The sequence below is a fragment of the Nocardioides deserti genome (assembly GCF_014266025.1).
GTDB lineage: Bacteria > Actinomycetota > Actinomycetes > Propionibacteriales > Nocardioidaceae > Nocardioides > Nocardioides deserti.
The window spans coordinates 1-57,499 of the sequence record NZ_JACMYC010000006.1 but is presented as its reverse complement, the minus strand read 5'-3'; the positions used below and the strand labels follow the sequence as shown (position 1 = coordinate 57,499).

The 57,499-nt window shown below is 73.7% G+C and carries 52 protein-coding genes and 1 pseudogene (1 of these 53 cut by a window edge); 24 read left to right on the top strand and 29 right to left on the bottom strand.

Annotation, left to right across the window (positions count from 1 at the left end; genetic code table 11):
- The 4 genes from H7344_RS11930 to H7344_RS11915 all read right to left on the bottom strand — a co-directional run.
- Positions 1–674: the 5' portion of a phospho-sugar mutase gene (locus H7344_RS11930; RefSeq protein WP_186346252.1), read on the bottom strand. Its footprint begins 979 nt before the window's first position; the window shows 674 of its 1,653 coding nt (coding positions 1–674); its start codon is at positions 672–674; the stop codon falls past the left edge of the window.
- A 34-nt stretch (positions 675–708) separates the two neighbouring features.
- A complete protein-coding gene (locus H7344_RS11925; protein WP_188834886.1) occupies positions 709–1,713 on the bottom strand; it encodes an aldo/keto reductase in 1,005 nt (334 codons plus the stop codon).
- 169 nt (positions 1,714–1,882) lie between these two features.
- A complete protein-coding gene (locus H7344_RS11920; RefSeq protein ID WP_186346250.1) occupies positions 1,883–2,686 on the bottom strand; it encodes an NAD-dependent epimerase/dehydratase family protein in 804 nt (267 codons plus the stop codon).
- Between the two features lie 30 nt (positions 2,687–2,716).
- Complete coding sequence (locus tag H7344_RS11915) at positions 2,717–3,397, bottom strand: biliverdin-producing heme oxygenase (protein ID WP_186346249.1); 681 nt, start codon at positions 3,395–3,397, stop codon at positions 2,717–2,719.
- Positions 3,398–3,501: 104 nt separating this feature from the next.
- Between H7344_RS11915 and H7344_RS11910 the strand changes: the two are divergent.
- The 6 genes and pseudogenes from H7344_RS11910 (at position 3,502) to H7344_RS11885 (ending at position 10,466) form a co-directional block, all read left to right on the top strand.
- A pseudogene (locus tag H7344_RS11910) lies at positions 3,502–4,686 on the top strand (heme/hemin ABC transporter substrate-binding protein).
- Complete coding sequence (locus H7344_RS11905; protein ID WP_186346248.1) at positions 4,683–5,810, top strand: FecCD family ABC transporter permease; 1,128 nt, start codon at positions 4,683–4,685, stop codon at positions 5,808–5,810. The pseudogene H7344_RS11910 and the gene H7344_RS11905 overlap by 4 nt, the downstream one beginning before the upstream one ends.
- The gene (locus H7344_RS11900) at positions 5,807–6,622 is read left to right on the top strand and encodes a heme ABC transporter ATP-binding protein (protein WP_186346247.1); all 816 of its coding nucleotides are present in this window, start codon (positions 5,807–5,809) and stop codon (positions 6,620–6,622) included. The genes H7344_RS11905 and H7344_RS11900 overlap by 4 nt, the downstream gene beginning before the upstream one ends.
- Positions 6,619–7,761 carry a hypothetical protein gene (locus tag H7344_RS11895; RefSeq protein WP_186346246.1) on the top strand — a complete coding sequence of 381 codons (1,143 nt, stop codon included), beginning with the start codon at positions 6,619–6,621 and terminating at the stop codon, positions 7,759–7,761. Before H7344_RS11900 ends, H7344_RS11895 begins: the two co-directional genes overlap by 4 nt.
- The gene (locus tag H7344_RS11890) at positions 7,751–9,067 is read left to right on the top strand and encodes an HtaA domain-containing protein (protein WP_186346245.1); all 1,317 of its coding nucleotides are present in this window, start codon (positions 7,751–7,753) and stop codon (positions 9,065–9,067) included. The genes H7344_RS11895 and H7344_RS11890 overlap by 11 nt, the downstream gene beginning before the upstream one ends.
- Positions 9,068–9,080: 13 nt before the next feature.
- Positions 9,081–10,466, top strand: coding sequence for an HtaA domain-containing protein (locus tag H7344_RS11885; RefSeq protein ID WP_186346244.1), 1,386 nt, complete (start codon positions 9,081–9,083; stop codon positions 10,464–10,466).
- A gap of 69 nt (positions 10,467–10,535) precedes the next feature.
- On the opposite strand, the gene H7344_RS11880 is transcribed toward H7344_RS11885, so the two are convergent.
- The 4 genes from H7344_RS11880 to H7344_RS11865 form a co-directional block, all read right to left on the bottom strand.
- Positions 10,536–11,105 (bottom strand): TetR/AcrR family transcriptional regulator, encoded by a 570-nt coding sequence (locus H7344_RS11880; protein ID WP_186346243.1) that lies wholly within the window; start codon positions 11,103–11,105, stop codon positions 10,536–10,538.
- A 9-nt stretch (positions 11,106–11,114) separates the two neighbouring features.
- Positions 11,115–11,765 carry a TetR/AcrR family transcriptional regulator gene (locus H7344_RS11875; RefSeq protein ID WP_186346242.1) on the bottom strand — a complete coding sequence of 217 codons (651 nt, stop codon included), beginning with the start codon at positions 11,763–11,765 and terminating at the stop codon, positions 11,115–11,117.
- 9 nt (positions 11,766–11,774) lie between these two features.
- The gene (locus H7344_RS11870; protein WP_186346433.1) at positions 11,775–12,590 is read right to left on the bottom strand and encodes a purine-nucleoside phosphorylase; all 816 of its coding nucleotides are present in this window, start codon (positions 12,588–12,590) and stop codon (positions 11,775–11,777) included.
- Between the two features lie 82 nt (positions 12,591–12,672).
- A complete protein-coding gene (locus H7344_RS11865; protein ID WP_166195796.1) occupies positions 12,673–13,125 on the bottom strand; it encodes a gamma-glutamylcyclotransferase in 453 nt (150 codons plus the stop codon).
- Positions 13,126–13,194: 69 nt separating this feature from the next.
- Between H7344_RS11865 and lpdA the strand changes: the two genes are divergently transcribed.
- Positions 13,195–14,586, top strand: a complete 1,392-nt coding sequence (gene lpdA / locus H7344_RS11860; protein ID WP_186346241.1) for a dihydrolipoyl dehydrogenase — start codon at positions 13,195–13,197, stop codon at positions 14,584–14,586.
- Positions 14,586–15,983: an NAD(P)H-quinone dehydrogenase gene (locus H7344_RS11855; RefSeq protein WP_186346240.1), complete on the top strand. Its 1,398-nt coding sequence runs from the start codon at positions 14,586–14,588 to the stop codon at positions 15,981–15,983. The genes lpdA and H7344_RS11855 overlap by 1 nt, the downstream gene beginning before the upstream one ends.
- A gap of 38 nt (positions 15,984–16,021) precedes the next feature.
- Here the strand turns inward: H7344_RS11855 and H7344_RS11850 are convergent, their stop codons facing one another.
- Positions 16,022–16,717, bottom strand: coding sequence for a DUF305 domain-containing protein (locus H7344_RS11850; RefSeq protein ID WP_186346239.1), 696 nt, complete (start codon positions 16,715–16,717; stop codon positions 16,022–16,024).
- 197 nt (positions 16,718–16,914) lie between these two features.
- On the opposite strand from H7344_RS11850, the gene H7344_RS11845 reads away from it, so the two are divergent.
- The 3 genes from H7344_RS11845 to H7344_RS11835 all read left to right on the top strand — a co-directional run bounded on the left by H7344_RS11845 (position 16,915) and on the right by H7344_RS11835 (position 21,242).
- The gene (locus H7344_RS11845; RefSeq protein WP_186346238.1) at positions 16,915–18,438 is read left to right on the top strand and encodes an LVIVD repeat-containing protein; all 1,524 of its coding nucleotides are present in this window, start codon (positions 16,915–16,917) and stop codon (positions 18,436–18,438) included.
- A gap of 108 nt (positions 18,439–18,546) precedes the next feature.
- A complete protein-coding gene (locus H7344_RS11840) occupies positions 18,547–19,794 on the top strand; it encodes a SpoIID/LytB domain-containing protein (protein ID WP_186346237.1) in 1,248 nt (415 codons plus the stop codon).
- A 26-nt stretch (positions 19,795–19,820) separates the two neighbouring features.
- On the top strand, positions 19,821–21,242 hold the full coding sequence (locus H7344_RS11835; RefSeq protein WP_186346236.1) for an amidase family protein: 1,422 nt from the start codon (positions 19,821–19,823) through the stop codon (positions 21,240–21,242).
- A gap of 154 nt (positions 21,243–21,396) precedes the next feature.
- On the opposite strand, the gene H7344_RS11830 is transcribed toward H7344_RS11835, so the two are convergent.
- The 9 genes from H7344_RS11830 to H7344_RS11790 all read right to left on the bottom strand — a co-directional run bounded on the left by H7344_RS11830 (position 21,397) and on the right by H7344_RS11790 (position 34,021).
- Positions 21,397–22,551: a benzoate/H(+) symporter BenE family transporter gene (locus tag H7344_RS11830; RefSeq protein WP_229707093.1), complete on the bottom strand. Its 1,155-nt coding sequence runs from the start codon at positions 22,549–22,551 to the stop codon at positions 21,397–21,399.
- A gap of 36 nt (positions 22,552–22,587) precedes the next feature.
- Positions 22,588–25,989 (bottom strand): pyruvate carboxylase, encoded by a 3,402-nt coding sequence (locus H7344_RS11825; protein WP_186346234.1) that lies wholly within the window; start codon positions 25,987–25,989, stop codon positions 22,588–22,590.
- Positions 25,990–26,182: 193 nt separating this feature from the next.
- Positions 26,183–26,857, bottom strand: coding sequence for a hypothetical protein (locus H7344_RS11820; RefSeq protein WP_186346233.1), 675 nt, complete (start codon positions 26,855–26,857; stop codon positions 26,183–26,185).
- Positions 26,854–28,128: a hypothetical protein gene (locus tag H7344_RS11815; protein WP_186346232.1), complete on the bottom strand. Its 1,275-nt coding sequence runs from the start codon at positions 28,126–28,128 to the stop codon at positions 26,854–26,856. The genes H7344_RS11820 and H7344_RS11815 overlap by 4 nt, the downstream gene beginning before the upstream one ends.
- Positions 28,125–29,381: a hypothetical protein gene (locus H7344_RS11810; protein WP_186346231.1), complete on the bottom strand. Its 1,257-nt coding sequence runs from the start codon at positions 29,379–29,381 to the stop codon at positions 28,125–28,127. The genes H7344_RS11815 and H7344_RS11810 overlap by 4 nt, the downstream gene beginning before the upstream one ends.
- Positions 29,348–30,928 carry a PH domain-containing protein gene (locus tag H7344_RS11805; RefSeq protein WP_186346230.1) on the bottom strand — a complete coding sequence of 527 codons (1,581 nt, stop codon included), beginning with the start codon at positions 30,926–30,928 and terminating at the stop codon, positions 29,348–29,350. Before H7344_RS11805 ends, H7344_RS11810 begins: the two co-directional genes overlap by 34 nt.
- Positions 30,925–31,428 (bottom strand): PH domain-containing protein, encoded by a 504-nt coding sequence (locus H7344_RS11800; RefSeq protein WP_229707092.1) that lies wholly within the window; start codon positions 31,426–31,428, stop codon positions 30,925–30,927. Before H7344_RS11800 ends, H7344_RS11805 begins: the two co-directional genes overlap by 4 nt.
- Positions 31,429–31,458: 30 nt before the next feature.
- Entirely contained in the window at positions 31,459–32,016 is a 558-nt protein-coding gene (locus tag H7344_RS11795; RefSeq protein WP_186346229.1) for a hypothetical protein, read from the bottom strand.
- A 211-nt stretch (positions 32,017–32,227) separates the two neighbouring features.
- Positions 32,228–34,021: an acetyl/propionyl/methylcrotonyl-CoA carboxylase subunit alpha gene (locus H7344_RS11790; protein WP_186346228.1), complete on the bottom strand. Its 1,794-nt coding sequence runs from the start codon at positions 34,019–34,021 to the stop codon at positions 32,228–32,230.
- A gap of 185 nt (positions 34,022–34,206) precedes the next feature.
- On the opposite strand from H7344_RS11790, the gene H7344_RS11785 reads away from it, so the two are divergent.
- The 5 genes from H7344_RS11785 (at position 34,207) to H7344_RS11770 (ending at position 38,939) form a co-directional block, all read left to right on the top strand.
- Positions 34,207–35,379 carry an acyl-CoA dehydrogenase family protein gene (locus H7344_RS11785; protein WP_186346227.1) on the top strand — a complete coding sequence of 391 codons (1,173 nt, stop codon included), beginning with the start codon at positions 34,207–34,209 and terminating at the stop codon, positions 35,377–35,379.
- A gap of 56 nt (positions 35,380–35,435) precedes the next feature.
- On the top strand, positions 35,436–36,665 hold the full coding sequence (locus H7344_RS11780) for a glucose-1-phosphate adenylyltransferase family protein (protein WP_186346226.1): 1,230 nt from the start codon (positions 35,436–35,438) through the stop codon (positions 36,663–36,665).
- Between the two features lie 78 nt (positions 36,666–36,743).
- The gene (locus H7344_RS11775; protein WP_186346225.1) at positions 36,744–38,150 is read left to right on the top strand and encodes an OFA family MFS transporter; all 1,407 of its coding nucleotides are present in this window, start codon (positions 36,744–36,746) and stop codon (positions 38,148–38,150) included.
- Positions 38,147–38,248, top strand: a complete 102-nt coding sequence (locus tag H7344_RS21395) for an MFS transporter small subunit (protein WP_444544113.1) — start codon at positions 38,147–38,149, stop codon at positions 38,246–38,248. Before H7344_RS11775 ends, H7344_RS21395 begins: the two co-directional genes overlap by 4 nt.
- 79 nt (positions 38,249–38,327) lie before the next feature.
- The gene (locus H7344_RS11770) at positions 38,328–38,939 is read left to right on the top strand and encodes a GtrA family protein (protein ID WP_186346224.1); all 612 of its coding nucleotides are present in this window, start codon (positions 38,328–38,330) and stop codon (positions 38,937–38,939) included.
- Here the strand turns inward: H7344_RS11770 and H7344_RS11765 are convergent.
- A complete protein-coding gene (locus H7344_RS11765; RefSeq protein ID WP_186346223.1) occupies positions 38,869–39,468 on the bottom strand; it encodes a Maf family protein in 600 nt (199 codons plus the stop codon). The genes H7344_RS11770 and H7344_RS11765 overlap by 71 nt on opposite strands.
- A 41-nt stretch (positions 39,469–39,509) precedes the next feature.
- Here H7344_RS11765 and H7344_RS11760 point away from each other — a divergent pair, with 41 nt between their 5' ends.
- Both H7344_RS11760 and H7344_RS11755 read left to right on the top strand, forming a co-directional pair.
- On the top strand, positions 39,510–40,520 hold the full coding sequence (locus H7344_RS11760) for a glycoside hydrolase family 6 protein (protein WP_186346222.1): 1,011 nt from the start codon (positions 39,510–39,512) through the stop codon (positions 40,518–40,520).
- A gap of 88 nt (positions 40,521–40,608) precedes the next feature.
- On the top strand, positions 40,609–41,805 hold the full coding sequence (locus tag H7344_RS11755; protein ID WP_186346221.1) for a winged helix-turn-helix transcriptional regulator: 1,197 nt from the start codon (positions 40,609–40,611) through the stop codon (positions 41,803–41,805).
- Between the two features lie 100 nt (positions 41,806–41,905).
- On the opposite strand, the gene H7344_RS11750 is transcribed toward H7344_RS11755, so the two are convergent.
- The 5 genes from H7344_RS11750 to H7344_RS11730 all read right to left on the bottom strand — a co-directional run bounded on the left by H7344_RS11750 (position 41,906) and on the right by H7344_RS11730 (position 48,028).
- Positions 41,906–43,165 (bottom strand): HNH endonuclease signature motif containing protein, encoded by a 1,260-nt coding sequence (locus H7344_RS11750; protein WP_186346220.1) that lies wholly within the window; start codon positions 43,163–43,165, stop codon positions 41,906–41,908.
- A 519-nt stretch (positions 43,166–43,684) separates the two neighbouring features.
- Positions 43,685–44,464: a hypothetical protein gene (locus H7344_RS11745; protein WP_186346219.1), complete on the bottom strand. Its 780-nt coding sequence runs from the start codon at positions 44,462–44,464 to the stop codon at positions 43,685–43,687.
- 5 nt (positions 44,465–44,469) lie between these two features.
- On the bottom strand, positions 44,470–45,951 hold the full coding sequence (locus tag H7344_RS11740; protein WP_186346218.1) for a glycosyltransferase family 2 protein: 1,482 nt from the start codon (positions 45,949–45,951) through the stop codon (positions 44,470–44,472).
- Positions 45,952–46,133: 182 nt separating this feature from the next.
- Positions 46,134–46,382, bottom strand: a complete 249-nt coding sequence (locus H7344_RS11735) for an acyl-CoA carboxylase subunit epsilon (RefSeq protein ID WP_186346217.1) — start codon at positions 46,380–46,382, stop codon at positions 46,134–46,136.
- Positions 46,382–48,028, bottom strand: coding sequence for an acyl-CoA carboxylase subunit beta (locus tag H7344_RS11730; RefSeq protein WP_186346216.1), 1,647 nt, complete (start codon positions 48,026–48,028; stop codon positions 46,382–46,384). Before H7344_RS11730 ends, H7344_RS11735 begins: the two co-directional genes overlap by 1 nt.
- A 90-nt stretch (positions 48,029–48,118) precedes the next feature.
- On the opposite strand from H7344_RS11730, the gene H7344_RS11725 reads away from it, so the two are divergent.
- From H7344_RS11725 to purE, 6 genes are all read left to right on the top strand, one after another.
- Positions 48,119–48,955: a biotin--[acetyl-CoA-carboxylase] ligase gene (locus H7344_RS11725; protein ID WP_186346215.1), complete on the top strand. Its 837-nt coding sequence runs from the start codon at positions 48,119–48,121 to the stop codon at positions 48,953–48,955.
- 19 nt (positions 48,956–48,974) lie between these two features.
- A complete protein-coding gene (locus tag H7344_RS11720) occupies positions 48,975–49,499 on the top strand; it encodes a PH domain-containing protein (RefSeq protein ID WP_186346214.1) in 525 nt (174 codons plus the stop codon).
- Positions 49,483–50,484 (top strand): adenylate/guanylate cyclase domain-containing protein, encoded by a 1,002-nt coding sequence (locus tag H7344_RS11715; RefSeq protein WP_229707091.1) that lies wholly within the window; start codon positions 49,483–49,485, stop codon positions 50,482–50,484. Before H7344_RS11720 ends, H7344_RS11715 begins: the two co-directional genes overlap by 17 nt.
- A 103-nt stretch (positions 50,485–50,587) precedes the next feature.
- Positions 50,588–50,896, top strand: a complete 309-nt coding sequence (locus H7344_RS11710; protein WP_166192383.1) for a winged helix-turn-helix domain-containing protein — start codon at positions 50,588–50,590, stop codon at positions 50,894–50,896.
- Between the two features lie 107 nt (positions 50,897–51,003).
- Positions 51,004–52,134, top strand: a complete 1,131-nt coding sequence (locus tag H7344_RS11705) for a 5-(carboxyamino)imidazole ribonucleotide synthase (RefSeq protein ID WP_229707129.1) — start codon at positions 51,004–51,006, stop codon at positions 52,132–52,134.
- A 5-nt stretch (positions 52,135–52,139) separates the two neighbouring features.
- Complete coding sequence (gene purE, locus H7344_RS11700; protein WP_186346430.1) at positions 52,140–52,667, top strand: 5-(carboxyamino)imidazole ribonucleotide mutase; 528 nt, start codon at positions 52,140–52,142, stop codon at positions 52,665–52,667.
- Positions 52,668–52,751: 84 nt separating this feature from the next.
- Here the strand turns inward: purE and H7344_RS11695 are convergent, their stop codons facing one another.
- The 5 genes from H7344_RS11695 to H7344_RS11675 all read right to left on the bottom strand — a co-directional run.
- Entirely contained in the window at positions 52,752–53,450 is a 699-nt protein-coding gene (locus H7344_RS11695) for a response regulator (protein ID WP_229707090.1), read from the bottom strand.
- Positions 53,447–54,727, bottom strand: a complete 1,281-nt coding sequence (locus H7344_RS11690) for a sensor histidine kinase (protein WP_186346212.1) — start codon at positions 54,725–54,727, stop codon at positions 53,447–53,449. The genes H7344_RS11695 and H7344_RS11690 overlap by 4 nt, the downstream gene beginning before the upstream one ends.
- Entirely contained in the window at positions 54,724–55,740 is a 1,017-nt protein-coding gene (locus tag H7344_RS11685; RefSeq protein ID WP_186346211.1) for an acyltransferase family protein, read from the bottom strand. The genes H7344_RS11690 and H7344_RS11685 overlap by 4 nt, the downstream gene beginning before the upstream one ends.
- A complete protein-coding gene (locus H7344_RS11680; RefSeq protein ID WP_186346210.1) occupies positions 55,737–56,732 on the bottom strand; it encodes a D-alanine--D-alanine ligase family protein in 996 nt (331 codons plus the stop codon). Before H7344_RS11680 ends, H7344_RS11685 begins: the two co-directional genes overlap by 4 nt.
- Positions 56,729–57,499: alanine racemase (locus H7344_RS11675; protein WP_186346209.1), on the bottom strand; the 771-nt coding region annotated here is incomplete at its 5' end. The genes H7344_RS11680 and H7344_RS11675, both read right to left, overlap by 4 nt.

Sequence of the window (57,499 nt, the reverse complement as noted above, 5' to 3'; positions counted from 1 at the left end):
CGGGGGCCGTCGGCGGCGAGGCCGGCGATGGTGTCGAGGTACCGGTCGAGGATGCTCTCGTCCAGCACGGTGCCTCCGTTGCCGCGTGGCACGTCGGCGACCGGGCCGACCGCCGCGATCCGGGCGGCGATCTCCTCGTCGGCGGGCGGCACGATCTGGCTGCCGTCGCCGAGGTAGACCTTGTAGCCGTTGTCCTGCGGCGGGTTGTGGCTGGCGGTCACCATCACGCCCGCCGAGCAGCCGAGCTCGCGGATCGCGTAGGCGAGCAGCGGGGTCGGCAGCGGCCGCGGCAGCACGTGCGCAGCCAGGCCGGCGCCGGTCACGACCTCCGCGGTGTCGCGGGCGTAGACGTCGCTGTCGTGCCGGGCGTCGTACCCGATGACGACGGGGCCGGTGGCGCCGATGTCCTTGAGGTAGGCAACCAGGCCGGCCGCGGCGCGGGTGACGACGACCCGGTTCATCCGGTTCGGGCCGGCGCCGATCGCTCCGCGCAGGCCGGCCGTGCCGAACTCCAGCGTGCCGGCGAACCGGTCGGTCAGGTCGGCCGCCGCCGCGGCGTCGCCGGCCTCGACCCGGGCGACGACCTGCTCGAGCTCCTCGCGGGTGCGGGGGTCGGGGTCCTCGGCGATCCAGGTGCGGGCGGCGTCGAGCAGGGCGGGGTCGGTCGTCGTCACCGGGCCACCCTACGAGGGCCGTCGCCGGCTCCGGTCAGGCGTCGATGCTGGACATGTCGCCGTACCGCTCGCCCACGACGGCGTCGCGCGGGACGGCCTCGTCGAGCCGCCGCAGGTCGTCGGCGTCGAGGCTGAGCTCGAGCGCGCCGACGTTCTCCTCCAGGTAGCGCACCCGCTTGGTGCCCGGGATCGGCGCGACGTCGTCGCCCTGCGCCAGCACCCACGCGAGCGCGAGCTGGCCCGGGGTGGCGTCCTTCTCCTCCGCGATCTCGCGGACGCGATCGACCAGTCGGAGGTTGGCGCGCAGGCCCTCGCCGTTGAGGCGCGGGAAGTACGCCGAGCGGCGCGAGTCGTCCTCGGCCAGCGACGACTCGTCGGTGATGGCGCCGGTGAGGATCCCGCGGCCGAGCGGGGAGTACGGCACCAGGCCGATGCCCAGCTCGCGGATGGTCGGGAGGATCTCGTCCTCGAGGTCGCGGGTGAACAGGGAGTACTCCGTCTGCAGCGCCGTGATCGGGTGCACCGCGTGCGCGCGGCGGATCGTCGCGGCCGACGCCTCGGACAGGCCGAGGTGGCGCACCTTGCCGGCCTGCACCAGCTCGGCCATCGCGCCGACGGTCTCCTCGATCGGGACCGACCTGTCGACGCGGTGCTGGTAGTAGAGGTCGATGTGGTCGACGCCGAGCCGGGCGAGTGAGGCGTCGCAGGCGGACCGGACGTACTCCGGGCGGCCGTTGACGCCGACCCGGGTGCCGTCGGGCAGCCGCTCGTTGCCGAACTTCGTCGCCAGCTGCACCTCGTCGCGGTGGCCGTTGATCGCGGCGCCGACGAGCTGCTCGTTGGTGAAGGGGCCGTACATGTCGGCGGTGTCGAGGAACGTCACGCCGAGGTCCAGCGCCCGGTGGATCGTCTCGGTCGCGGTCCGCTCGTCGGCGGTGCCGTAGAACTCCGACATCCCCATGCAGCCCAGCCCGAGCGCCGAGACGGTCAGGGGCGAGGCGGTGCCGAGGGTGCGGTGCTGCGTCACGGGGGTGGTCATGGACTCCATCGAACGCCTGCCGTCCAAGCCGCGTCCAGGGCCGGTGGCGTCGGCGGGCTGCAGGAGTCACCGGTTGACCGGTGACTCCTGCACATATCGGGGCAGATCTCCCTCGGTATGTGCAGGACTGCCCCGAGATGTCCGCCGGGGGAGGCGCGCGGGCGGAGGGTCAGGCCGAGGGGCGGTCGAGGGCGGGGCGCTCGAAGGTGGCCGTGGCGTAGGGGCCGCCGACGTGCGCGGCGTCCCAGTCGTCCTCGGGGGAGGGCCGGATCCGGTCGGCCCAGGCCTCGGCGTCGTCCTCGGGCTCGTAGCCCAGGGCGCGGCCGGGCTCGAGGTCCCACCAGGCGCGGGTGTTGGCGGAGATGCCGTAGAGGACCGCGAACCCGGGGGCCGTAGCGGTGAGGCCGGCGTGGACCATCCGGACGCAGTCGTCGTGGGAGAGCCAGGTCGAGAGGTTGCGGACGGTCTCGGGCTCGGGGAGGAACGAGCCGATCCGGCAGGCGACGGCGTCGATGCCGTACCGGTCGACGTACAGGCTCAGCAGCGCCTCGGCCGCCACCTTGGACACGCCGTAGAACGTGTCCGGCCGCGGGCGGGCGTCGACGCCGACCAGGTCGCGGCGCGGCGTGCGGCCGACGGCGTGGTTGGAGGAGGCGTAGACCATGCGGCGCACGTCGTGGGCCACCATCGCGTCGAGCAGCGCGCCGGTGGTGACGACGTGGGAGGTCAGCGAGTCCGGCAGGTTGGCCTCGCCGGGGTGGCCGGCCAGGTGGACGACGGCGTCGAGCGACTGCTCGGCGAAGACCGCGTCGACGGCGTCGGGGTCGGTGCAGTCCAGGGCGTACCAGGGGCCGTCCTCGCCCGACGGTTGCGGCAGCCGGTCGAGGCCGACGACGTCGTGGCCGCGGTCGGTCAGGCCCAGGCAGACGACCCGGCCGATGCTGCCGGCGGCGCCGGTGACCAGGACCTTCATGCGCGGTCGCCCGCGCGGTCGGAGCGGAGGTCAGTCCTGCGGGACCACGCGGCGGTAGGCATCGATGCGTTCTCCGAGCTCGGTGAAGAGGGCCTGGTTCAGCCGGAACGCTACCTTCACCTCGTCGACGACCCGGGCGACCCCGGCGGCGTCGAGGCCGAGCTCGTCGAGGCGCGCGCGGTAGGCGTCCTTGTACGGCTTCGGCTTCGGGATCTCCGGGAACGCGTAGAACGCCGTGCCTGCCCCGTCGAGGTCGAACGCCCGGTCGAGCACCCGCCCGATCGCCTGGCCGCCGGAGAGGTCACCGAGGTAGCGCGTGTAGTGGTGGGCGACCAGGTCGCCGCCCCAGGCCGCGCCCTCGAGGCGCGAGACGTACGCCGCGGCGGCGGGCGACTCGTCGGCCGCCAGGTCGTGCGGTGCCCCGGGCGCCCAGTGGTCGAGGTCGGCGTCGATGGCGGCGAGCCGCTCGAGGGCCGGGTCGTGCACGGCGGCGACCAGCGGGTCGTCGGTGCGGGCGCGCAGAGCGGTCTCCATGGCGGCGTACACGCAGCGCAGGCGGCGCAGGTAGGCGGCGTACCCCTCCTCGGAGGTGCGCCCCTCGAGCAGCTCGGACATGAAGGTCGAGCCTTCGGCGTCCTCGTGCTCGGCACGGGAGCCCTCGCGCATGGCGGTCGACAGGGCGGGGGTGGGGCCGGCGTCGAGCACGGTCATGAGTCTCTCCTGCGGGGCGCGGGACGGCGCGACCGGGCGGTCACGACGGGACGCCCGTCATCGAAGCGGAGGTCTCGACATGCTGTCAAAATGTTCTCGACAGAATGTCGAATCGGTCCAGACCTTTGGTAAGGCTTGGCTTACTTAGGTGTACCTTACCAACCGTGCGCGTCCTGTCGACCCCCGTCCGAGTGCCGGTCCTCCCGCTGATCGCCGTCCTGTTGCCGGCGCTCCTGCTGGCGGGCTGCGGCGTCTCCACGGGCGAGCGCGCGGTCGGCGCGGACGGCACGAGCGACGTGCGGACCGCGCCGCCGCTGGCCGACGTCGAGCCGCTGGCCGACGTGCGGGACTGGGAGGGCGAGGCGGTCGTCGCGGCCGAGGACGAGGTCGACCCGGTCGCGGAGTCGCCGGTCCAGCAGCTGCCCGTGACGCTGACCGACGCGCAGGGCACGAAGGTCACCGTCGAGGACGCCAGCCGGGTCCTCGCCCTCGACGTCCACGGCACCCTGGCGCGCACCGTCGCCGAGCTCGGCCTCTCCGACGTGCTGGTCGGCCGTGACGTCTCGACGCAGGTCGAGGGGCTCGACGACCTGCCGCTGGTCACCCAGGACGGTCACGACCTCGTCGCCGAGGCGATCCTCGAGCTCGACCCCACGCTGCTCGTCACCGACACCTCGCTCGGGCCGTGGGACGTCGTGCTCCAGGTGCGCGATGCCGGTGTCCCGGTCGTCGTGCTCGAGCCCGAGCGCACCCTCGACAACGTCGGCAGCCTGGTCCGCGGCGTCGCCGAGGCGCTCGGCGTGCCGGAGGAGGGCGAGGCGCTCGCGCGGCGCACGCAGCAGGAGATCGACGACGTCACCGCGGAGATCGCCCGAGTCGCGCCGGCGGACGACGGGCGGCGGCTCCGCACGGTGTTCCTCTACGTCCGCGGGCAGAGCGGCGTCTAATACATGTTCGGCGAGGGCTCCGGCGCGGACTCGCTCATCGAGGCGATCGGGGGGTACGACGTCGCCGAGGAGATCGGCTGGAACGGCATGAAGCCGCTCACCGACGAGGGCCTCGTCTCCGCCCAGCCCGACCTGGTCCTGATGATGTCCGGCGGCCTCGAGTCCGCCGGCGGGGTCGACGGCCTGCTCGAGCGGCTCCCCGCGCTGGCCGAGACGCCCGCGGGCCGGCACCGCCGGTTCGTGGCGATGGACGACGCGGACATCCTCGGCTTCGGGCCGGCGACCGCGTCGGTGCTCGAGGCACTCGCGGTGGCGACGTACGCGCCGGGTGAGCTCTCGTGACCGCGGTCCTCCCCGCCACCGACCCCACACCGGGCACGGGCGGACGGAGCGGCGCGGACCGCCCGGCCCCGACGCGCAGCGGCGCCCGGGTGCTGGCCGGCCGCGTCGGCCTGCTCGGCGGGTTGGGGGTGGCGCTGCTCGTGGCGGCGGCGTTCGGCGCGGGCCACGGCCAGCTGGACGTGCCGCCCGGCGAGGTGGTCGGCTCGGTGCTGCACCGGCTCGGGCTCGACTGGGGACCGCTGCCCTCGCACCCGCAGGGGGAGAACACCCTGTGGCAGGTCCGCTTCCCGCGCGTCGCGATGGCCGCGCTCGCCGGCGCCGCGCTGGCGACCGCCGGCGCGCTCATGCAGGGCGTCTTCGGCAACCCGCTGGCCGAGCCCGGCGTGGTCGGCGTGTCCTCGGGCGCGGCCGTCGCCGCCGCCTCGGTGATCGTGCTCGACCTGACCTTCGCCGGCACCTGGACCGTCGCCTGCTGCGCCTTCCTCGGCGGCCTGGTGACCACCATCCTCGTCTACGTCCTCTCCCGCGACGGCGGCCGCACCGAGGTCGTCACACTCGTGCTCACCGGCATCGCGCTCAACGCGGTGACCAGCGCCGGCCTGGCGTTCCTGATGTTCCTCGGGGACACCCAGGCCCGCGAGGAGATCGTCTTCTGGCAGCTCGGCAGCCTCAACGGCTCGCGCTGGGAGCAGGTCGGCGTGGTCGCGCCGCTCGCGCTCGGCGGCATCCTCGTCGCGCTCCTGCTCGCCCCCCGGCTCGACCTGCTCGCGCTCGGTGACCGCGCCGCCCGCCACGTGGGCGTCGACGTCGAGCGGCTCCGGATGGGCACGATCGTCGTGGTGGCCGTGCTGACCGCGGCGGCAGTGTCGTTCTGCGGGATCATCGCGTTCGTCGGGCTGGTCGTGCCGCACCTGGTGCGCCTCGTCGCCGGCCCGGGCCACCGGCTGCTCGTCCCCGCCAGCGCCCTCGGCGGAGCCGTGCTGCTCGTGGTGGCCGACCTGTGGGCCCGCACCGCGATCGCGTACGCCGACCTGCCGATCGGCATGCTGACCTCGCTCGTGGGCGGGCCGTTCTTCTTCTGGCTGCTGCGCCGCGCCCGTCGTACGGCGGGGGGCTGGGCATGAGCGGGGCCGCGACCGCCATCAGCGCCCGCGGTGTCGGGGTCACCGTCGAGGGCCACCGCATCCTCGAGGGCGTCGACGTCGACGTCCACCCCGGCGAGCTGCTCGCCCTCGTCGGCCCCAACGGCGCCGGCAAGTCCACGCTGCTCGGCGTCCTCGCCGGCGACACCACCCCGAGCGCCGGCACCGTCGAGCTCGACGGCCGGCCGCTGCGCCGAGTGCCGACGCGCGAGCTCGCGCAGCTGCGGGCCGTGCAGCTGCAGAAGCAGGGCCTGGCGTTCGGGTTCCGCGTCGAGGACGTCGTCCGCATGGGCCGCTCGCCGTGGCACCGCACCCCGGCCGAGGACGACGACGACCGCGTGGTTGCCGAGTCGATGACCCGCGCCGACGTCACGACCCTCGCGGGGCGGTTGTTCCCGACCCTGTCCGGCGGCGAGCAGGCGCGCACGTCGTTCGCCCGGCTGCTCGCGCAGGCCGCACCGGTCCTCATGCTCAACGAGCCGACCGCGGCGCTCGACATCAAGCACCAGGAGGCGCTCCTCGACGTGCTGCGTCGCACCGTCCGCGCCGGCTCCGCGGCCGTCGTCGTGCTGCACGACCTCTCGCTCGCCGCGGCGTACGCCGACCGCGTCTGCGTCCTCGCCGACGGCCGCGTCCGCGCCGACGGCTCGCCCGCCGAGGTGCTGACCGGCCCGCTGCTGACCGAGGTCTACGGCCACCCCGTCGACGTCGTCGAGCACGCCGGCCACCTCGTTGTCGTCCCCGTCCGCTCCCACGCGCCCGCCGCGTCCCCCACGCTCCAGGAGGTCCCGTGACCCGGCTGCTCGCCGCGCTGGTCCTGGCCGTCACCGGCCTCGTCCTCGTGCCCGCTGCGCCCGCCAGTGCCGCGGCGCGGGTGACCGTCGCCAACCCCGACGGGGACGCGGTCGTCGACCCGACGTACGCCACGACGCTCACCGTCCGCGGCACCGGCTTCCAGACGGTCAAGGGCGGCCACGGCGGCGTCTACGTCTTCTTCGGCGCCGTGAAGGGGACCTGGCAACCCAGCCGCGGCGGCGCGACGGGACAGGACTACTGGTACGTCCCCGACAGCGAGGCCAGGGACAACCAGGGCTTCCAGAGGTACGTCGCGTTCCCCGGCTCCGACACCGCCGGCTCCGCCAACGGCGGGGTGATGTCCGCGAACGGGAGCTGGTCGACCTCGGTCGTCGTCCCGGGCGCGACGTTCCGCGCCTACGACCGCTCCTCCTCGGTGCGCACCGTCGACTGTCGCGAGCTCACCTGCGGCGTCATCACGATCGGCGCGCACGGCGTCAAGAACGGCCGCAACGAGACCTTCACCCCGGTGCGTGTCGCCTCGCTCCGGCAGGCCACCCCGACCGCGGCGCCGACGGCCGGGTCGACCACGGACCCGGCCACCCTGCCGGCGGCGGTGCCGACGAGCGCTCCGCTGCCGACGGTGGCGGCGGCGCCCGGGTCGCCGACGGGCGGGGCCGCGCCCGCCGGGGGCGAGGTGCCCGTGGCCGGCCAGGCCGCGCCCGGGGTGGCCACGCTCGAGGTCGACCGGGCCTCCGCGGTCGCCGGGAACGTCCTCGCCTTCACCGCCACCGGCCTGCCGGCGGGCCGGCAGGTCACGGTCGTCCTCGACGACGGCGCTGCCGGGGCCGGCCCGTTTCTGGTGGGTGCGGACGGCGGCACGGCCGGCGTGCTGACCCTGCCCGAGGACGCGGCGGCCGGCACGCACGAGCTGCGCGTGCACGGCGTGGACGACCCCCCGTCGGTCTCCTTCGCCGTCGTCGGTGCCGAGCCCGCGCCGGCCGCCGCCGCGAGCGGGGACCGCAGCGAGCGCGCCGGCCTGCTGTTCGCCGGCGCCGCCGGCCTGGTGCTGCTGGTGGCCGTCGGCAGGGCGGCGTACCCCCTCCTCCGCGCGTGGCGGGTGCGTCGTGCGGCCTGAGCGCGCGGCCGGACGCCGGCACGGGCTCGCCGCGGCGCTGGCCTCCACGGCCGCCGTCGCGCTGCTCGGTGGCACGGTCGGGGGCCTGCTCGGCGCCGCGCCGGCGGTCGCCGAGAAGATCGGCGAGCCACCGACCCGCGTCGCGCTCGAGGGCGCGGTGCTGCGGTGGGGGATCAACCACGAGTCGAGCAACCGCGCCCACGCGCCCGACACCTTCAACTACCTCTCCGCGGGCCGGGTCGCCGACCCCGGCCGCGGCGGCACGGCCCTGCCCCGGTCGGCGTGGAAGCAGCGGGCCGGCGCGGTCCGCGTCCAGAAGTGGGACGGTCGCCGCTGGCGCGCGGCCACCTGGGCGGGACTGCGCACCGACGCCTCCGGCGCGCCGCTGGGCTCCCCGGCCAGCGGGTCGACGAGTGGGCTGCGGTTCACGATCGGCGAGGGCGAGGGGTACGTCGACCCGGCCGCCGGCACCGCCCGCGTCGCGTGGGACGGCGACGTCACGGTCGTCTACTACTCCGGCATGTCGATGTTCCACCTCAGCGACCCGGAGCTCGAGGTGGCCGACGGGCGGGGCACCCTCACGGCGACCGTGAGCGGCTACGCCTCCTCGGTCGACGACCCCGGCTCCTGGGCGCCGGTGCCGGAGGAGACGGTCACGCTGGCCGACCTGCCCGACGTCGACCTGGGCGAGCCCGGTGCCGCCGGCCTCACCGCCGACCCGGCGTACCGCGGCGTCATCGTCGACGGCCTCGGCCAGACCTCCGGGGACGCGTGGTCGGGGTCGTTCCCGTCGAGCTTCGTCGCCTACATGGAGCGGCTCGGGACCGCCGCGTTCTGGTTCTCCAGCGGCTCCTCGACCGACCCGTTCAAGGTGCCCTCGCCGCTGTCGGTGTCGTACGCCGCCGCCGGCTCCGACCCGGGGCCGACCCCGACCGCGCCGCCCACGCAGCCGGTCATCACCAACCCGACCATCGCCCCGCCGCCGACCCCGACAGCCACGCCTCCGGCGACGACCCCGGCCACGGCGCCGGTGGCCGCTCCGGCCCCCGTCGTCCCGCCGGTGACCGCGCCTGCTGCGGCGCCGGTGCTGCCCGCGGTGCCGGAGGCCGGCGACGTGGCCGCCGTCGTACCTCCCGCCACCGCGGTCGCCCTCCCCGCCAGCACCCACCTCGTCGCCACGACGGCCGCGGGTGCGACGACCGACGCCCGCCCCGCCACGTGGCCCTGGTGGCTCGGCGGCGCCTGCCTCCTCACGACGGCCTCCCTGCTGCTCCTCCCCGCACCCCGACGCTCCCGCGTCGCCTGAGAAAGGAAGAACCATGATCTGCCCTCCCCGCCTGGTCGCCTCGGCGGCCGCGACGGCGCTGGCCGCGTCCGGCCTCGCGCTCGTCGCCGCCGCACCGGCGTCCGCCGCGACCGCGCCCTCCTTCACCTGGGGCATCTCCCAGCAGTTCGAGGACCACCTCTCGAGCCAGGTCCTGGCCGACGGGGCGCAGGAGCCCGAGGACGGCGTGTTCGTCTTCCCGAACGGGACCGGTTCCTACGACACCGCGACCGGCGCCGCGTCCCTGACCTACGACGGCTCGGTCCAGGGGACCTTCACGATCCCCGTGGTCGGCACCGAGGTCTACTCGGTGACCTTCGCCGACCCGGCCGTCACGGTGGAGCCCGACGGCGACGGGACGCTCACCGTGCTGGTCTCGGCGAAGGTCAACGGCGGAATGGGCCAGCCCGCGGCCGACGTCGCGCCGAAGCGGGTCACGGTCAGCACCTTCGACGCCCCGGACTGGACGGTCGCCGACGGCCTGGCCTCGCTCACCGCCACCCCGGACTGGGCCGGCGTGCTCGAGCCCGGCAGCGCCGAGGCGACCGCCCTGGCGATGAAGGACGGCCAGCCCGTCGACGGCAAGTCGTGGGCGACCGACCTCCTCGGTCACCTGCCCGCCGGCCTGCGGCCACACTTCCACGCCTCGGGCGCGAACGCCGACGCCAAGAAGGCGCCGGCGACGTTCACCGCGCAGGCCCGTGAAGCCGCTGCGGCCAGCCCGCAGGTGAGCTACGAGACCACCGCCGCCTCGGCGGAGAACGGGCTCACGCTCGCCGTCTCCGGCACCGGTTTCAACGGCACCACCAACCCCGGCGACAACGGCGTCTACGTGGGTCTGGCCCCCGCCGGCGGCATGCCCGAGACCGACGACATCGGCGACCAGTCGAAGTTCGCGGCCGCCACCTGGGTCCCGGCCGCGCAGATCAGCGGCGGCGCCTTCACCACCTCGCTGACCGCGGCCACCGCCACGCTGCAGCGCGGCACGGCGTACGCGCTCTACACCTGGCAGGCGCACACCCACTCGAACACCACCCAGGACACCGAGACCCCCGTCTCGATCGACTGGTCGCGGCTCGCGCCGGCCAAGACCAAGCCCGCCGCCACCCTCAAGGTGCTCACGAAGCCCACGCCCGCCAAGGCCGGCAGGCTGAAGGTCGCCCTCAGGGGGAGCAACGGCGCCGTGGCCGGGAAGGTCAAGGTCCAGGTGAAGAAGGCCGGCAAGGTCGTCAAGACCCGCTCCGCGACGCTCGCGAAGGGCAAGGCCACGCTCGCGCTGCCGAAGCTGGCGACCGGCCGCTACCAGCTCAAGGTCGTGTACGCCGGCTCCGCGGCGTACCAGCGCGTGGTGAGGACCATGGGGCTCCGCGTCACCCGCTGACGCGTCCCCACGCGGCCTCGTGCTGCCCGGCGTGCGCTCCGCCGCACGCTGGGAGGCACGAGCCGGATCTCATGGGCCCGCGGCACCGACCGCACGCAGCACGAACGTCTCGATCGTGCGCGCCGGGAGGTGTCGCGGGCTCAGGCACGCGTGGACCAGTGGCAGCGTCGTCTCGACGTCCTCGACGAGCATCCGCCCCGAGGCGTGGCCGTCGAGCAGGATCGAGCGCAGCACGTCCTCGACCGCCACGACGTGCGAGCGGATCTCGCGGCGCGCCTCGTCGCTCAGCATCGCGAACAGCCGAGGACCCAGGCCGAGGTGGAACTCCTCGTCCGCGGCGAGGTGGTGCCGCACGTAGGTGCGCAGTCGCTCGACCGGGTCGTCGGTCGCGCCGAGGACCTCGGTCAGCCGGGCGACGTACCGCTCGGTCTCGTCGCTGGCGAAGGCCACCACGACCGCCGCCTTGTCCGGGAAGTGGTGGTAGATCGTCGTGCGGCCGAGGCCGGCGCGCTCCGCGATCGCGGCCATGGTGACGGCGTCGTACGAGCGCTCGCCCATCAGCTCGGCGAAGGCGTCGAAGACCCGTCGTCGCAGGTCGGCGCGGTGCTCCTGCAGCGAGCCGGCGCTGATGCGGGGCACGCGGGCAACCTACCCGTCGGCGGGCAACGGAGCGGTGAGCATCGCGGTGCCCATGGCGACCAGGTTGCGGATGAACCGCTCCGTGGGCAGCGTCTCCCGGCCGGTGGGCGGGAGCTCCGCGGCGCGGGCGCGGTCGGCGACGGCGCGCATGACGCAGCCGGTGACGAGCGCGAGCCGCTCGTTCTCCAGCGCCAGGTCCATCGCCATCGGCCGCAGCCGGTCGCGCAGCAGCGCGAACAGCTCGTAGCCGCCGGTGCGCGCCATCGCGGCCTGCACCTCCGGTCCGAGCGGCGTGATGTCCTGCTGCACCAGTTCGCCGACGATGACGATGTAGCAGCGGCCGCTCCAGCCCATCTCGGAGACCTCGGTGACCGGTCGGACCAGCGCCTCGAGGACCGAGGCGAGGTCGTCGTCGGGTCGGCTGCGGGCGGTCTCGATCAGCTCGATCTCGCGCCGACCGACGTCGTCGGCGTGCTGCTCGAGGACCGCCGCGATCATCCCCTCGCGGCTGCCGAAGTGGTAGTGCACGGCCCCACGGTTGCGCTGGCCGGCCTGCCGCGTGATCTCCAGCAGGGACGCGTTGTGCACGCCGTGCTCGGCGAAGGCACGCAGCGCCGCGTCGACGAGGCGCTGGCGGGTGCCGGGAGCGGGTGTCTCCATGGGAGTCGGTCAGATCCTCGGGACGATCCGGCCGAGCAGGTCGCCCATGCGGGTCGCGGCGGCACGGCCGGCCTCGAGGACCTCCTCGTGGTTGAGCGGCTCGCCGGTGATGCCGGCGGCGAGGTTGGTGACCAGGCTGATGCCGAGCACCTCCATGCCGGCCTCGCGGGCGGCGATCGCCTCGAGCGTCGTGCTCATCCCGACGAGGTGGCCGCCGATGGCGCGGGCCATGCCGATCTCGGCCGGGGTCTCGTAGTGGGGGCCGGGGAACTGCACGTAGACGCCCTCGTCGAGGGTCGGGTCCACCTCGCGGCACATCGCGCGCAGCCGGCTGGAGTAGAGGTCGGTGAGGTCGACGAAGTTCGCGCCGACGATCGGGGAGCGGCCGGTCAGGTTGATGTGGTCGGAGATGAGGACCGGGGTGCCCGGGGTCCAGGTCTCCTTCAGGCCGCCGCAGCCGTTGGTGAGCACGACGGTCGAGCAGCCGGCGGCGGCGGCGGTGCGTACGCCGTGCACGACGGCGGCCACGCCGCGGCCCTCGTAGTAGTGGGTGCGGGAGAGGAACGCCAGGACGTTCTTGTCACCCACCTTCAGCGAGCGGATCTTGCCGGAGTGGCCGGCGACGGCCGCGGCGCTGAAGCCGGGGAGGTCGGTCGTGGCGATCTCGGCGACCGCGCCGCCGAGGGCGTCGACGGCGGGCAGCCAGCCCGAGCCGAGGACCAGCGCGAGGTCGTGGCGCTCGACGCCGGTGAGGTCGGCGAGCCGGGCCGCGGCCTCCTGCGCGAGCGCGTAGGGGTCGCTCTCGTACGGCTCGGTGCTGGACATCGGGGGCTGCTGGTCGCTCACGCGGGAACTGTAGGTCAGACCCCGCCGCGGACCAGAGTTCGGAGGATCGGCGTCCTGGAGGTCAGAGTCCCGTGGAGCGGCAGGGCCGGCGGCGCAGGGCCGCGACGTAGTCGGCCGGGGCGTCGGCCGCCTCGGCGGCGTCGGCCAGCACCCCGAGGTACGACGCGGAGGGCAGGCCGCCCTCGTAGGCGTCGAGCACGTAGGTCCACACGACGACCTCGCCGTCCATCGTGGACACCCGGACCTTGGTCTTGCGGTAGAGGCCGGAGTCGGCGGCCTCCCAGCCGTCGAGGTGCTTCTCGTCCTCGCGGGTGATGTCGTAGACCGCGACGAAGACCTGCTCGAAGGGGTCCTGCACGATCGTCGAGAGCGCGCCGTCCCAGCCGTGCTCCTCGCCGCCGAACGTCAGCCGCCACCCCGTGAGCCACCCGGTCGTGCGCATCGGCGAGTGCGGGCAGCGCTCGCCCATCCGGGCGGGATCGAGGTTGGTCCCGTAGGCGGCGTAAAGCGTCACGACGGCAGGGTAGTGGCCGCGGCCCGACCGGTTCGGGGTGACGTGCGCGACAGACGTAGGCTGGCCGCTGTGACGAACCACTTCGATGTCCTCGTCCTCGGTGCCGGTCCCGGGGGCTACGTCGCGGCGATCCGCGCCGCCCAGCTCGGCAAGTCGGTGGCCGTGGTGGAGGAGAAGTACTGGGGCGGTGTCTGCCTCAACGTCGGGTGCATCCCGTCCAAGGCGCTGCTGAAGAACGCCGAGCTCGCGCACGTGCTCGCGCACGAGAAGGACAAGTTCGGCATCGAGGGCGACGCCACCATGTCGTTCGGGCCGACCCACAAGCGCAGCCGCCAGGTCTCGGCCGGCATCGTCAAGGGCGTCCACTTCCTCATGAAGAAGAATAAGATCACCGAGATCGACGGCTGGGGCACCCTCACCGGGCCCACCTCGCTCGACGTGACCAAGGACGGCGAGACCACGTCGTACACCTGCGACGACCTGATCATCGCCACCGGCGCCCGCACCCGGCTGATCCCGGGCACCGAGCTCTCCGAGCGCGTCGTGACCTACGAGGAGCAGATCCTCACCGACGAGCTGCCCGGCTCGATCATCATCGCCGGCTCCGGCGCGATCGGCGTCGAGTTCGCCTACGTCATGAAGAACTTCGGCGTCGACGTCACGATCGTGGAGTTCCTCGACCGGATGGTGCCGACCGAGGACGCCGACGTGTCCAAGGAGCTGCTCAAGCACTACAAGAAGCTCGGCGTGAAGGTCCTGCTGTCGACCAAGGTCGAGGGCATCGACGACTCCGGCGACACAGTCAAGGTCACCGTCTCCAAGGACGGCGAGCAGCAGGTGCTCGAGGCCGACAAGGTGCTGCAGGCGATCGGCTTCCAGCCGCGCACCGAGGGCTACGGCCTCGAGGCCGCCGGGGTGGAGCTCACCGACCGCGGCGCGATCGCCGTCGACGGCCGCGGCCGCACCAACGTCGACCACGTGTACGCCATCGGCGACGTCACCGGGAAGATGATGCTCGCCCACGCCGCCGAGGCGATGGGCATCGTCGCCGCAGAGACGATCGCCGGCGCGGAGACGATGGAGATCGACTTCGACATGATCCCGCGGGCGACGTACTGCCAGCCCCAGATCGGGTCCTTCGGCTACAGCGAGCAGCAGGCCAAGGACAAGGGGTACGACGTCAAGACGGCCACCTTCCCGTTCTCGGCCAACGGCAAGGCGCAGGGCCTCGGCGACGCGGTCGGCTTCGTCAAGGTCGTCGCGGACGCCGAGCACAACGAGATCCTCGGCGCCCACATGATCGGGCCGGACGTCACCGAGCAGCTGCCGGTGCTCACGCTCGCGCAGCAGTGGGACCTCACCGCCGACGAGGTCTCGCGCAACGTCTTCGCCCACCCGACGCTGTCCGAGGCCGTCAAGGAAGCCGTCCACGGCATCTCCGGCCACATGATCAACTTCTGATGGCCACTGATCGCGTCGTCATCGTCGGGGGTGGCCCCGGCGGGTACGAAGCCGCCCACGTCGCCGCCCAGCTCGGCGCCGAGGTCACGATCGTCGACACCGACGGGGTCGGCGGCTCGGCCGTGCTCACCGACTGCGTGCCGAGCAAGACGCTCATCGCGACCGCGGAGGTCATGGACGAGCTGGCCGGCGCGGCCGAGCTCGGCGTGATCTTCACCGACACCGAGGGCGACGCCGCGGAGACCATCCGCGTCGACCTCGCGCGGGTCAACGCGCGGGTCAAGGGGCTCGCGGCCGACCAGTCCGCCGACATCGCGCGGCGGCTGGCCAAGGACGGCGTCCAGGTCGTCGAGGCGCGCGGCCGGCTCGACGGGCCCGGCCGGGTCGTGGCGACCGCGGCCGACGGCTCGGAGCAGACCCTCGAGGCCGACGCCGTGCTGATCGCCACGGGTGCCGCGCCGCGGACGCTGCCGACCGCGCAGCCCGACGGCGAGCGGATCCTCACCTGGGAGCAGGTCTACGACCTCACCGAGGTGCCGACCGAGCTGATCGTCGTGGGGTCGGGGGTCACCGGCGCGGAGTTCGCCAGCGCCTACCTCAACCTCGGCATCCCGGTCACGCTCGTCTCCTCGCGCGACCGGGTGCTGCCCGGCGAGGACGCCGACGCCGCCACCGTGCTCGAGGACGTGCTGCGGCGCCGCGGCATGACCGTGCTGTCGAAGTCGCGGATGGAGTCGGTCACCCGCTCCGGCGACGTCGTCACCGTGACCCTGACCGACGGCCGCACCGTCCAGGGCTCGCACTGCATCCTCGCGCTCGGCTCGGTGCCGAACACCGCCGACATGGGGCTCGAGGAGGCCGGCGTCATCCTCAAGGACGGCGGCTTCGTCAACGTCGACCGCGTCTCGCGGACCTCCGCCCGCGGCGTCTACTCCGCCGGCGACTGCACCGGCGTCCTCATGCTCGCGTCGGTCGCCGCGATGCAGGGCCGGATCGCGATGTGGCACTTCCTCGGCGACGCCGTGCACCCGCTCGACCTGAAGAAGGTCTCCTCCAACGTCTTCACCTCCCCGGAGATCGCAACGGTCGGGTGGTCCCAGCAGGCCGTCGACGCTGGCGAGATGCAGGCCGAGGTCGTCACGCTGCCGATGTCGGGCAACCCGCGCGCGAAGATGCAGGGCGTCCGCGACGGCTTCGTGAAGCTGTTGTGCCGCCCCGGCACCGGCATCGTCGTCGGCGGGGTCGTCGTCGGTCCGCGCGCCAGCGAGCTGATCCACCCGGTCTCCGTCGCCGTCGCCGAGTCGCTCACCGCCGACCAGCTCGCGCAGGCGTTCACGGTCTACCCGTCGATGTCCGGCTCGATCGCCGAGGCCGCGCGGAGGCTGCACCACTTCTGAGGTCCTGCCTCCTGGCTCCTGCTTCCTGGTTCCGGGCGTCAGCGCAGGTCGCGGAGGAGCCCCTCCATCCGCGTGATCTCGGCGGACTGGCCGGCCTGCACGTCGAGTGCGAGCTCGGCGACCCGCTGGCTCGCGCCGGTGCGGCGTACGTCGGCGGCCATCGTGACCGCGCCGGCGTGGTGGTCGACCATCCGCTCGAGGAAGAGCCGGTCGAAGTCCGCGCCCTCCGCCCCGGCGAGCTCGGCCAGCTGGGCGGTGGTCAGCATCCCCTGCATCGCGTGGTGACCGTGCGCGGCGTGGTCGTACTTCCCCGGGTCCTCGCCCGGCTCCGGCACGTCGACGCCGAGCTCGGCCAGCAGTGAGGCGAGGACGAGCACCTCGGGCGCCTGCGCCGCCGCGATCCGCGCCGCCAGCGCGAGCACCCGCCCGTCCTCGGCCCGGCCGGGCGCCAGCGCGGCCATCTCGAGGGCCTGGCGGTGGTGGGGGAGCATCATCTGCACGAACGCGATGTCGTCGTGGTTCCACCGCTGCTCCGCCGCCTCGACCACCGTCGACGTCGGCTCGCCCGGCCGTCCCGGCTGGACCTCGGTGACGTCGGCGGCGGCGCTGCTCGTCGCGCCTCCCCCGGGGCTCGGGCTCGGCGCGGGGCCGGTGGTCCCGGCGTCCCCGGTGGTGGAGCAGGCGCTGAGGACGAGCACGGCGGCCAGTGTCGCCAGGGTGCTCGTCGTCCTCATGGGGAGTAGGAGACCACGGTCAGCCTGAACCGCCCCGGGATGTCCGGAGACTTCATTAGTTGGAGGATGAAGTCATGGCAATTCCCAGTAAGTACCCCAGGGAGCTGCGTGAGCGGGCCGGAGGACCCCGTCCGCAAGCGCCGTAACCTCGGCGGCTCGGAGGGGTTGCAGGGGCAACCCCCGAGGAAGGTCCACGGATGTCGGTGCTCAGTCGTCTCGGTCGTACGCCGCTCGCTGCCGTGGCGGCGGGAGGCACGTTGGTCGCGGGGCTGGCGCTCGCGCAGGGGTCGGCCAGCGGTGAGGTGGTGCCGGGGGCATGCACGCCCGAGCAGGCGAAGCGGATGCAGGCGGCGGGGGACAACTTCGCCGAGGCGTGCCGGCTTCCGGGCCAGCTGCTGTCGGGGATGGACCGGGTGGAGCCAGCGGCGGCGGCCGGCGACGTGGACCGGTCCCGGACCATGCGACTGGTGGCCAACCTGCCGCGGAGCGGGCGGTTCGCGGGGGAGGAGGCCTACGGGACCGACCTGGCGTTCAAGGGGAGGTACGCGTTCGGCGGCAACTACGAGGGCTTCACGGTCTACGACATCCGTCGGCCCGCGAAGCCGCGCAAGGTCGCGCAGGTGGTCTGCCCCGGCGCGCAGAACGACATCTCCGTCCACCGCAACCTGCTCGTGCTCAGCGTCGACACGAGCCGCAGCGACGACTCCTGCCGCAGCGAGCCCGCCCCCGCGACGCGGCGGAGCAGCTGGGAGGGCATCCGCGTCTTCGACATCAGCCGGCCCGCGAGGCCGCGGTACGTCGCCGCGGTGGAGACCGACTGCGGCTCCCACACGCACACCCTGGCGCCGAGCCGCGACGGCCGCGACCTCTTCGTCTACGTCTCCTCCTACGACGTCAGCGCGGACCACCCCGACTGCAGGCCGCCGCACGACTCGATCAGCATCGTCAAGGTGCCGGTGAGGAAGCCGGCGCGGGCGCGCGTCGTCGCGCAGCCGGTGCTGTTCCCCGGCGGCGGCAACCCGGGCACGGTCAACCCGCTCGGCCCCAGCGAGACGACCGGCTGCCACGACGTCACGGCGTACCCCGCCAAGGACCTCGCGGCCGGCGCCTGCATGGGCGACGGCGTCCTGCTCGACATCCGCGACCGGGCGCGGCCGAAGGTGCTGCACCGGGTGCGCGACGACCGGAGCTTCGCGTTCTGGCACTCGGCGACGTTCAACAACGCCGGCACGAAGGTGGTCTTCACCGACGAGCTCGGCGGCGGCTCCGCGCCGACCTGCAACCCGCTGCTCGGCGGCCGCCGCGGGGCGGACGGCATCTACGACGTCGTGGGACGCAAGCTCGTGTTCCGCAGCTACTTCAAGATCCCGCGCAGCCAGTCGCTGACCGAGAACTGCGTCGCCCACAACGGCTCGCTGGTGCCGGTGAAGGGCCGCGACATCATGGTGCAGGCGTGGTACCAGGGCGGTACGTCGGTCTTCGACTTCACCGACTCGCGCAACCCCCGGGAGATCGCCCACTTCGACCGTGGCGCGATCAGCGCGACCGAGCTCGTGCTCGGCGGGTCGTGGTCGTCGTACTGGTACAACGGCCACGTCTACAGCCACGACATCACCCGCGGCCTCGACGTGTTCCGGATCGACGCGCCGTGGGCGCGCCGGGCCGCGAAGGTGCGGATGGGGACGTTCAACGCGCAGTCCCAGCCGTCGTACAACGGCTGACGGTGCTCGACCGGTCCACCCTGCACGTGTCCTGACCTGGGAAAACTACAGATCTGTAGTTCTCGCGTTCCGTTGCGGGACTGGTGTGACCAGTGGTGCGATCGGTGCGTGCGTCCCTCCTCCCTCCTGGCCGCGTGCGGACTCGTGCTGGCCTCGCTCGTGCCGGCCGGTGCCTCCGCCACGCCGACCCCGTCCGCCGGCCCCGTCCAGGCGAAGGACGCGCCCGCGAAAGCCCGGACGGCGAAGGCCGCGCCCGACACCTGGGCGGTGCCGCGGACGGCGCAGGTGACGATCCAGGGCCGCGGCTTCGGCCACGGCCACGGGATGTCGCAGCACGGCGCGGAGGGCGCGGCTCGGCAGGGGCTGACCGAGCGCCAGATCGTCGAGTTCTACTACCCCGGCACGACCTGGGGGACCGCCAAGGGCCGCGTGAGCGTGGCGATCTCGGCCGACACCGACGCCCAGCTCGTCGTGCGGCCGCGACCCCGGCTGACCGTCGCCGACTCCGCCGGCGGCGGCCGCGTCCGGCTGCCCGACAACGGCGCGAAGCAGTGGCGCATCGCCGCCGCGCCCACCGGCGCGTGGCGCGTCTCCTACCGCACCGACCGGTGGCGGCGGTGGCGCGACCTGGGCGGCACGGGGGAGCTGTACGCCGGCGGCAAGCCGATCACGCTGGTCACCCCGACCGGCGAGAAGCCCTACCGCGGCCGGTTGCGCGCGGTCCGGGTCGGCGCCGACGTGGTGACCGTCAACGACCTCACGCTCGAGAGCTACCTCAAGGGCGTCGTGCCGCTGGAGATCCCCGCGCTCTGGAGCCCGGCCGCGGTCCGGGCGCAGTCGATCGCGGCGCGCACCTACGCGGCGTACGAGCGCGCCCACCCGCGCTCGGCGTCCTACCAGCTCTGCGACACCACCTCCTGCCAGGTCTACGGCGGCGTCGCCGCCGAGCACCCGGCCTCCAACGCCGCCATCGACGCGACGAAGGGCCAGGTGCTGACCGCAGGCGGCGAGCCGGCGTTCACGCAGTTCTCGTCCAGCAGCGGCGGGTGGACCTCGGCGGGCTCGGTGCCGTACCTCGCCGCCCAGAAGGACCCGTACGACGGCTGGGCCGGCAACACCGTGCACCGCTGGCGCACCACGGTCGACGACACCCGGCTCGAGCGCGCGTGGCCCGCGGTCGGCGACCTCCGGCGGATCGCCGTGACCGCCCGCGACGGCCACGGCCAGTGGGGCGGGCGCGTGCGCACGCTGCGGCTGACCGGCTCCCGCGGGTCGGTGACGGTCACCGGCGACGCGTTCCGGTGGGCGCTCGGCCTGCGCTCGACCTACCTCACCCTCGGGGTCGCCGCGCGCTGAGCGGCCGGCGCGGGGGAGGATGCCGCGTGCTTTCTCCCGCTTCTCCCGCCTCCTCGGTCTCGTCCGTCGCCGAGGTCGAGCGGCTGCTCGACCGGATCGCCACCGTCGACCCGCTGATCCGCTCGATCTGCACGCTCGCGCCCGACGCGCTGGAGCAGGCGCGGGCGCTCGACGCCGAGGCCGCGGCCGGTCGCGTTCGCGGGCCCCTCCACGGCCGGGCGGTGCTGGTCAAGGACAACATCGACACCGCCGACCTCCCCACCACGGCCGGCTCGCTCGCGCTGGCCGGGCAGCCGCACCCCGCGGCCGACGCGCCGATCGTGCAGCGGCTCCGCGAGGCCGGGATGGTCGTGCTCGGCAAGACCAACCTCTCGGAGTGGGCCAACATCCGTGACGCGGCCTCGACGTCGGGCTGGAGCGCGTATGGCGGGCTGACCCGGAACCCGTACGCCCTCGACCGGTCCGCCGGGGGGTCGTCCTCGGGCAGCGGCGCCGCGGTGGCGGCCGGCCTGGCGGCGTACGCCGTCGGCACGGAGACCGACGGGTCGATCGCCTGCCCGGCGGCGTACAACGGCTGTGTCGGGTTCAAGCCCACCGTCGGCCTCGTGCCCACCGACGGCGTGGTGCCGATCGCCGCCTCGCAGGACGCGCCCGGCCCGATGGCGGCCAGCGTCCGCGACGCCGCGGCGCTGCTGTCGGTGCTGGCCGGCAACGGGGTCGACCACGCCGCCCACGCCGTCGACGGTCGACTCGCGGGCAAGCGGGTGGGGGTGCCGCGCGGTCCGTACTGGGGCTGGTCGGACGCTGCCGACGCCGCTGCCGAGCGCGCCATCGCCGCCCTGTCGGCCGCCGGCGCGGTCGTCGTCGACGGCACCGACCTGCCGGAGCTGCCCGACACGATCTGGGAGGACGAGCTGCTCGTGCTCCTCGCCGAGCTGCGCACCGGCCTCGCGGCGTACCTCTCCCACCGCCCCGGCGACGGCCCTCGCACCCTCGAGGACGTCGTTGCCTTCAACCGCGAGCACGCCGACGTCGAGCTCGAGCACTTCGGGCAGGGCCTCCTCGAGCAGGCGCTGGCGGGCCCCGGCACCGACTCCGAGGAGTGCGCCGCCGCGCGGGCGCGGTGCGTCGCCGCCGCGCGCGAGGGCGGCATCGACCGGGTCCTGCGCGAGCACGACCTCGACGCTCTGGTGACCCCGTCCTACGACCGCGCGCACCGGGTCAGGCTCCAGGGGCCCGAGGACCTGGTCGGCTCGTGCAGCGGCGTGCCGGCGATGGCGGGCTACCCGCTGCTCACCGTGCCGACCGAGGTCGTCGACGGGCTGCCGGTCGCCGTGTCGTTCTGGGGCACCGCCGGCAGCGAGACCACGCTCGTCGAGGTCGCCCAGGGCTACGAGTCGGTCCGCGACCCGCTCCCGCCGCCGACCTTCGCGGAGACCGTCGGCTGAGTCGGGCCCGGCTCGGGGTCCCGAGCCTGGCTCGGGTCCCGGGCGTCGACGATCGTTCAATTGCGCGGTTGTGGACGTGGGGAAGCGCTTCCACCCCGCAACTCCCGCGCAATTGCGCGGTTGTCGACGCGGCCCGGGCGGGTCAGCGGGCGGGTCAGCGGCGGGCGGCGAGGAGCGGGCGGAGGGCGAGGCCGGCGACGAGCGCCCAGAAGGCGGAGCCGACGCCGAGGACGGTGATGCCGGAGGCGGCGACGAGGAAGCAGACGGCGGCGGCCTCGCGACCGTCCTCCTCGGCGAGCGCGCCGGCCAGCGAGGAGGCGAGGGTGCCGACGAGGGCGAGGCCGGCAGCCGCCTGGACGACGTCGCCGGGAGCGGCGACGACCACCGCGGTCAGGGCGGAGGCGAGGGCGGCGAGGACGAGGTAGGTGACGGCCGCCGAGGTGCTGGCGACCCAGCGGCGGGCCCGGTCCGCCCCGGCGAGCGGTCCGGCAGCCATGGCCGCGGTGATGGCGGCGAGGTTGACGGCGTGGCCGCCGAACGGGGCCGAGAGCAGCGTCCCCAGGCCGGTGACGGTCATCGACTCGCGCCACGGGACGGCGTACCCGTGGCTGGCCATGACGGCGACGCCGGGGACGTTCTGCGACGCCATCGTCACGACGTACAGCGGCAGCGCGATCGACACGAGCGCGGGCACGGTCCAGGTCGGCGTCGTCCAGGCCAGGGTCGGCAGCAGGGCGTCGACGTCGACGTCCGAGCGGGCCTCGACCAGGACCACGGCCAGCGCGACGGCGAGCGAGGCCGGCACCGCCCAGCGGGGGAAGAGCAGCAGCCCGAGCACCCAGGTCAGCACGACCGGGCCGACCAGCGCGGGGGAGTCGGCGAGGCCGGTCACCGGCGCCAGGCACAGCGGCAGCAGGACGCCGGCCAGCATGGCGCGCGCGAGCGAGGTGGGGATGCGGCCGACGAGGTCGCCGAGCCACGGCACCAGGCCGGTCAGCCCGATGAGCAGCGCGGTGACGACGAACGCGCCGACCGCGGCCGGCCAGCCACCCTCGACGACGCCGGTGGAGACCAGCAGCGCGGCGCCCGGGGTGGACCAGGCGAGCGTCAGCGGCGTGCGGTGTCGCAGCCCCAGCCACAGCATCCCGAGCGCCTGGGCCACGCACAGCGCGACCAGCCCGGAGGCCGCTTCCGACGCCGACGCCCCGACGGCGGCGAGGCCGGCGAGGACGACGACGAACGAGCTGCTGAACCCGACGACCGCCGTCACGACGCCGGCCGCGACCGGGTGGCCGTCGGGTGCGGCCACCCGCCGCCCCGGCGCGGGGGCCGCCGACCGCACCGGCTACTCCGCCAGGACGAGGACCAGGTCGCCGCCCTCGACGGCCTGGGTGCCGCCGAGCGCGACCCGCTCGACCCGCCCGGCGACGGGTGCGGTGATCGAGGCCTCCATCTTCATCGCCTCGATCGTCGCGACCGTCTCGCCCGCGGCCACCGAGTCGCCCTCGGAGACGACGACCGTGACGACCCCGCCGAACGGCGCGGCGACGTGGCCGGCCTTCGAGGTGTCCGCCTTCTCGGCCGCGGCGACGTCGGAGGAGACCGCGCGGTCGCGCACCGAGATCGGGCGCAGCTGGCCGTTGATGGTCGCCATGACCGTGCGGAAGCCGCGCTCGTCGGGCTCGCTGATCGCCTGGAGGCCGAGGATCAGCCGGATGCCCTCGGCCAGGTCGACCTCGTGCTCGGTGCCGGTGCGCAGGCCGTAGAGGTACTCGACGGTCGGCAGCACCGAGAGGTCGCCGTATCGCTCCCGCTTCTCCAGGAACTCCTTGGTCGGGCCGGGGAAGAGCAGCTCGTTGAGCGCCCGCTGCCGGCGCGGGCCGGAGGCCTCGAGGTCGGCGCGCTGGTCGTCGGTGAGGTCCTGGTCGGGCGCCTGCCACGACCGGCCCTCGAGCGCCTTGGTCCGGAACGGCTCGGGCCATCCGCCGGGCGGGTCGCCCAGCTCGCCGTTGAGGAAGCCGATGACGGAGTCGGGGACGTCGAAGCGGCCCGGGTCGTCGGCGAACTCCGCCGGGTCCGCGCCGATGCCGACGAGCGAGAGGGCGAGGTCGCCGATCACCTTCGACGACGGCGTCACCTTCGGGACGTTGCCGAGGATGTCGTTCGCGGCGGCGTACATGTCCTCGACCTGCTCGAACTTCTCGCCGAGGCCGAGCGCGATCGCCTGCTGGCGCAGGTTGGAGAGCTGCCCGCCGGGGATCTCGTGGCGGTAGACCCGGCCGGTCGGCGAGGCGAGGCCGGACTCGAACGGCGCGTAGACGCGGCGGGTCGCCTCCCAGTAGGGCTCGAGCGCGTTGACCGCCGCGAGCGACAGCCCGGTCTCGCGCTCAGAGTGGTCGGTCGCGGCCACGAGCGCCGAGAGCGGCGGCTGCGAGGTCGTGCCGGCCATCGAGGACGTCGCCGCGTCGACGGCGTCCACCCCGGCCTCGATCGCCGCGCTCAGCGTCGCGAGCTGGCCGCCGGTCGTGTCGTGCGTGTGCAGGTGCACCGGCAGGTCGAACCGCTCGCGCAGCGCGGTCACGAGCGTGCGTGCCGCGGGTGCGCGCAGCAGGCCGGCCATGTCCTTGATCGCCAGCACGTGCGCGCCGGCGTCGACGATCCGCTCGGCGAGCCGCAGGTAGTAGTCGAGCGTGTAGAGCTGCTCGCCCGGGTCGGAGAGGTCGCCGGTGTAGCACAGCGCCACCTCGGCGACGGTCGTCCCGGTCGCGCGGACCGCCTCGATCGCCGGGCGCATCTGCTCGACGTCGTTGAGCGCGTCGAAGATCCGGAACACGTCGATGCCGGTCGCGGCCGCCTCCTCGACGAAGGCGTCGGTGACGGCGGTGGGGTACGGCGTGTAGCCGACCGTGTTGCGACCGCGCAGCAGCATCTGCAGGCAGATGTTCGGCACGGCCTGGCGCAGCTGGGCCAGCCGCTCCCACGGGTCCTCGGCGAGGAAGCGCAGCGCCACGTCGTACGTCGCGCCGCCCCAGGCCTCCAGCGACCACAGCTCCGGCGTCGTGCGCGCGACGTGCGGGGCGACCGTGAGCAGGTCGCGGGTGCGCACGCGGGTCGCGAGCAGCGACTGGTGGGCGTCGCGGAAGGTCGTGTCGGTGACCGCCACCCGGTCCTGCTCGCGCAGCCGCCGGGCGAACTCCTCCGGCCCGACCGAGAGCAGCAGCTGTCGGGTGCCGTCGGGCGCGGGCACGTCGAGGTTGGTGTCGGGGAGCTTGCTGGCCGGGTCGACGGAGACCTTCGCCTCGCCGTGCGGCTGGTTGACCGTGACGTCGGCGAGGTACGACAGCAGCTTGCTGCCCCGGTCGCCGCTGCCGCGCGCGCGGAGCAGCTGCGGGTGGGTCTCGATGAACGACGTGGTGACGTTGCCCGCGGCGAAGTCGGGGTCGTCGAGGACGGCCTGGAGGAACGGGATGTTCGTCGAGACGCCCCGGATGCGGAACTCCGCGACCGCCCGCCGCGCCTTCTCCACCGCCTTGTCGAAGGTCCGGCCGCGGCAGGTCAGCTTGGCGAGCATCGAGTCGAAGTGCGCGGAGACCTCGGCGCCGGTGTAGACCGTGCCGCCGTCGAGGCGGATGCCGCCGCCGCCGGGGGAGCGGTACGTCGTGATGACGCCCGTGTCGGGCCGGAACCCGTTCGCGGGGTCCTCGGTGGTGATCCGGCACTGGAGCGCGGCCCCGCGCAGCACCACGCCCTCCTGGGAGAGGCCGAGGTCGGCCAGGGTCTCGCCGGAGGCGATCCGCAGCTGCGACTGCACCAGGTCGACGTCGGTGACCTCCTCGGTCACGGTGTGCTCGACCTGGATCCGCGGGTTCATCTCGATGAACACGTAGTTGCCGGCCGGGTCCAGCAGGAACTCGACGGTGCCGGCGTTGCGGTAGCCGATCTCCTGGGCGAAGCGCACCGCGTCGGCGCAGATCCTCATCCGCAGCTCCGGGTCGAGGTTGGGTGCGGGGGCGATCTCGACGACCTTCTGGTGGCGGCGCTGCACCGAGCAGTCGCGCTCGTAGAGGTGGATGACGTTGCCCTCGCCGTCGGCGAGGATCTGCACCTCGATGTGGCGCGGGTCGACGACCGCCTGCTCGATGAAGACCGTCGGGTCGCCGAAGGCGGCCTCGGCCTCGCGCATGCAGGTCTCGACGGCCTCGCGCAGGTGCTGGTGGTCCGGCCCGGGCTCGTCGACCTTGCGCATGCCGCGCCCGCCGCCGCCGGCGACGGCCTTGACGAACAGCGGGTAAGGCATCTCCGAGGCCGACGCGACCAGCGCGTCGACGTCGGTGGAGGGCTCGACGCTGGCCAGCGTGGGCACGCCGGCGGCCTTGGCGGCCGCGATCGCTCGGGCCTTGTTGCCGGTCAGCTCCAGCACCTCGGCGCTCGGGCCGATGAAGGTGATGCCGGCCTCGGCGCACGCCTCCGCCAGCGCGGGGTTCTCCGAGAGGAAGCCGTAGCCGGGGTAGACCGCGTCCGCGCCGGCGCGCACCGCCGTGGCCACGATCGCCGCGGGGTCGAGGTAGGCCCGCACGGGGTGGCCGCGCTCGCCGATCTCGTAGGCCTCGTCGGCCTTCAGCCGGTGCTCGGACCAGCGGTCCTCGTAAGGGAAGACCGCCACCGTCCGCGCGCCGACCTCGTACGCCGCCCGGAACGCTCGGACCGCGATCTCGCCGCGGTTGGCCACCAGCACCTTGGAGAACATGGCGGACAGGCTAGGGGCCAGCCGCCGGACGCGCGGTGACGCAGGCCACCCGCGAGACGTACCTGCGAGTAGCGACCGGTGACGGGCCGGCCCGCACCGGGGTCGTGTGCCTGACGACGCGCACGACCGCGTCCCTGGGCACACGACCGGGACGGCCGGGCCACACTGCCTCCGGCGGCAGGGAGCCGGCGTCCTACCGGTCCGGTGCTCGGAGCGGGCGGTTGCGGAAGCGGCGGCTGGTGGCCACCCGCACGACCCCGAGGAGCAGCCAGAACCCCAGCACGATCGGCGCGGCGAAGAACGCGCCGGCAGCGAGCCCGCCGCCCAGCCCGCCGTAGTAGTCGTCCTGGGCGACGAGCGGGTCCTCGGGCAGCTGCTCGAGCCACTCGGGGATGCGGAGCGCGGCGTCGCCGAGGTACGTCGGCTCCACCTCGGCGTCGCCCCCGCCCTCGGTCCAGCGGTCGACCGTCCAGCCGGGCGTGACCTGGGTGGTGCTGTTCTCCGGGCCCTGCCAGAGCACGAGGAGGGCCGGTTCCCCGAGCTGGTGGAGCACCTGCTCGGCGGACTGGACGTAGTGGTCGTAGCCGGCGAACCAGCTGTTCTTCCAGACCAGGACGTACGCCGGCAGGTCCCGCTCGGCGATGAGCTCGGCGATCGCTCGCTCGTCCGCCTCGGCGAGCATCCCGCGTCCGTCGTCGGTGACGTGGACGTGGTCGTCGCGCAGGCCCTCGACGGCCGCGAGGACGCGGTCGCCGGCGGCGTACTCGCGGTCCGCGCTGCTGTCCAGGCGCGCGTCGACCACGAGGGCCGCTCCGGTCCCGAGCACCACCGCGGCGACCGCGCACGTGATCCGGTTCAGCCCCTTCACCGCGTCTCCCTCAGGTCGGCCGCGACGTGCTGCCAGAGGTCGTCGACGAACGCGCCGTAGCCGGTGCGGGCCCAGACCGTGTCGAGCTCGTACCACGGCCGCTCCCGGCCGAGCAGGCCGCTGCGCACCCCCATCGGCTCCAGCGCAGCGTCGGTGGCGCGGCCGCAGGCGCGGCAGGCGGGGACCGTCAGCTCCGTGCCGCCGACCGGGACGGCGCGTCGCTGCGTGCCCTCGCCGTGGCGCGGGTCGAAGAAGCAGGGCCGGTACGGCGCCCGGGGCTCACCGCCGCGCTTCGACCGGCTACGCGAGCCGGCCGCGGCGGTGGCGATCCGCACCAGCACCAGCGCCCCGAGGAGGTCGTCGAGGTCGGCGTCGTCGGTGCCGGTCCGCTCGAGCAGCGAGCGCGCGGTGTCGTACGAGCCGTCGACGAGCTGCCGCCGGTCCGGCTCGACCCGCCGGTCCGCGGTGCGGTCGAGGAGACGTGCCAGCGACGCCAGCTCCGCCTCGGCCGTCTCCCGCACCTGCGCCGGACCGGGCAGCGGCGTGCTCGGCGTAGCCGCCGACCGGCCGCGCTGTCCGGGCCGTCCGGGCCGTCCGGGCCGTCCGCGGGCGCCCGCGGGCGCGGTCTCGCGCCAGCGAGCGAGGGTGCGCAGCAGCAGGTAGGCGCAGCCGCCGACCGCGAGGAAGGCCAGCGCGGTGCCCATGGCGTAGGTCCCCTGCGTGGGCACCTCGTAGTCCAGGTCCCACTCCGGCGGGTCGCGGTAGATCGTCTGCTCGGCGTAGGAGCCGAACTCCTCCTCCGACATCCCTCCTCCGGAGTCGAGGATCTCCAGCGCCCGCGCGACCGACCCGCCCGGGGACAGGGCCGCGTCGGCGCCACCTCCCTGCCACACCTCCACGCTGATCTGCGAGACGAGGAAGGCGTCCGGCACGTCGCCGTGGGAGACGATCGTCAGGCCGAAGCTCGCCGGATCGGTCTGGACGAGGTAGACGCCGTCCCCGCCGATCCGCTCGTGCAGCCGACCGGCCAGGTCGCGGCCGGGGTCGTTGGCCGCGAGCCCGTCGGGGCCGGGCGCGAGCACGACGTACGCCGGGAAGTCGACGCCCGCCACGACGTCGGTGAGCGCCGCGTCGACGTCCTCGGTGCGCCCGTTGCCGAACATCGGGTCGACCTGCACGGGATCCTCGTGCAGGGCGTCCGCGAGCTCGTCGACGAACGCGTCGACCGGGTCCGCGGCCGGTGGGTCGGCCGGGGCGTCGGCCGGGCTCACCGGCGGCCTCCTCGGTGCAGCCGCCGGACGAGGTCGGGCTCGAGCGCGCCGAAGCCGGTCGAGGCCCAGGGCTCGCGATCGGTCTCGAAGTAGTGCTCGGGGCGGCCGCGGACGACGACGTCGAGGATGTCGGGTCGTCGACCGGCCTCGAGGTCGCGGCGGCACGTGGCGCAGATCGGCGCGTCAACCCGGCGACTGGCGTGCTCGAGCGCGTGGTCGCGGGTGGCGCGACCGTGGAGGGGGTTGAGGAAGCACCGGGTCGACGGGGTGAACGTGCGTCCGCGGCGGGCGGCCGCGAGCGCCTCCTCGCCGCGCCCGGCGAGCACGACCGCGCCGACGGCGTCGAGCGGGTCCATGTCGGCGGTCGGGTCGTCCGGCAGGAGGCGACCTGCGGCGTCGTAGTGGTCGAGCGTGGCCGTCCACGCGGCGGCATCCGACCCGTCGAGGTCGGCGGCGTCGATGCGCTCGCCGAGCGCGAGCACGGCGGCGCGGGCTCGGCGCGCCAGGTCGGCGTCGCCGGCCTCACGGACGCGGTCGAGCACCGAGTCGGGCAGCGTGAAGGCGCGCGTGCTCGCCCGGTCGCGAAGCCGGCGGACGAGTGCCCTCGTTCCGAGCACCGCTCCGAGCAGCAGCGTCAGGAGGATCACCCCGCCGAGGACGGCGTCACCGGTGTCGTTCTCGTCGGCGTACGGCGTCGTCGTGCCGGTGGTGCCGCCGGACTGCCCGTTCCCGTCGGCCGCGTCCGCCTCGCGGGCGGCCTGCTGGGCGTCGCGCGCCTCGTCGGCGACCGCGGCGAGGTCGCCGGAGGCCAGCGCCTCCGCAACCGTCACGAGCCCGTCGCCGAGCGTCGGCGGTCGACCGTCGGTGCCGCCGCCCGACAGGACGGCGTCCACGTCGCGCACGACGTCGGTGTTGCCCTGCACCGGCCCCCACTGCTGCAGCGCGACGTTGACCTGCCGGTCGTCGGGGAGCGTCGCGTGGTACGCCGGCCCGTCGAGGTCCCACACGTTGTTGACGCCGATGTAGAGGCCCTCGGGGCCGCCGGCGTCGTGCACCCGGACGAGCAGGTCGTCGCCGGCGGTGATGCCGTCCTCCGCCGGCTGCACGAGCACGAGGTGGACGGGGAGGTCGCCGGCGCGGACGGCCTGCTCGAAGGCCTCGAGCTGCTTGTCGCTGAGCCAGGTCTGCGTCCCCGGACCGAGGTGCACACCGGTGCTGGTCAGGTCCTCGACGATGGCGTCGACGTCGGCCACTGCGCGCTCCTCCCGGTCGCCGGGCGATCGTAGAGGAACGGCTCGACCAGGGCGGGGGACGCCCGGGCCGCGAGAGCGAGCGCGTCGGCCTCCGGGACGTCGAGCACGGCGACCGCCTGTCGGCCGCCGGCGGTGGTGGCCACCAGCGTGACGAGACCGGCGCGGCGCTGGAACCAGGTGGCGCGGATGTTCCAGCCGATGACGGCGCCGACGGCCAGCACGTGGCGGCGGCGGTAGAGGCTGCCGTAGCGGCTCACGACGTACCCGTCGACCAGGGCGTGCCCGAGCCCCCGCGCGCGGTCGGCGGCAAGCGCGGCCGCGACCAGGGGAGCGGCGACGGCCGGCAGCCACCACCACGCCGACCCGGTCGCGAGCGGCAGGCAGGCGGCGGTGACCAGGAGGGCCGGCAGCAGCGCGCGCGTCCACCGCCGGCGGGTGGCGGCGGGCCCGTGCGGGCGGAGGGGTACGTCGACGGGCCCGGCGGCGCCGAGCACCGCCCGCGCGGCCGACCCGACCACGGCCCGGGGCGCCGGGGGCACGAGCACCGACGAGGACTCCTGTCCGTCGCCGAGGCCGGTGACGATCGCCGCGAGCCGGCCGCCCCCGGCGAGGCGAAGGCCGAGCGGCTCGCCGAGCGTCACGCCCGCCAGCCGGGCGTCGTCGAGGCTGGTCTCCCGGGTGGTGAGCAACCCGCGGCGCAGGTGCCAGGCGCGGTCGGCGTGGCCGAGGGTGAAGCCCCAGTTGGCGACCAGGTAGCCCGTCACCGCCAGCACGCTCGTCGCGACCGCGAGGCCGACCAGCGCGCCGGCGCCGGCCAGGAGCACCGGCACGCCCGCGACGCGTTCCGCCCAGGAGCCGGCGTCGACCCGGCGGAACCCGCCGAGCGCGTCGAGCAGCTGCACCGTGCCGCCGACGAGGCCGGCCACGATGACGAGACCGGTGGAGGTGAGCGGCGCGAACCGGGCCCAGGTCGGGTCGAAGGTCAGGACCGGGGGAGCGGCCGGGACCGGGCCGCGCCCGGGGTCGTCGGGGTTGTCCGGGTCGTGCGGGCCGGAGGGCTCGTCCGGGTCGTCGGGGCGGGCGGCGCGCGCGGCCCGCAGCAGGTCCTCGCGGAGCCGGCGGGCGTCCGCGGCGGGCAGGCCGTCGAGGTCGAGCCGCTCGTCCCCGTCGGTCGACGCGGTCCCGGTGCCGACGCGGACGGTGACCAGGCCGAGCAGGCGGTGCACGGGCGAGGCGGTCAGGTCGACGGTGCGGACCCGGTCGACCGGCGTCGAGAGCACGTGCCGCTCGAGCAGCCCCCGGCGCAGCTCGACCCGGCCGCCGCCGACCCGGTAGCTGGTCGTCCAGTAGCGCAGCAGGCCCACCACGACCGGGATCACCAGGCCGAGCAGCTGCCAGCCGCGCGCGCCCGACGCCGTACCCGCGACCAGGAGGCCGAGCAGGACCGGCAGCAGCCGCACGGTCTCCTGCACCGGGTGGACGAGGAGCATCCGGGGGTCCAGGCGCTGCCAGTCCCCGGGGCCGTGCGGGTCCTGCGGCTCGGTCACGTGGCGTCGCCCTCGACCGCGTCGGCCCGGGCGGTCAGCTCGGCGACCAGGGCGACCGCCTGCCGACGGTCCAGGCCGTCGATCTCCAGGGCTCCGGCGGCCGAGGCCGTCGTGACCGTCACGGTCGCCAGCCCGAAGAGCCGGGCGACCGCACCCTCGGCGCGGTCGACGGTCTGGATCCGGGAGAGCGGCGCGATCCGCTGCTCGCGCGCCCACCACCCGGTCTGGGTGTGCACGGCGGTCTCGGTGACCTCCCAGCGATGGACGGCGTAGCGCCACTGCGGCACCACCGCGACCCACCCGAGCACCGCGGCCACCGCGGCGACCACCATCCACCAGCGCACGTCGACCGCGTCGACGGCGAGGCCGACCAGCAGGAGCACGACGATCGTCACCGCGCCCTCCACCAACGCGGTCACCTGCCACATCAGCCGAGCCCGCGGGCTCACCCGGTGGCGCGGCTCGCGCAGCAGGGGCGAGGTCGTCGGCGCGTCGGTCACGTGGCCACGCTAGCCACGCCCCGCCGCGCGTCAGCCGGCGGCGACCCAGCCGCCGTACTTCCGCTTGCCCGGCGCGTGGTCGACCGGCGTGCCGGGGTAGTCGTTGGACGTCACGAGGTTGACCCGCACCCGCTTCGGCGAGCCGAGGCAGCCACGCGGCACGACGAGCCGCATCCGCTCGGCGTCCCAGTCGATGTCGTTGCCGTCGGTGCAGACCGGCTCACCGTCAACGCCGGTCCAGCCGTCGGCGCGGAAGACCCGCCACTCCTCGACCTCGATGCCGGTGCCGATCACCCACTCCGGGCCCTTGACCTTCGGCCGGGTGTCGATGTTGAACCGGTAGACGTCGGCCAGGCCGCTGTCCGCCGCGTGCGACACCGCGATCCGCAGCGCCTTCGGGCCGTGCTTGACGCGCACCTTGGTGACGTCACCGCTCTTGAACGACGTGCGGCCGTCACCGGCCGGGTCCTTCACCACCCCGACGGCGGCGCCCGCCGGCACCGCGGTGGTCAGTGCGGTCGTCAGGGCGAGCACCCCACCGAGGAGGGCCGCCGCGGTCGTTCGTCCTGCTGTGTTCGTGATGTTCATGCTGGCTCCGACGCTCGCCGGCCGCGTTCGGTTCGCCGGATCCGGAAGATTTCCTGTCCGGGCCGGTGGTGGCATCCCAAGTAGACCGGGGATGTTCACGCTTCTCGGCCATCGCGATGGCCGAGAAGCACCAGGGTCCCAAGTGAACCTGGGATGCTCGCACCCCGGCCGGCAGCACGATTTCCGGCCGACCGGGGCGACGAGAAGAGCGTCAGTCCTTGAGCTCGCAGATGACGGCGCCGTTGGTGACGGTGGCGCCGACCTCGGCCTGGAGGCCGGTGACGGTGCCGGCCTTGTGGGCCTTGAGCGGCTGCTCCATCTTCATCGCCTCGATGACGACCACGGTGTCGCCCTCGGCGACCTCCTGGCCCTCCTCGACGACGACCTTGACGACCGTGCCCTGCATCGGGCTGGTGACCGCGTCGCCGCTGGCCGCGGCACCGGAGCCGCCGCCCTTCTTGCGCTTGGGCTTCTTCGCGCCGCCACCGGCAGCACCGCCGGCGGAGATGCCGCCGAGCCCGGCGGGCAGCACGACCTCGAGCCGCTTGCCGCCGACCTCGACGACGACGCTCTGCCGCTCCTCGGGCTCGTCGGCCTCCGCGACGTCACCGGCGTACGGCTCGATCTGGTTGTCGAACTCGGTCTCGATCCACTGCGTGTAGACGTCGAAGGAGCCCTCGCCCGAGGGGTTCGAGGCGCCGACGTACGCCGGGTCGGAGACGACCGCTCGGTGGAACGGGATGACCGTCGGCATGCCGTCGACGACGAACTCGTCCAGCGCGCGGCGCGAGCGCTCCAGCGCCTGGGTGCGGTCGCGACCGGTGACGATCAGCTTGGCGATGAGCGAGTCGAACGAGCCGGGGATGGTCTCGCCGTTCTCGTAGCCGCCGTCGAGGCGCACGCCGGGGCCGCTCGGCGGGCTCCACGCGGACAGGGTGCCGGGGGCGGGCATGAAGTTGCGGCCGCCGTCCTCGGCGTTGATGCGGAACTCGATGGAGTGGCCGCGGATCTCCGGGTCGTCGTACCCGAGCTCCTCGCCGGCGGCGATGCGGAACATCTCGCGGACGAGGTCGATGCCGGTGACCTCCTCGGAGACGCAGTGCTCGACCTGCAGGCGGGTGTTGACCTCGAGGAAGGAGATCGTGCCGTCCTGGGCGACGAGGAACTCGCAGGTGCCCGCGCCGTGGTAGCCGGCCTCGCGCAGGATGCGCTTGGAGGACTCGTAGAGCTCGGTCAGCTGCTCCTCGGACAGGAACGGCGCCGGCGCCTCCTCGACGAGCTTCTGGTTGCGGCGCTGGAGCGAGCAGTCGCGGGTGGAGACCACGACGACGTTTCCGTGCTGGTCGGCCAGGCACTGGGTCTCGACGTGGCGCGGCTTGTCGAGGAACTTCTCGACGAGGCACTCGCCGCGGCCGAACGCCGTGACCGCCTCGCGCACCGCGGACTCGTAGGCGTCAGGGATCTCCTCGAGCGTGCGGGCGACCTTGAGGCCGCGACCGCCGCCGCCGAAGACCGCCTTGATGGCGACCGGCAGGCCGTTCTCCTTCGCGAACGCCACGACCTCGTCGGCGTCGGCGACCGGGTCCTTGGTGCCCGGCGCCAGCGGGGCGTTCGCCTTGTCGGCGATGTGCTTGGCCTTGGCCTTGTCGCCCAGCGCCTCGATCGCGGCCGGCGGGGGGCCGATCCAGGTCAGCCCGGCGTCGATGACGGCCTGGGCGAAGTCGGCGTTCTCGGCGAGGAAGCCGTAGCCGGGGTGCACGGAGTCCGCGCCGGACTTCTCCGCGACGGCGATGAGCTTGGCGATGTCGAGGTAGGAGTCGGCCGGGGTCGCGCCGCCGAGGGAGTGCGCCTCGTCGGCCAGCCGGACGTGCATGGCGTCGCGGTCGGGCTCGGCGTACACGGCGACGCTGCCGATGCCCGCGTCCTTGCAGGCGCGGATGACCCGCACCGCGATCTCGCCGCGATTGGCGATGAGGACCTTCGTGAGGGGCTTGCTCTCCGGCACCGTGGGCACTCCTGGCTCTCTCGGAAGCTCGTGTTCGAACACGGGTCGGGCGACCCGGCGGGCAGGCTATCGCCCCCGGACGATCCCGCCGCTGTGGTCTCAGCCACGCGGTCCCGCCCGGGGTTCGCACTCCCGTCAGCGCGAGCTGGTTAACAACCGTTAACCAGACGACTAGCATGCCGCGCATGACGTTCGAGCTGTCCCGCGAGCACGAGGAGTTCCGCCGCAGCGTCCGCGAGTTCGCGGAGGCCGAGATCGCGCCGCACGCGGCGCAGTGGGACCGCGACCACCACTTCCCGGTCGACGTGGTGCAGCGGATGGGGCAGCTCGGGCTGTTCGGGCTCACCGCGCCGGAGGAGTACGGCGGCGCCGGGGACGACGGCGACTTCACGAGCCTCTGCGTGGCGATCGAGGAGATCGGGCGCGTCGACCAGTCGATGGGCATCACCCTGCAGGCCGGCGTCGGCCTCGGCATCAACCCGATCCTCACCTACGGCACCGACGCCCAGAAGCAGCGGTGGCTGCCCGCGCTGGTCGCAGGCGAACAGCTCGCCGGCTTCGGGCTGACCGAGCCCGGCGCCGGCTCGGACGCGGGCGCCACCCGCACGAAGGCCGAGCTCGTCGGGGACGAGTGGGTCGTCAACGGCTCGAAGCAGTTCATCACCAACTCCGGCTCCTCGATCACCTCGCTGGTCACCGTCACCGCCCGCACCGGCACGCGGGAGGACGGCCGCCCGGAGATCTCCGCGGTCATGGTCCCGGCCGGCACGCCCGGCTTCACCGCCGAGAAGGCGTACGACAAGCTCGGCTGGCACGCCTCCGACACCCACCCGCTGTCCTTCGAGGACGCCCGGGTGCCCGCCGACCACCTGCTCGGCGAGCGCGGCCGCGGCTACGCCCAGTTCCTCGCCACGCTCGACGACGGCCGGGTCGCGATCTCCGCGCTGTCGGTCGGCTGCATCCAGGCCTGCCTCGACATGGCGCTCGCCTACGCGGGGGAGCGGCAGACGTTCGGCGGCCCGATCGGCCGCAAGCAGGGCGTCGCGTTCCAGGTCGCCGACCTCGAGGTGATGCTGCACGCCAGCCGGATGCTCACCTACCGCGCGGCTGCCATGAAGGACGCGGGCGCGCCGTACCAGCAGTTCAAGCAGGCGGCGGCCGTCGCCAAGCTCTACTCCACCGAGTCCGCCGTGACCGCGACCCGGATCGCCACCCAGGTCTTCGGCGGCTACGGCTTCATGGAGGAGTACCCCGTCGCGCGCTTCTACCGCGACGCCAAGGTGCTCGAGATCGGCGAGGGCACCTCGGAGGTCCAGCGCATGCTCATCGCCCGGGGGCTCGGCCTGCCGGTCGAGTGACCCCGGGCAGGTGAAGCCCGGCGGGGCGCCGTGGACCCCCCTGTCACGATGACGAGATGGTGGCTCACCGCGTGCTCGCGATCGTCCAGGCCGGAGGCGCCGGCGGGCGCATGGACGTGCTGACGCGGGAGCGCGCCAAGCCGGCCCTGCCGTTCGCGGGGGTCTACCAGCTGCTCGACTTCCCGCTGTCGAACCTCACCCACTCCGGCTGCACGGACGTGTGGCTCTCGGTGCAGTTCCAGGGTTCGACCCTCGAGGAGCAGGTCGCCAACGGGCGCCCGTGGGACCTCGACCGCAACGTCGGCGGGCTGCGGCTGCTCATGCCCCAGGAGGGGACCGGCACGCTCGACGAGGACGGGTTCGCGAAGGGCAACGCCGACCTGCTGTTCCGGATCCGCGACCAGGTCCAGGAGTTCGCGCCCGAGGTGGTGCTCGTGATGAGCGCCGACCACATCTACCGCTTCGACTACCGCGACGCGATCGTCACCCACCACGAGCAGGGCGCGGAGTGCACGGTCGTCACCACCGAGGTGCCGATCGAGGACGCCTCGAACCACGCCACCGTCGAGCACGACGACGAGGGGCGGGTGACCCGCCTCGACTACAAGCCCGAGGAGCCGACGACCGGCACGGTCGCCACCGAGGTCTTCGTCTACGACCCCGAGGTGCTCGTCGAGGTGCTCGGCGAGCTGCATCGCGAGCTGTCGGCCGACAGCGAGCCCGGTGACACGGGCCTGGGCGACTTCGGCGACCACCTGCTGCCGCGGCTGGTGGAGCGCGGCAAGGTCGTCGCGCACCGGATGCCGGGCTACTGGCGCGACCTCGGCCAGCCGCACCTCTACCTGACCGCCCACCGCGAGCTGCTCACCGACGACCGCGACGTGCTCGGCGTACCGGGCTGGACGATCCTCACCCGCCAGCCGCAGCGGCAGCCGGCTCGCGTGCTCGACGGTGCGACCGTCGCGGACTCCATGCTCAGCCCGGGGTGCCGCGTCGCCGGCGAGGTCGTCCGCAGCGTGCTCGGCCCCGGCGTGGTGGTCGAGGAGGGGGCCCGGGTCGTCGACAGCGTCGTCTTCTCCAACACGGTCGTACGCCGGGGGGCGGCCGTGCACCGCTCGATCGTCGACACCCGCTGCGAGGTCGGCGCCGGCGCGCGGGTCGGCGAGCCCGACGCCCCGGCGTACGACGACCCGGACGCCGTGACGATCGTCGGCCGGCACAGCGTGGTCGGCGAGGGCGTGGTGCTCGCGGCCGGCAGCAGGCTCGAGCCCGGGACGACCGCCTGACCGAATCGGCCTGAAGTCGTCTGTGACAGCGCTCACCAGGTGGGTACCTGCACCGCGGACCACTGGGAGGTGGAGTGCATGGCCGTACCGTCGTTCCTCGCGCGTGAGCGCACCGTTGCCGGGCCGGGCTACAGCCGTTGGCTGGTCCCGCCCGCCGCCCTGGCCGTGCACCTGTGCATCGGCCAGGTCTACGCAACCAGCGTCTACAAGAGCGCGCTGGTCGAGCACTTCGACAGCACACTGACCGCGATCGGCGTCATCTTCTCGGTGGCGATCGTGATGCTCGGCCTCTCGGCGGCCCTGTTCGGGACCTGGGTGGACCGCAACGGCCCGCGCGCGGCGATGTTCGTCTCCGCCTGCTTCTGGGTCGCCGGCTTCCTGGTCGCTGCGCTCGGCATCGCCACGAACCAGCTGTGGTTGGTCTACCTCGGCTACGGCGGCATCGGCGGCATCGGGCTGGGCATCGGCTACATCTCGCCGGTCTCCACCCTGATCAAGTGGTTCCCCGACCGGCCGGGGCTCGCGACCGGCATGGCGATCATGGGCTTCGGCGGCGGCGCGCTCGTGGCGTCCCCGCTCTCGGGCCGGCTGATGTCGCTCTACGACTCGTCCTACGATTCCGGGGATTCCGGCTCGGTGCCGAGCGGCGACGCGGTGATGATGCTGTTCCTGACCTTCGCGGCGGTCTACCTCGTCTTCATGATGTTCGGCGCCTTCACCGTACGCGTGCCACCCGACGGCTGGAAGCCCGAGGGCTGGGACCCCTCGACGGTGCGCTCGAAGGCCCTGGTCACCACCGCGAGCGTGTCGGCCAACAACGCCGTCCGCACCCCGCAGTTCTGGCTGCTGTGGACGGTGCTGTTCTGCAACGTGACCGCGGGCATCGGCATCCTCGAGCAGGCCCAGCCGATGATCCAGGACTTCTTCCGCGAGAACGGCGACTCCTCGGTCGCCGCCGCGGCCGCGGGCGGCTTCGTCGGCCTGCTGTCCATCGCCAACATGGCCGGCCGGTTCGTCTGGTCCTCGACCTCCGACGTGATCGGCCGCAAGCCGATCTACCTGGTCTACCTCGGGGTCGGGCTGGTCTGCTACGTCCTGCTCGCGACCGTCGGCCCGAGCTCGACGGTGCTGTTCGTGCTGCTCGCCGCGGTGATCATCTCCTTCTACGGCGGCGGCTTCGCCACCATCCCGGCGTACCTGCGTGACCTGTTCGGCACCTACCAGGTCGGCGCCATCCACGGCCGGCTGCTCACCGCGTGGTCGGCGGCCGGCGTCGCCGGTCCGCTCATCGTCAACGGCTTCCTCGACGCGCAGGGCGAGCCCGGCAACCTGGTCGCCGCGGACTACCGGCCGGCGCTGTTCACGATGGTCGCGCTGCTCGCCGTCGGCCTGGTCGCCAACCTGCTGGTCCGCCCGGTCGCGGAGCGGTTCCACGAGCCGTCCGCGACGCCCGGCAACCCCGAGCGAGAGGAGAGCCGCGCATGAGCGCACGGATCGCTGTGGCCTGGGCGCTGGTCGGCGTCCCGCTGGCGTACGGCGTCGTGGAGACGCTGCGCCGGGCCGCGAACCTGTTCACCGGCTGACCGCTTCCGTCGACCCGTCGCGGTGCCCGCGGCCCCGCCGAGGCGGGGTCCGGGCGCTGCGTTCGTTAGCCTAAGACCCATGTCGAACCGGCGCTTCCTCGGTGAGGCCGGTCGCTTCATCGCCGTCGGCGGTCTCGCGACGGTCGTCGCGCTCATCATCTTCAACGTGCTGGTGCACGGCTTCAACACCGGCGACCACGCGGTGCTGCCGGACCAGCCGGTCCTGGCGTACGTCATCGCCAACACCGTCGGCATGTTCGTCAGCTACCGCGGCAGCCGCACCTGGGCCTTCCGCGACCGGCCGCCGCGGCAGGCCGACGGCGGGCTGACGGCGTTCGTGGCGATCAACGCGGTGACGATGCTGATCCCGATCGCCTGCCTGACGATCAGCCGGAACGTCCTCGGCCTCGACGACCCGATCTCCGACAACGTCTCCGCCAACGTCATCGGCCTGGTCATGGGCCTGGCGTCGCGGTTCTACCTGTTCCGGCGGTTCATCTTCCGCCGGCCGATCCACCTTACCGAGATGTACGACCCGGCCGAGCCGGTGCTGCCGCCCGAGCCGGACCATCTCGGCGAGACGATGGACCCGGACGGCACGTCGCTGCCGGGTGGGCCGGTCAGCGAGACCAGAGACCCGTCCACGAGTGGCCCAGGTCGGTCACCAGGGTCCGGAGCAGCGGAAGGCTGACGCCCACCACGTTGTGGTGGTCGCCTTCGATCCCGGTCACGAACGCGCCGCCCAGGCCGTCGACGGTGAACGCGCCGGCGACGTGCAACGGCTCCCCGGTCGCGACGTACGCCGCCACCTCCTCGTCGCCGACGTCGGCGAAGTGGACGGTGGTCGACGCCGTCGCGGCGACCGTGCGGCCGCTCGCGGTGTCGTGCAGCGCGTGGCCGGTGCGCAGGACGCCGGTGCGTCCGCGCATCGAGCGCCAGCGGGCGACGGCCTCGTCGGCGTCGGCCGGCTTGCCCAGGGCCTCGCCGTCGAGCTCGAGCACCGAGTCGCAGCCCAGCACCAGGGCGTCGGCCGGCACCTCGGGCCGGTCGACCACAGCCGCGCACTTGAGCTCGGCCAGCCGCAGGGCGAGCTCGGCCGGGGGCACGCCGACGACCTGCGACTCGTCGACGCCGGAGACGACCACCTGCGGGTCGAGCCCGGCGTTGCGGAGGGTGGCGAGGCGGGCGGGGGAGGCGGAGGCGAGCACGAATGTCGGCACCGGCCCAGCATCGCGCACGCGTCGGTCGGCACAATGACCGCGTGCCCGATGACGTGTCCCGCGGCTCCCGCGTCCTGTCCTTCGCCGTGGGCGCGCTGGCGGTCGTCGTGGTGCTCGTGGTCGCCGGCGTGCTCGTCGCGCGCGCCCAGCACCTCGGCCCGTGGGAGCTGGGGGCGCAGGAGCGCAACCGCTTCGCGGAGCAGCCCCAGCACGCCGACCCCGGATCGCGCACCGCGCAGGCCGCCCGGCAGGCCGAGGCCGACGGGCGCAGCGTGGAGGCCGCCGCCTTCGCGGAGCTGGCCGAGGTCCCCCAGGGCATCTGGCTGACCCCGGAGGAGCGCCCGGCCGGCGACGTCGGTGGGTACGTCGCTGCGGTCGGCGGCGCGGCGGATGAGGCCGGCGAGGTGCCGCTCTTCGTCGTCTACGGCATCCCCGACCGTGACTGCACCGGCGGCTACTCCAGCGGCGGGCTCCGCGCCGACGCCTACGTGCCGTGGGTGGAGGAGATCGCCGCGGCCGCGGCGCCGTACGCCGCCGTCGTCGTGCTCGAGCCGGACGCGCTCGCCTCGGCGGTGGAGTGCGACCGTCGGGCGGAGCGGGTCGACCTGCTGTCGCAGGCGGTCGACGTCCTCGCCGACGCCGGCGTGACGACGTACGTCGACGGCGGCCACTCGGGCTGGGTCCCCGCGAAGAAGGTGGCCGGCCTGCTGCGCGAGGTGGGCGTGGACCAGGTGCGCGGCTTCGCGACCAACGTGTCGAACTACCAGACCGACCGGGACGAGGTGCGGTGGGCCGAGCGGCTCAGCGGGCTCGTCGGCGGCGCGTCGTACGTGGTCGACAGCGGCCGCAACGGCATGGGATCGCCCGAGGAGTGGTGCAACCCGCCGGGGCAGGCGCTGGGGCAGCGGCCGGGGTACGTCGACGACGGCACCGGCTTGGACGCCTACCTGTGGATCAAGCCGCCCGCCGAGAGCGACGGCGAGTGCAACGGCGGCCCGCCGGCCGGGGATTTCTGGGGGCAGCGCGCGCTCGAGCTGCTCGGGCGGTCCTGAGCCGACCCGATCATCCGTTCGGACAAGTTCGCCCATCGCTGGTCCGGATGGGCACGGGCGTGGCCCGGCCGTTGTTAGGGTTCGACCCATGCAGGGGGATCCGTGGACAGCGGTCATCATCGAGGACGACCCGGACGTTCGCGACCTCATCGACATCGTGCTCACTCAGTCCGGGTTCTCGACGTTCGTCGCGCCTGACGGGCCCACCGGCGTGGAGGCCGTGCGCCAGCACAACCCCCTCATCACCACCCTCGACGTGAACATGCCGGGGATGGACGGGTTCGCCGTCGCCCGGAGGCTGCGCGAGTTCAGCAACACCTACCTCATCATGATCACCGCGCTGGCCGACGAGATCGACGTCGTGCAAGGCTTCGAGGCCGGCGCCGACGACTACCTGGTCAAGCCGTTCCGGCCCCGGGAGCTGCGCGCCCGGGCCGACTCGATGCTGCGCCGTCCGCGCTCGCGCGCGGACCAGCCGGTCGGCTGGGCCGACGACGACGCGTCGGCGACCGCCGCCGCTCCGGTCGCCCCGCCGCCGCCCCCGAAGGAGGAGTCGTGGGCCGCCGCAGCCGCCCGCGACCTCACCCAGAACTCCCCGCTGCGCGTCGTCCGCGACGACGAGCCCGCGCAGCCGGCCCCTCCGGTGCAGCCCGAGCCGGTTGCTCCGCCGCCGCAGCCGACGTACCAGCCGCAGGTGCAGCAGCCGGTCCAACCGCCGGCGCAGCCGACCTACCAGCAGCCGGTCCAGCAGCCGGTGCAGCCGACGAAGCCCTACCGGTCGGTGCCGCCGCAGGCCTACGAGCCGCAGCACCAGGCACAGGCCGCCTACGAGCCGCCGCCGGCCCCTCCGGCGTACCCGCAGGCCCCGCCGGTCCACCAGCCCGCCCCGCCGCAGGGCGGCGCGCACGCTTCTCCGGCTCCGGCGGCTCCGGCGGCGCCGGGTCCGTCGGCGGACGGCTCCTGGGTGCGCTTCAACGGGCTCGCCCTCAACCACGAGAGCCGGGTCGTCACGGTCGGCGGGGGAGCGGTGGACCTGAACCGCACCGAGTTCGACCTGCTCGCCTCGCTCCTCAGCACCGGCCGCCGGGTCCGCAGCAAGGCCGATCTGGTCCTGACGATGCGCGGTCAGCAGTACGTCACCTCGTACTTCGTCAACGAGGCCGACAAGCGCTCCGTCGAGGTCCACATCGCCAACCTCCGCCGCAAGCTCGGCGACGACGGCGCCACCTCCCGATTCATCGAGACCGTCCGCGGCGTCGGCTACCGCCTCGCCGAGACCGCCTGACCCCGCGCTGGTCAAGCAGCGGTTGCCGGCGGCCATCCGCTGGTGCGGGTCTCGTCATCGGGCGGCGCTGGGGCGCCTCCCTGCTCGACCAGCGGGAGGGCTATGTCCGCATGTGGAAGGTGACCTGGTTGTCGGGGTGGATGGTGGTCTCGAACCGTGGGTCGTGGATGCGGGCGTGGTGGCGTGGGCAGAGCAGCCGGGCCTTGTCGAAGTTTGTGTTGCCGCCGTTGAGCCAGGTGTCGTCGTGGTGGGCGTGGCAGAGGTGGGCGGGCCAGTCGCAGCCGAGGGCGGTGCAGACCCGTTGGGTGAGGACGAGGCCGAGGTGCTGGGCTCCGTTGAACAGTCGTGCGGTGCGGCCGAGGTCGAGGAGCTCGGACCGGCTGCCGAGGACGGCGGGGATGAGTCCGGCTTCGCACGCCATGCGTCGGGCGAGGGAGGCGGAGAGGGGTTCGCCGGTCTCGAGGACCGCGCGGCCGATGTCGCTCTTCAGCCCGGTGAAGTCGAGCAGCACCACGATGGATGCGTTGAGGCCGCCCAGCTTCGGCAGCCTGTGGGCGGGGAGGCGTTCGATGAGCTCGCAGAACGCGTCACCCATCCGCTCGGGTGAGGGCCGCCGCTCGACCTGCTCCTGGTCCTCGGCCTTGGTCGCGGCTTGGTGCTTCGGAGCTGCGAACGCCAGCAGCACCTTGCGCAGCATCGCGCCCTGCACGGTCGGGATGGAGAACTTCCCGCGATAGCTGCCCTTCCCGTCGGGCGCCATCGTCAGCCACGCGTTCGCCCGGGCCTCTCGCTCCTCGTGCTCCAGCGCCAGGGCGTCGCGCTCCTCGCCGATCTCGGGCGCCACGACGGTCAGGACGTGCTTGGCGAGGATCGCCAGCGACTTCGGGTCCAGGTCCAGCGCCTCGGTCAGGAGGTGCTTCTCGGCCCGCTCGGGGATCGATGGGTCTTCGAGGTCGTCGGGCAGCCGGTCGATGCACTCGGTGATGACCTTCGCGTGGTCGGTGCTGATCGCACCTTCTGCGAGTGCGGCTGCGGTGGGGGTGTGGCGGTCGAGGGACTCGGCGAGCCGCATCCGGCGCTTGGCAGCCGGCCGGTCCTGGCTCGTCTCGTGGCCCCACCACGAGGCGGTGTCGGTGGCGCCGACCTTGTCGCCGACCGCGCGGCGGTCGGCCTCGGCGGCCAGCTTGAGCTCGAGGGCCTCGACCTGCGCGCGGAGCCGGGTGGCCTCGAGCAGGGCGGTCGAGACCTCGTCGTCGGACATCTGCCACAGCTGGGAGCTGCATGCCGAGCGGGTCTTCTTGCGGGACTTCGCGACCGCGCGGCACACCGGGTGTGCGCTGTCTCGGGAGTCCTTGGCCATGGGTCTACTCAAGCAGTGACCACCGACAGTGACGGCGCTGTTTCCCCAGGTCAGACCAGTATGCGGACACCGATCTGAAGAGTTTCTCGGCGGATTTCGAGACGGGCCTGGCGGCCCTCCTCAACCCGCCGAGATGACCCTGCTGGCGCGCCGGCCGTGAGCCGGGAAGCAGCCGCAAGCCACGGCGTACCTCTCCTCATGGCTGCCTCCACCGCAACCACCCACGGCCCGCAGGCCGTAGCTCGGCTGCCGGAGGTCTCGTCGGCGCTCGCCAGGGGGCCTCGCTGCTCGACCAGCGGGGCGGCGGGTTTCGAGACGGGCCTAGCGGCCCTCCTCAACCAGCCGGGGCGAGCCGGTCGTGAGCCGGGAGGCAGCCGCGAGCCACGGCGTACCTCGCCCTCTCAACTGCCCTCACCGCGACCACCCACGGCCCGCAGGCCGGAGGTCAGCTGCCCGGGGCCTCGAGACAGGCGCTGCGCGCCTTCCTCGACCTACCGACGAGGGGGCGGGGTGGAGGGGTCAGTTGGCGTTGACGGGGATCTTGGCGACCTGGGTGGGGGTGTCGGACTCGAAGATGGCGATGGGGACGGTCTGCTTGACCTTTTTGGCGACGAACTGACCCGACCCCGGGGCCGTCTCGTAGTGGACGTCGGCGACGAAGGTCAGCTCGAGGCCGCGGGTGTCGTTGGACATCGGGCCGATCTTCTGGTTGCGGAGCTCGAAGGAGCCCTTCGGCGAGGTGATGAGCATGCCGTGGACGGGGTGGGTGACGGCCTCGGGGTCGAAGGTGATCGCGGCGGCCTCGGCGTCCAGCCGGTAGGGCCGCTGGGTGCGGCCGCCGTCGGCGGTGATGGTCCGCGAGGTGACCTTGATGTTGCCGAGGTAGGCCTTGCGCTTGGTGCGGAACGGGTCGCGCAGCTTCCGGTCGAGGTCGTAGACCTGGAAGGTGAAGGAGAAGAACTTGTTGCCCTTCGGGTACCACTCGTTGGTCCGCGGCGTCGACTTGGTCGGCCACAGCGTGTAGACGAAGTCCATACCGTCGATGTCGATGTGGGACTGGAAGGTGCCGTCCCGCGTGAACTGCGAGTCGTACGCCGCCTCGGTGGCCGCGGCGGTCGGGTTCTCCGCCTCCACTGGGTCGGCGCCGCCGATCTTGTCGACCAGCGAGCAGCCCGACAGCGAGCCGGCGAGGACGAGCGCCAGCGACGCGGCGAGGGTGCGGAGGCGGCGCGCGGGCCGGGCGGGACGCACGGACATGGTGGAGGTCTCCCGAGGACTGGTGGGGACGGAGGTGCTCATGGGGATCAGGCCTTGAAGCCGCGGTAGCGCTTGGAGGCCTTGATGAGCATCCAGACGGTCTGCAGGACGGTGATGACGCCGAGGATCGGCCAGCCGAGCTCGAGCAGGTCGGAGGTCGTCTGGATCGGCACCTGCTGCCAGGCGATCCCGGCCGCGACGAAGAAGACGCCGAGCGCGACGAACGGGTAGGTCCACGCGACGCCCTTGCCGCGCTCGGCCTTGGCCTGCGCGGCCCAGTTGTCGGTCTGCTGGCGGCTGAAGAACTTCAGCCACGCCCGGACGAAGTGACCCATCCGGATGAACATGTAGAGCTCGGCCGGGAAGACCAGGAGCACGAACAGGTAGTCGCGCCGGTTCGCGAACTCCATCGAGTGCGCGACGCGGAAGTTCAGCCACACGGCCGCCAGCGGCGGGATCAGCCACCAGGCCTGGAACACGAACGCGTCGATCGTCAGCGCGCCGATGAGCAGCACCAGGAACATGATGCGCGAGGCCATGTTCACGACCATCGAGAGGTGCTCGAACCACCGCAGGCGCAGGTTGGGGTGGAACGGCTGGCCCTTGGTGTCGCCGCGCTGGCCGGGCCACATCAGGTCGATGGCGCCGAAGTTCCACTTGACCTGCTGGGCGTCCAGCGAGCGGAGCGTGGTCATGCCGCCGACGTGCGCCCGGGCGCGGGCGGAGATCTTGGTGAGGTAGCCGGCGGACTTGATCTGCAGCGACAGGAGCGAGTCCTCGACCTCGGAGTCGCTGACCCACGGGGTGCGCTGGTGGCTGTCGCGCATGACGTCCCGCAGCGCCTGGGTGGAGAAGATCGAGAACTGCCCGCCGAGGACCGCCATGTTGCGGCCCTTGAGCAGGTTCTGCATGTTGAACGCCGAGAACTGCGCGCGCTGGCCGGCGATGAGGAACTTGGGCATCAGCCCGTCGAGGGCGGAGTCGTCGATGGAGTAGATCGCCGAGATGCCGCCGATGCGGTCGTCGCTGGAGATCTCGTCGACGAGGTGCTGGATCGCGTCCGGCTCCGGCGTGGTGTCGCCGTCGACGCCGAGCAGGTAGTCCATGTGCTCGACGAGGGAGTAGCCGTAGTTGAGCGCGCCGACCTTCTTGTCGGGGTTCTTGCCGATGTCGTGGACGTAGATGACCGTCGACTGCTCGCCGGTCGGGGTCATCCGCGTGTGCGGTCCCGCGTAGTGGCTGGCGATCTCGACGGAGTCGTCGCTGGTGTTGTTGACGACGAGGTGGATGGCGTCGGGCAGGCGGGTCTGCTGGAGCAGCGAGTCGAGGACGCCGGCGATGGTCTCGGCCTCGTTGTACGCCGGGATCACGCAGCCCACGGTCGGGCGCAGCGTCGGCAGCTCGTCGACCGCGCCAAGGAACTCCTCGGCGTACGCCTCGAGCGAGGGGTCGGGCATGCGCACGTAGCGGGGGTCCTCGAGACCGGGCACCGTCCCGGGCGCGAGCCCGATCCCCTCGTGCTGTCCCATGTCGTTCGCGTCCACCGCTGTCCCATCGCTGGCGGTGCCCGTGCTGGCCACCGACCCGGTCGTCGTTCGGGACCGAGTCTGGAAGGCCCACCTCAAGGGGTGGGCACCGTGAACCTCAACTTCCGCTCAAGGAATCTGGCGGAGGTACGTCGCGGCGCGATGGGATCCGCGAAGGTTCGCGCTCAGCGGGGCAGCGCGCTGGCCCGCCAGCCGCCCGGGCCGTGCGGGAGCGTGCGCCGCACCAGCCGGTGCGGGGCGCTCCACTCCGGCCGCGGCCGCTTCGCGGGCGGCTCGCCGCCGCCCATCGACGACAGCACGGCCACCAGCGCCGCGACCTCCTCGGGCGTGGCGTCGGGCGAGACCACCCGCAGCAGGGGCCGGGTGGGCTCCTGCTCCGCGGTGGCGTCGGGGGTCTGCTCGTCGGTGCCCATCAGAGCGGGATGTTCCCGTGCTTCTTGGGGGGCAGCGTGGCGCGCTTGGAGCGGAGCAGCCGCAGCGCCCGGACGACCTCGGAACGGGTCTCGTGCGGCTGGATGACCGCGTCGACGTACCCGCGCTCGGCGGCGATGTAGGGGTTGGCCAGCGTGGTCTCGTACTCGTCGATGAGCTCGGCCCGCTTGGCCTCGACGTCGCCGCCCTCGGCCTCGACCTGCGCCAGCGTCTTGCGGTGCACGATGTTCGCCGCGCCCTGGGCGCCCATGACCGCGATCTGGGCGGTGGGCCACGCGACGTTGATGTCGGCGCCGAGGTGCTTGGAACCCATGACGTCGTAGGCGCCGCCGTAGGCCTTGCGGGTGATGACGGTGACCAGCGGGACGGTGGCCTCGGCGTAGGCGTAGATGAGCTTCGCGCCGCGGCGGATGATGCCGTTCCACTCCTGGTCGGTGCCGGGCAGGAAGCCGGGGACGTCGACGAAGGTGAGCACCGGGATGTTGAAGGCGTCGCAGGTCCGCACGAAGCGGGCGGCCTTCTCGGAGGCGTCGATGTCGAGGGTGCCGGCGAACTGCATCGGCTGGTTGGCGACGACGCCGACGGGGCGGCCCTCGACCCGGCCGTAACCGATGATGAGGTTCGGCGCGAACAGCTCCATGACCTCGACGAAGTCCCCCACGCCATCGTCATCAGTGTCGACGACGGCCCTGATGACGTCGTGCATGTCGTAGGGCTGGTTCGGCGAGTCCGGGATGATCGTGTCGAGCGCACGGTCGGAGTCGTTGAGCTCGAGGTCGGCGACCTCGTCGTAGGCGGGCGGCTCGTCGAGGTTGTTCTGCGGGAGGAACGAGAGCAGCGCCTTGACGTACTCGATCGCGTCCTCCTCGTCGGAGGCCATGTAGTGGGCGTTGCCGGACTTGGTGTTGTGCGTCCGCGCGCCGCCGAGGTCCTCCATGGAGACGTCCTCGCCGGTGACGGTCTTGATGACGTCGGGACCGGTGATGAACATCGCCGAGGTCTGGTCGACCATGATCGTGAAGTCGGTGACCGCGGGGGAGTACACGTGGCCGCCGGCGCAGTTGCCCATGATCATCGAGATCTGCGGGATGACGCCCGAGGCGTGCACGTTGCGGCGGAAGATCTCGCCGTAGAGGCCGAGCGAGACCACACCCTCCTGGATGCGGGCGCCGGCGCCCTCGTTGATGCCGATGATCGGGCAGCCGGTCTTGATCGCGAGGTCCATGACCTTGGTGATCTTCTCGCCGTAGACCTCGCCCAGCGAGCCGCCGAAGACGGTGAAGTCCTGGGAGAAGACGCAGACCTGGCGGCCGTCGATCGTGCCGTATCCGGTGATGACGCCGTCGCCGTACGGCCGGTTCTTCTCCAGCCCGAACGCCGTGCTGCGGTGCCGCGCCAGCTCGTCGAGCTCCACGAAGGAGCCCTCGTCGAAGAGCATCTCGATCCGCTCGCGGGCGGTCTGGCGGCCCTTGGCGTGCTGCTTCTCGACCGCCTTGGCCGACCCGGCGTGCACGGCCTCGTCAAGGCGGCGGTCGAGGTCGGCCAGCTTGCCGGCCGTCGTGTGCAGGTCGATGTCCGCGGGGACGTCGGTCCCCTGACCGGGACGTTCGGTGCTCTCAGCGCTCACGTTCGGGACGTCTCCTCGTCGGCGTCGGTGCAGGTCCGGGTGCTGGCCTGGTGCTGGCGTCTGGGTTGGGCGTGGGTCAATGTAGTGCCCGTGACCGCGACCTCGGCCGAGCGCCCACCCCTTGACGAGACCGTCCTCACCGGGGTCAGCCCCGACCTCGTCCCGGGGGTCAGCATCGAGGTGGTGGACCAGGCTCCGTCGACGAACGCGCTGGTCGTGGAGCGCGCCCGCGCCGGCGCGCCAGAGGGTCTCGTCGTCGTCACCGAGCACCAGACCGCGGGCCGCGGCCGGCTCGACCGGTCCTGGGAGACGCCGGCCCGGTCAGCGCTGACCTTCTCCGTCCTGCTGCGCCCGACCGCGCCGACGCGGAGCTGGCCGTGGCTGCCGCTGCTGGCGGGGTACGCCGTCGACAAGGCGCTCAAGGCCGCCGGCTTCGACGCCGGCGTGAAGTGGCCCAACGACGTGCTCATCGGGGACCGCAAGGTCGCCGGCATCCTCGTCGAGCGGATCGAGACCGGCCAGGGCCCCTGCGCGGTCGTCGGGATCGGGATCAACGTCGGGCTCGGCGCCGACGAGCTGCCCGTGCCGACGGCCACGTCGCTGGCGATCGAGGCCGACGGGGGACCGGTGCCCGACCGCACCGCCCTGCTGGTCGACGTGCTCGCCAGCCTGCGCGAGGCGTACGACGCGTGGCAGGCCGGCGGCGACCTCGCCGGCATGCGCCTGGCCGAGTCGTACGCCGACGCGTGCGTCACCGTCGGCCGCCAGGTGCGCGTCGAGCTCCCCGACGGCTCGGTGCTCACCGGCATGGCGACCGCGATCGACCCGTCCGGCCACCTCGTCGTCGCCGGCCCGGACCGCCAGGTCGCCGTCGGCGCCGGCGACGTCGTCCACGTGCGCGCGGCCGACGGGGACGCCGCCGTGTGATCGATGACATGATCCGCCCGTGGCCATCTCGCAGAAGCTGCTGAACGACGGAGAGACCGTCGTCGTCAGCACGCGCACGCACGTCAAGGCGCTGCTGGTGCCGCTGCTGGTGCTGGTCGTGACGATCGCGGCCGCTGTGTTCGTGCAGGTGCTCGCCGACCAGCGCTACGTCACGTGGTTCGTGTGGGCGGTCGCCGTGGTCGTGCTCCTGCGGTACGTCGTGTGGCCGTTCCTCGTCTGGTCGACCGCGACGTACACCTTCACCGACCGCCGGCTGGTCACCCGCACCGGCGTCCTCACGCGCCGCGGCCACGACATCCCGCTCTCGCGGATCAGCGACGTGGCGATCGAGCTGCACCTCACCGACCGGATGCTCGGCTGCGGCACGCTGGTCATCAGCGACGCCAGCACCCACGGGCAGGTGCGCCTGCCCGACATCCCGCGGGTCGAGGAGGCCCAGCGCCGGCTCAACGACCTGCTGCACGAGATCCACGACCCGCGCACCGACCCGCGCTCCGACCGGCGCCGTGACGAAGGTGCCTGAGCAGCAGCCCGAGGAGGCGGAGCAGCCCGAGGAGCTGCACCGGACCATCCTGGGCGAGGACCCGGTCTACAGCGCCGTCGAGGTCGCGGAAGCGGCCGGCATCGGGCTGGACGAGACCCGCCGGCTCTGGCGCGCGCTCGGCTTCCCCGAGAGCGGCGACGAGGCGGCGTACACCCCCGCGGACCTGCGCGCGCTGGGGACCCTGGTCGGCGGCGTGCAGGCCGGCCTGTTCGACCTCGACCTGGCCGTGAACATCACCCGGGCGGTGGGCCAGAACATGGCGCGGCTCGCCGACTGGGAGGTCGCGGCGATGGTCAACCGCATCGACGAGCTCGAGCAGGGCGACGCGGCGACGGGGACCCGGGCCGGCTCGGCACGGCGGTTCCTCGAGCACTTCGGCCAGCCGTTCGAGGAGCTGCTGATCTACGCCTGGCGGCGACACCTGGCTGCCGCGGTGGCGCGCATCGAGGCGCTCGGTGCCGACGAGGAGGACCTGCACACCACGACGCTCTCGGTGGGCTTCGCCGACATCGTGTCGTTCACGGCCCTGTCGAACCAGCTGACCGAAGAGCGGATCGGCGACCTCGTCGAGCTCTTCGAGTCGCGGTGCGCCGACGTCGTGGCCATCCAGCGGGGTCGGGTGATCAAGTCGATCGGCGACTCGGTGCTCTTCGTCAACGACGATCCCGTCCGCGCCTACGACACCGCCGAGGGGATCATCAACGTCATCGGCCGCGACCAGCGGATGCCCGACGTCCGCCTCGGGCTGGCGACCGGCTCGGTGGTCATGCGTCTCGGCGACGTCTTCGGCCCGCCGGTCAACATGGCCGCGCGGCTCACCGCCGTGGCTCGGCGCAACCGGATCATCATCGACGCCACGACTGCGGGGCTGCTGCCCTCCGACCAGTTCGAGACTCGCCGGCTCCCCGCGCGGCCGGTGCGCGGCTTCGGGATCGTCGAGCCGTTGGCCGTCCGGAGACACTAAGATTCGTCTCACCCTTGGGGGTGAGGCGAATGGCACGAAGTTGCCATTGGCCCGTTCGGGCGTTTCTGCCCGGTGGCCTGGGGACGCGGCCTACGGTGGTGGTGTGTTCGAGGTGCAGGACGTCCGAGTCGATCCCGACAGCCGCCGCGCGTGGCGCGGTCAGGAGGAGATCGTCCTGTCCCGCAAGGAGTTCGACCTCGTCCAGGCGCTGATCTCCCGGGCGGGGGAGATCGTGACGCGCGACGAGCTGATGCGCGACGTGTGGCACACGACGTTCTGGACGTCCTCGAAGACCATCGACGTGCACCTCGGCTGGGTGCGGCGCAAGCTGGGCGACGACAGCCGTCACCCGCACCTGATCTCCACGATCCGCGGCAAGGGCCTGCGCTTCGAGCTCCAGCCGCCGGCCTGACCGGTCGTCGGGCCCCGGCCGCGCGGTGCGCGGGTCTGCTCTAGGGTTCCGTCGTGCCCGAGCTCGCTCCCACGTTGGCCGTCGTCGGCGGTGGCCAGCTCGCCCGGATGATGGCGCAGCCCGCGATCGCGCTCGGCCTGCCGCTGCGGCTGCTCGCCGAGGCGCCCGGCGTCTCCGCCGCCCAGGTGATCCCCGACCAGCTCGTCGGTGACCACCGCGACCTCGACACGCTGCGCGCGGTCACGGCCGGCTGCAGCGTCGTCACTTTCGACCACGAGCATGTGCCGACCGAGCACCTGCACGCGCTCGAGGCCGACGGCGTCGCGGTGCGGCCCGGTCCCGACGCGCTCGTCCACGCCCAGGACAAGGGCGTCATGCGCGAGCGGCTCGCCGCGCTCGGCGTCCCCTGCCCCCGCAACGCGATCGTCACCAGCGCCGCGGAGGTCGAGGCGTTCGGGTTCCCGTGCGTCCTCAAGACCACGAGGGGCGGGTACGACGGCAAGGGCGTGTGGTTCGTCGACCGCGCCGAGGACGGTGCTGGAGACTGGGCCGAGGTCTGCGCCGAGGCGTTCGCGGTCGCCCGCGAGACCGGCGTGCGGATCCTCGCCGAGGAGCGGGTCGACTTCCGCCGCGAGCTGTCCGCGCTGGTCGCCCGTTCGCCGAGCGGGCAGGCGGCGGCGTACCCGGTCGTGGCCAGCACCCAGCGCGACGGCATCTGCCACGAGGTGATCGCCCCCGCGCCCGATCTCGACCCCGACCTGGCCGCGTCCGCCCAGCAGGTCGCGCTGCGGATCGCCGGCGAGCTCGGCGTGACCGGCGTGCTGGCCGTCGAGCTCTTCGAGACCACCGACGGGCGGATCCTGGTCAACGAGCTGGCGATGCGCCCGCACAACACCGGCCACTGGACCCAGGACGGTGCCGTCACCAGCCAGTTCGAGAACCACCTGCGCGCGGTCATGGACCTCCCGCTCGGCTCGCCCGCGCCGCGGGCCCGCTGGACGGTGATGGTCAACATCCTCGGCGGCCCCGACCCCGAGGTCGGCCGGCTCTGGGACGGCTACCCGCACGCGATGGCGCGCGACCCGCACCTGCGGGTGCACCTGTACGGCAAGGAGCCGCGACCCGGCCGGAAGGTCGGCCACGTCAACGCCTACGGCGACGACCTCGAGGACTGCCTGGAGCGGGCGCGGCACGCCGCCGCCTGGTTCCGCGGCGACCTCGGCAACGAGAGCGAGTGAACGAGATGGCTGGCAGCGAGCAGGCACCCCGCGTCGGGATCGTGATGGGGTCGGACTCCGACTGGCCGACCATGCAGGCGGCCGCGGAGGCGCTCGAGGAGTTCGGCGTCGCGCACGAGGCCGACGTCGTCTCGGCGCACCGGATGCCGGAGGAGATGCTGGCGTACGGCAAGGAGGCCGCCGGCCGCGGGCTGTCGGTGATCATCGCCGGCGCCGGAGGAGCGGCCCACCTGCCGGGCATGCTCGCCGCCGTCACTCCGCTGCCGGTCATCGGCGTCCCGGTGCCGCTGCGGTACCTCGACGGCCTCGACTCGCTGCTCTCCATCGTGCAGATGCCCGCCGGTGTCCCCGTCGCGACCGTCGCCGTCGGCGGCGCCCGCAACGCCGGCCTGCTCGCCGTGCGGATCCTCGCCGCCACCGACCCCGCCCTGCAGCAGCGGATGGCCGACTTCCAGGCCGACCTCAAGGCCTCCGCCCAGGCCAAGGGCGAGGTCGTCCGCCGCGAGTCCGCTCCGCAGCGCCTCGGCTTCTAGCCTCCGCCCCAGGCTTCCGCTCCGGCGGACGTCATCCGCCCCGAGCACCCGCTCGCTCCGTCCGTATGACGTCCGCAGGGTGGGTCAGCCGACGAGGCCGTGCTCGTGGGCGAAGACGACGATCTGGACGCGGTCGCGGAGGCCGAGCTTGCGGAGGATCGAGCCGACGTGGGTCTTGACCGTCGACTCACTGGCGAAGACCAGGCCGGCGATCTCGGTGTTGGAGAGGCCGCGAGCGACGGCGGCGAAGACCTCGCGCTCCTTCTCGGTCAGCGAGGCGTACGCCGGCGGGACGGCCGCCCGGGCGCGGAACTGGCCGTCGAGGAGGGTCGAGAGGTCGGCGGGGGCCAGGACGGCGTTGCCGGCGTGCACGGTGCGGATCGCGTCGCGGAGCATGACCGGGGTGGTGTCCTTGAGGAGGAACCCGCTGGCGCCGTACCGGATCGCCGTGGCCGCCCGGTCGTCGAGGTTGAACGTCGTGAGCACGACGACCCGCACCGGGCGCGTCCGACGGGCGGCCCGGTCGGGAGAAAAGACCTGCCGGGTGGCCTCGACGCCGTCCATCTCGGGCATCCGGATGTCCATGAGCACGACGTCGGGCTCGAGCTCGTCGACGAGCCGGACCGCCTCGAGCCCGTCACCCGCGGACCCGACGACGTGCATGCCCTCCTGGGCGTCGACGATGACCCGCACGCCCTCGCGGAAGAGCTCCTGGTCGTCGACCAGGAGCACCCGGATGTCCTCGCCCGGGCCGTTCGTGGGGCCGTTCACCGGGCCGCTCACCGGCCGCTCCGGAAGGGCACCCACGCGGTCGCGGTGAAGGTGGCGCCGCCGGGCTCGTCGCGACGGCGTACGTCGAGCCGGCCCCCGACGGCCTCGAGCCGGCGGCGCATCCCCTCGAGCCCGTGGCCGGCTCCGGCCTGCGCGGCCAGCTCCGCGGCGTCGACGGTCGCGATCGGGCGGGTCTCCTGCTCGTGGGCGGTCTGCTCGCCGATCACGTTGCGCACCTCCAGCCGCAGCTCGCCCTCCCAGTGCCGCTCGACGAGCACCGGCTCGTCCCGCCGGCCGTGGCGGATCGCGTTGGTGAGCATCTCCTGGAGCACGCGGAAGGCGACCACCTCCAGCTCCGGCGGGAGGGGCCGCGGGGTGCCGACCTCGGTGGAGACGACCTCGTGGCCGCTGGCGCGGACCCCCTCGACGAGGGCGTCGAGGTCGCCGTGCCTGCCGTCCGTCGGTGGGGCGCCGTCGGGGGAGCTGAGCACCTGGCGGACGTCCTGCAGCGAGGTGCGGGCGGAGGTCGCGATGTTGGCCATGGTGCGGCGCAGGGCCTCGCTGTGGGCGTCGGGATCGGTGTCGGGGAGGTACTGCGCGGACTCGGCCTGGGCGAGGATCACCGCGAGCGAGTGGCCGACGACGTCGTGCACGTCGCGAGCCAGGCGGGCCTGGTCCTCGCGGAGGCGGGCGATCTCCTCGGCCTGGTCCCGCTCGGCCTCGGCGACGACCTGGGAGTCGCGCGAGCGGCGGGCGCGGTCGAGGAAGCGCAGCGCGAGCCCGAGCAGCCAGGGCGTCGCGAGCAGCGCGAAGATCAACAGGCTGGCCGGCAGGCGCCAGTCGCCGCCGCGGTACGCCGTCTCCGCGAGCAGCCGGACGCCGGCCAGCTCGAGCGCGCGGTACACCAGGTCGCTGTCGAGCCAGAGCACCGCGATGAGCACCCCGAGCGGCATCGAGAGCCCGCTGAGCCACACGGTCGCGGCACTGCCCCAGCGGGCGCAGCCGAACGCGACCACCGCGAGCAGCACCTCGACGAGCATCGCGCCGGCGCCGCTGGTGACCTGCACGGTGCCGGCGAACCACGCCGCCCCGAGCGCCGCGGCCGGCAGCGCCCGGGACAGGCCGACGCCGAGCGCGACGGCGAGCACGATGACGTACGCCGCCGCCCGGTCGTCGGCGTAGACGTTGCCGCGCACCTCGACCACGCCGAGGGCGAAGGTGGCGACGCCGCCCGAGACGTCCGGCGCCCAGCGCTGCCAGGCCGGCAGGGTGGGGTCGGCGGTGCTCACGCCGATACCGCCGCCGGGACGCGGGTGGCCTGCTGCCGTCGTTGGAGCGGCGCCTCGACGTACCGCCAGGACAGCGCCGCGCACGCGAGGGTCAGCACCGCCGCGACCGGGCCGGCGAGGTCGGTGTGCGGGCGGAGCCAGACGGTGAGCGGGTAGTTCCACAAGTAGGCCGCGTAGGACACCGTGCCCAACCACACGAGCGGCCGGAGGCCGGCGACGTCGACGGTCGACCAGGTGCGCCACGAGGACAGCACGACCGCCGTGAGGAGCGCGATGGCCGGGCCTCCTGCCAGGTAGGTGAGCGCGTGACCGCGCAATGGAACCACGGCCAGGACGCCGAGCCCCGCCAGGGCCACCGGCGCTGCCCACGACGGCAGCCGGAGCCGGTCGGCGTGGATCCGCGAGGCCGCGCCGACGACGAAGCAGACCGCCCACGAGGTCGGCAACGCGTAGGCGAGGTCGGGGTCCTCGCGCAGCCACGCGACGGTCGCGACGCACGCGAGCAGGCAGGCGACGGCGGCGCCGACCAGCAGCACGCCGGTGCGCCGTCGCGGCACGGCGAGCAGCAGCAGCGCCGGCCACACCAGGTAGAACTGCTCCTCCAGTGCGAGGGTCCAGAGGTGGAACGTCGCGTCGCTCGGGTCGCCGACCGGCAGGTCGGCGGTCCAGGTCAGCGCGACGAGGACGGTGTCGCCCAGCCGGTCGCGGTCGCCGATCGGGTCGAGCACGAGTGTCACGGCGACCACGCCGGCGACGAGCACGAGCAGCGGCGGCACGAGCCGGCGTGCGCGGCGGCGGTAGAAGCGGAGCAGGTCGATCCGCCCCGTGCGACCCACCTCGTCGACGAGCAGGCCCGTGATCAGGTGGCCCGACAGTGCGAAGAACGCCACCACGCCGACGACGCCCGCGCCCGGGAAGACGTCCGGGAACGCGTGCCGCAGCACCACCAGCCCTACGGCGACCCCGCGGAGGAGGTCGATCCCCTCGATGCGGCCGGGATGCCTGCTGCTCACGCCGACGTGGTCGGAGCGGGGAGCGCGGCCCGGATGAGCTCGTCGAGCAGCGCGGCGTACGGCAGGCCGGCGGCCGCGAACATCCGGGGCACCTGCGAGTGCTCGGTCATCCCCGGCACGGTGTTGACCTCGTTGAGCACCAGCCCCGCGTCGGTGAGGAAGAAGTCGAGGCGCGCGACGCCGTCGCAGCCGAGGGCGTCGTACGCCGCCAAGGCGGCCGCCTCGAGCGCCTTGGCGTCGACCTCGTCGAGCGCCGCGGGCACCTGGAAGTCCGCGCCGCCGCCGTACTTGGCGGCGTGGTCGAAGAACCCGTCGACCACGATCTCCAGCGCCGGCGACGCGACGACCGAACCGTCTGCGCGGCGCAGGACGGCGACGTCGACCTCGCGGCCGCGGACGACCTCCTCGACCAGCACCCGATCGTCGAGCGCGAGCGCGTCCGCGAGCGCGGTGGCCAGGCCCTCGGGCGAGTCGACCAGGCTGACGCCGAGGCTGGAGCCGGCCGCGACCGGCTTGACGACGACCGGCCCGGTCCAGGTCAGGGCGCTCGCGCTGGCGGCGGTGACGAGCCGGCCGGGCGCGGTGGCGATCCCGACCGCCTCGGCGACCAGCTTGGTGACCCACTTGTCCATGGCGACCGCGCCGGGCCCGACCGCGGACCCGACGTAGGGGACGCCGGCTTGCTCGCAGAGCGCCGCGAGCTCGCCGTCCTCGCCGTGCGGGCCGTGCACGACCGGGAGCACCACGTCGCAGCGGGCCAGCACCGTCACCGCGCCGGCCAGGTCGAGCCGGGCCCCGTCGTCGGTGGACCAGGAGCCGTCGCGGGCGATGGTCAGCCGCACGACGTCGTACGTCGCCGGGTCGAGCGCGTCGGCGACCGAGGCGGCCGAGGCCAGCGAGACGTCGTGCTCGCAGCTGCGTCCGCCGCCGATGACGGCGACGCGGGCGCGGGCGGGGCGCGCGGCGGGGGCGGGGGCGGGGCTGGTGGTCACGCGAGGCTCCTCAGGTGGGCCGCGCCGGTGGTGCGGCGGCGGAGACGGGTGGCCGCGCCGAGGCCGGCGACGACCTCGTGCGGGATGGTGCCGGACCAGGCGGCCCAGTCGGCGGCAGTGGGCTCGCCCACGTCGCCGGGTCCGAGCAGGGTGACGGTCTCGCCGGGGGCGACCGGCCGGGCGCCGAGGTCGACGACGACCTGGTCCATCGAGACCCGGCCGACGAGCGGTCGGCGCTCGCCGCGGACGAGCGCTTCGGCGCGTCCGGAGGCGGCGCGGGGGAGGCCGTCGGCGTACCCGACCGGCACGAGCGCCAGGTGCGTCGCGCGGTCGGTCCGGTGCGCGTGGCCGTAGCCGACCGGTGTGCCGGCCGGCACCCGACGCACGGAGACGACCGGCGCGGTGAGCGTCAGCGCGCCGCGCAGGGTGGTCGTGCCGGACGGGTCGATGCCGACGAGGCCGGCGCCGACGCGGCTCATCGTGTGGTGGGTGCGCGGGTCGGTGAGCGTGGCGGCGGTCGCGGCGAGGTGGCGGTGCTGCGGGCGCAGCCCGGCGGCGCGGGCCGTCTCGAGAGCCCAGGCGAACCGGGTGCGGGCGAGAGCATTGCAGCGGTCGTCCGGGTCGTCGGCGCAGCCGAGGTGGCCCATGACGCCGACGACCTCGATCCGGCCGTGCCGCTCCGCGCGCCGGGCGGCGGTGCAGAGCGCGGCCCAGGTGGCGGGCGCGGCGCCGTCGCGGGCCATGCCGGCGTCGACGTGGAGGTGGAC

Bases quoted from the DNA above. Each gene is read 5' to 3' on its own strand.
- H7344_RS11875 (WP_186346242.1), bottom strand. From the start codon at position 11,765: ATGGAGACACCCGCTCCCGGCACCCGCCAGCGCCTCGTCGACGCGGCG.
- H7344_RS11915 (WP_186346249.1), bottom strand. From the start codon at position 3,397: ATGACCGTGCTCGACGCCGGCCCCACCCCCGCCCTGTCGACCGCCATG.
- H7344_RS11885 (WP_186346244.1), top strand. From the start codon at position 9,081: ATGATCTGCCCTCCCCGCCTGGTCGCCTCGGCGGCCGCGACGGCGCTG.
- H7344_RS11740 (WP_186346218.1), bottom strand. From the start codon at position 45,951: ATGGGACAGCACGAGGGGATCGGGCTCGCGCCCGGGACGGTGCCCGGT.
- H7344_RS11785 (WP_186346227.1), top strand. From the start codon at position 34,207: ATGACGTTCGAGCTGTCCCGCGAGCACGAGGAGTTCCGCCGCAGCGTC.
- H7344_RS11870 (WP_186346433.1), bottom strand. From the start codon at position 12,590: ATGTCCAGCACCGAGCCGTACGAGAGCGACCCCTACGCGCTCGCGCAG.
- H7344_RS11920 (WP_186346250.1), bottom strand. From the start codon at position 2,686: ATGAAGGTCCTGGTCACCGGCGCCGCCGGCAGCATCGGCCGGGTCGTC.
- H7344_RS11900 (WP_186346247.1), top strand. From the start codon at position 5,807: ATGAGCGGGGCCGCGACCGCCATCAGCGCCCGCGGTGTCGGGGTCACC.
- H7344_RS11850 (WP_186346239.1), bottom strand. From the start codon at position 16,717: ATGAGGACGACGAGCACCCTGGCGACACTGGCCGCCGTGCTCGTCCTC.
- H7344_RS21395 (WP_444544113.1), top strand. From the start codon at position 38,147: ATGAGCGCACGGATCGCTGTGGCCTGGGCGCTGGTCGGCGTCCCGCTG.
- H7344_RS11745 (WP_186346219.1), bottom strand. From the start codon at position 44,464: ATGAGCACCTCCGTCCCCACCAGTCCTCGGGAGACCTCCACCATGTCC.
- H7344_RS11855 (WP_186346240.1), top strand. From the start codon at position 14,586: ATGGCCACTGATCGCGTCGTCATCGTCGGGGGTGGCCCCGGCGGGTAC.
- H7344_RS11825 (WP_186346234.1), bottom strand. From the start codon at position 25,989: ATGTTCTCCAAGGTGCTGGTGGCCAACCGCGGCGAGATCGCGGTCCGA.
- H7344_RS11795 (WP_186346229.1), bottom strand. From the start codon at position 32,016: ATGAACATCACGAACACAGCAGGACGAACGACCGCGGCGGCCCTCCTC.
- H7344_RS11735 (WP_186346217.1), bottom strand. From the start codon at position 46,382: ATGGGCACCGACGAGCAGACCCCCGACGCCACCGCGGAGCAGGAGCCC.
- H7344_RS11845 (WP_186346238.1), top strand. From the start codon at position 16,915: ATGTCGGTGCTCAGTCGTCTCGGTCGTACGCCGCTCGCTGCCGTGGCG.
- H7344_RS11770 (WP_186346224.1), top strand. From the start codon at position 38,328: ATGTCGAACCGGCGCTTCCTCGGTGAGGCCGGTCGCTTCATCGCCGTC.
- H7344_RS11780 (WP_186346226.1), top strand. From the start codon at position 35,436: ATGGTGGCTCACCGCGTGCTCGCGATCGTCCAGGCCGGAGGCGCCGGC.
- H7344_RS11750 (WP_186346220.1), bottom strand. From the start codon at position 43,165: ATGGCCAAGGACTCCCGAGACAGCGCACACCCGGTGTGCCGCGCGGTC.
- H7344_RS11925 (WP_188834886.1), bottom strand. From the start codon at position 1,713: ATGACCACCCCCGTGACGCAGCACCGCACCCTCGGCACCGCCTCGCCC.
- purE (WP_186346430.1), top strand. From the start codon at position 52,140: ATGGCTGGCAGCGAGCAGGCACCCCGCGTCGGGATCGTGATGGGGTCG.
- H7344_RS11775 (WP_186346225.1), top strand. From the start codon at position 36,744: ATGGCCGTACCGTCGTTCCTCGCGCGTGAGCGCACCGTTGCCGGGCCG.
- H7344_RS11755 (WP_186346221.1), top strand. From the start codon at position 40,609: ATGCAGGGGGATCCGTGGACAGCGGTCATCATCGAGGACGACCCGGAC.
- H7344_RS11705 (WP_229707129.1), top strand. From the start codon at position 51,004: ATGATGGCGCAGCCCGCGATCGCGCTCGGCCTGCCGCTGCGGCTGCTC.